The sequence below is a fragment of the Burkholderia ubonensis genome (assembly GCF_001718695.1).
Classification (GTDB): Bacteria; Pseudomonadota; Gammaproteobacteria; order Burkholderiales; family Burkholderiaceae; genus Burkholderia; species Burkholderia ubonensis_B.
Genome location: NZ_CP013420.1, coordinates 914,227 through 967,121, shown reverse-complemented (window position 1 = coordinate 967,121; position 52,895 = coordinate 914,227). Strand labels below are relative to the sequence as shown.

The 52,895-nt window shown below is 65.0% G+C and carries 68 protein-coding genes, 5 tRNA genes and 1 pseudogene (2 of these 74 only partly in view); 50 read left to right on the top strand and 24 right to left on the bottom strand.

Annotated elements, in window-relative coordinates:
• The 6 genes from WJ35_RS04450 to WJ35_RS04425 form a co-directional block, all read right to left on the bottom strand.
• Window positions 1-518, bottom strand: partial view of an ABC transporter permease subunit gene (locus WJ35_RS04450; protein WP_042583850.1) — the beginning only. 520 nt of this gene lie to the left of the window's left edge; 518 of the gene's 1,038 nt are visible here — the first part of the coding sequence; its start codon is at window positions 516-518; its stop codon lies beyond the left edge, outside the window.
• A gap of 50 nt (window positions 519-568) precedes the next feature.
• Window positions 569-2,122 carry a sugar ABC transporter ATP-binding protein gene (locus tag WJ35_RS04445; protein ID WP_060237380.1) on the bottom strand — a complete coding sequence of 518 codons (1,554 nt, stop codon included), beginning with the start codon at window positions 2,120-2,122 and terminating at the stop codon, window positions 569-571.
• A complete protein-coding gene (locus WJ35_RS04440) occupies window positions 2,109-3,359 on the bottom strand; it encodes an ROK family protein (protein WP_060237377.1) in 1,251 nt (416 codons plus the stop codon). Before WJ35_RS04440 ends, WJ35_RS04445 begins: the two co-directional genes overlap by 14 nt.
• 275 nt (window positions 3,360-3,634) lie before the next feature.
• Window positions 3,635-3,721, bottom strand: a tRNA-Leu gene (locus WJ35_RS04435).
• Between the two features lie 259 nt (window positions 3,722-3,980).
• A tRNA-Leu gene (locus WJ35_RS04430) sits at window positions 3,981-4,067 on the bottom strand.
• Window positions 4,068-4,293: 226 nt separating this feature from the next.
• Window positions 4,294-4,380 (bottom strand) — tRNA-Leu (locus WJ35_RS04425).
• Window positions 4,381-4,628: 248 nt separating this feature from the next.
• Here WJ35_RS04425 and rnr point away from each other — a divergent pair.
• The 6 genes from rnr (at window position 4,629) to WJ35_RS04395 (ending at window position 11,824) form a co-directional block, all read left to right on the top strand.
• Entirely contained in the window at window positions 4,629-7,115 is a 2,487-nt protein-coding gene (rnr, locus tag WJ35_RS04420; RefSeq protein ID WP_069238806.1) for a ribonuclease R, read from the top strand.
• Between the two features lie 150 nt (window positions 7,116-7,265).
• The gene (gene rlmB, locus WJ35_RS04415; RefSeq protein ID WP_069238805.1) at window positions 7,266-8,009 is read left to right on the top strand and encodes a 23S rRNA (guanosine(2251)-2'-O)-methyltransferase RlmB; all 744 of its coding nucleotides are present in this window, start codon (window positions 7,266-7,268) and stop codon (window positions 8,007-8,009) included.
• 17 nt (window positions 8,010-8,026) lie between these two features.
• Window positions 8,027-8,974: an N-acetylmuramoyl-L-alanine amidase gene (locus tag WJ35_RS04410; protein ID WP_080484229.1), complete on the top strand. Its 948-nt coding sequence runs from the start codon at window positions 8,027-8,029 to the stop codon at window positions 8,972-8,974.
• A 91-nt stretch (window positions 8,975-9,065) separates the two neighbouring features.
• Window positions 9,066-9,770, top strand: coding sequence for a ribose-5-phosphate isomerase RpiA (rpiA, locus tag WJ35_RS04405; protein ID WP_010092493.1), 705 nt, complete (start codon window positions 9,066-9,068; stop codon window positions 9,768-9,770).
• A gap of 253 nt (window positions 9,771-10,023) precedes the next feature.
• On the top strand, window positions 10,024-10,740 hold the full coding sequence (locus WJ35_RS04400; protein ID WP_010092492.1) for a FadR/GntR family transcriptional regulator: 717 nt from the start codon (window positions 10,024-10,026) through the stop codon (window positions 10,738-10,740).
• Between the two features lie 97 nt (window positions 10,741-10,837).
• Window positions 10,838-11,824 (top strand): Gfo/Idh/MocA family protein, encoded by a 987-nt coding sequence (locus tag WJ35_RS04395; protein WP_069239400.1) that lies wholly within the window; start codon window positions 10,838-10,840, stop codon window positions 11,822-11,824.
• Window positions 11,825-11,870: 46 nt separating this feature from the next.
• Here WJ35_RS04395 and WJ35_RS04390 read toward each other — a convergent pair whose 3' ends face one another.
• From WJ35_RS04390 to WJ35_RS04360, 7 genes are all read right to left on the bottom strand, one after another.
• Window positions 11,871-12,566: an amino acid ABC transporter permease gene (locus tag WJ35_RS04390; RefSeq protein WP_069238804.1), complete on the bottom strand. Its 696-nt coding sequence runs from the start codon at window positions 12,564-12,566 to the stop codon at window positions 11,871-11,873.
• Window positions 12,567-12,854: 288 nt separating this feature from the next.
• On the bottom strand, window positions 12,855-13,649 hold the full coding sequence (locus WJ35_RS04385; protein ID WP_010092489.1) for a cystine ABC transporter substrate-binding protein: 795 nt from the start codon (window positions 13,647-13,649) through the stop codon (window positions 12,855-12,857).
• A 92-nt stretch (window positions 13,650-13,741) separates the two neighbouring features.
• Window positions 13,742-14,779, bottom strand: coding sequence for a quinone-dependent dihydroorotate dehydrogenase (locus WJ35_RS04380; RefSeq protein WP_042583937.1), 1,038 nt, complete (start codon window positions 14,777-14,779; stop codon window positions 13,742-13,744).
• An 83-nt stretch (window positions 14,780-14,862) separates the two neighbouring features.
• Entirely contained in the window at window positions 14,863-15,693 is an 831-nt protein-coding gene (locus WJ35_RS04375) for an arginyltransferase (RefSeq protein ID WP_010092487.1), read from the bottom strand.
• A gap of 33 nt (window positions 15,694-15,726) precedes the next feature.
• Window positions 15,727-16,491 carry a leucyl/phenylalanyl-tRNA--protein transferase gene (aat, locus tag WJ35_RS04370; RefSeq protein WP_010092486.1) on the bottom strand — a complete coding sequence of 255 codons (765 nt, stop codon included), beginning with the start codon at window positions 16,489-16,491 and terminating at the stop codon, window positions 15,727-15,729.
• Window positions 16,492-16,500: 9 nt separating this feature from the next.
• Window positions 16,501-17,046, bottom strand: a complete 546-nt coding sequence (locus tag WJ35_RS04365; protein WP_010092485.1) for an NUDIX hydrolase — start codon at window positions 17,044-17,046, stop codon at window positions 16,501-16,503.
• Between the two features lie 161 nt (window positions 17,047-17,207).
• Window positions 17,208-17,284 (bottom strand) — tRNA-Met (locus WJ35_RS04360).
• A gap of 196 nt (window positions 17,285-17,480) precedes the next feature.
• On the opposite strand from WJ35_RS04360, the gene WJ35_RS04355 reads away from it, so the two are divergent.
• Genes WJ35_RS04355 through WJ35_RS04345 form a run of 3 tightly spaced genes read left to right on the top strand, consistent with a single transcriptional unit; the run spans window position 17,481 to window position 19,492 of the window.
• Entirely contained in the window at window positions 17,481-17,978 is a 498-nt protein-coding gene (locus WJ35_RS04355; RefSeq protein WP_060237339.1) for a heme-degrading domain-containing protein, read from the top strand.
• 3 nt (window positions 17,979-17,981) lie between these two features.
• The gene (locus WJ35_RS04350; RefSeq protein WP_010092483.1) at window positions 17,982-18,320 is read left to right on the top strand and encodes a DMT family transporter; all 339 of its coding nucleotides are present in this window, start codon (window positions 17,982-17,984) and stop codon (window positions 18,318-18,320) included.
• A gap of 29 nt (window positions 18,321-18,349) precedes the next feature.
• Entirely contained in the window at window positions 18,350-19,492 is a 1,143-nt protein-coding gene (locus WJ35_RS04345; protein WP_069238803.1) for an enoyl-CoA hydratase/isomerase family protein, read from the top strand.
• A 119-nt stretch (window positions 19,493-19,611) separates the two neighbouring features.
• On the opposite strand, the gene WJ35_RS04340 is transcribed toward WJ35_RS04345, so the two are convergent.
• Entirely contained in the window at window positions 19,612-20,040 is a 429-nt protein-coding gene (locus WJ35_RS04340) for a hypothetical protein (RefSeq protein ID WP_069239399.1), read from the bottom strand.
• A 341-nt stretch (window positions 20,041-20,381) separates the two neighbouring features.
• On the opposite strand from WJ35_RS04340, the pseudogene ssuD reads away from it, so the two are divergent.
• The 8 genes and pseudogenes from ssuD (at window position 20,382) to WJ35_RS04300 (ending at window position 25,486) form a co-directional block, all read left to right on the top strand.
• Window positions 20,382-21,540 (top strand): annotated as a pseudogene (ssuD, locus tag WJ35_RS04335) (FMNH2-dependent alkanesulfonate monooxygenase).
• 17 nt (window positions 21,541-21,557) lie between these two features.
• Window positions 21,558-22,367 carry an aliphatic sulfonate ABC transporter permease SsuC gene (gene ssuC, locus WJ35_RS04330; RefSeq protein ID WP_060001454.1) on the top strand — a complete coding sequence of 270 codons (810 nt, stop codon included), beginning with the start codon at window positions 21,558-21,560 and terminating at the stop codon, window positions 22,365-22,367.
• Entirely contained in the window at window positions 22,364-23,320 is a 957-nt protein-coding gene (locus WJ35_RS04325; protein WP_069238802.1) for an ATP-binding cassette domain-containing protein, read from the top strand. The genes ssuC and WJ35_RS04325 overlap by 4 nt, the downstream gene beginning before the upstream one ends.
• Window positions 23,321-23,375: 55 nt before the next feature.
• Window positions 23,376-23,591: a TOBE domain-containing protein gene (locus tag WJ35_RS04320; RefSeq protein WP_006400187.1), complete on the top strand. Its 216-nt coding sequence runs from the start codon at window positions 23,376-23,378 to the stop codon at window positions 23,589-23,591.
• Between the two features lie 139 nt (window positions 23,592-23,730).
• Entirely contained in the window at window positions 23,731-23,928 is a 198-nt protein-coding gene (locus WJ35_RS04315; protein ID WP_010091415.1) for a hypothetical protein, read from the top strand.
• Between the two features lie 43 nt (window positions 23,929-23,971).
• The gene (locus tag WJ35_RS04310) at window positions 23,972-24,226 is read left to right on the top strand and encodes a hypothetical protein (RefSeq protein ID WP_069238801.1); all 255 of its coding nucleotides are present in this window, start codon (window positions 23,972-23,974) and stop codon (window positions 24,224-24,226) included.
• Between the two features lie 88 nt (window positions 24,227-24,314).
• Complete coding sequence (gene dusA / locus WJ35_RS04305; protein ID WP_080484227.1) at window positions 24,315-25,334, top strand: tRNA dihydrouridine(20/20a) synthase DusA; 1,020 nt, start codon at window positions 24,315-24,317, stop codon at window positions 25,332-25,334.
• A 76-nt stretch (window positions 25,335-25,410) separates the two neighbouring features.
• A tRNA-His gene (locus tag WJ35_RS04300) sits at window positions 25,411-25,486 on the top strand.
• A gap of 126 nt (window positions 25,487-25,612) precedes the next feature.
• Here WJ35_RS04300 and WJ35_RS04295 read toward each other — a convergent pair.
• The 3 genes from WJ35_RS04295 to WJ35_RS04285 are packed head-to-tail and all read right to left on the bottom strand — an operon-like array spanning window position 25,613 to window position 27,683.
• Window positions 25,613-26,734: a hypothetical protein gene (locus WJ35_RS04295; RefSeq protein WP_069238800.1), complete on the bottom strand. Its 1,122-nt coding sequence runs from the start codon at window positions 26,732-26,734 to the stop codon at window positions 25,613-25,615.
• Window positions 26,731-26,979, bottom strand: coding sequence for a DUF4224 domain-containing protein (locus WJ35_RS04290; protein ID WP_051974399.1), 249 nt, complete (start codon window positions 26,977-26,979; stop codon window positions 26,731-26,733). Before WJ35_RS04290 ends, WJ35_RS04295 begins: the two co-directional genes overlap by 4 nt.
• Window positions 26,976-27,683, bottom strand: coding sequence for a hypothetical protein (locus WJ35_RS04285; RefSeq protein ID WP_059723449.1), 708 nt, complete (start codon window positions 27,681-27,683; stop codon window positions 26,976-26,978). The genes WJ35_RS04290 and WJ35_RS04285 overlap by 4 nt, the downstream gene beginning before the upstream one ends.
• Window positions 27,684-27,718: 35 nt before the next feature.
• On the opposite strand from WJ35_RS04285, the gene WJ35_RS04280 reads away from it, so the two are divergent.
• The gene (locus tag WJ35_RS04280; RefSeq protein ID WP_155121859.1) at window positions 27,719-27,958 is read left to right on the top strand and encodes a hypothetical protein; all 240 of its coding nucleotides are present in this window, start codon (window positions 27,719-27,721) and stop codon (window positions 27,956-27,958) included.
• Window positions 27,959-27,978: 20 nt separating this feature from the next.
• Here the strand turns inward: WJ35_RS04280 and WJ35_RS04275 are convergent, their stop codons facing one another.
• The 7 genes from WJ35_RS04275 to WJ35_RS04250 form a co-directional block, all read right to left on the bottom strand.
• Entirely contained in the window at window positions 27,979-28,509 is a 531-nt protein-coding gene (locus WJ35_RS04275) for a hypothetical protein (protein WP_069238798.1), read from the bottom strand.
• Window positions 28,499-30,208 carry a hypothetical protein gene (locus WJ35_RS32015; RefSeq protein ID WP_069238797.1) on the bottom strand — a complete coding sequence of 570 codons (1,710 nt, stop codon included), beginning with the start codon at window positions 30,206-30,208 and terminating at the stop codon, window positions 28,499-28,501. The genes WJ35_RS04275 and WJ35_RS32015 overlap by 11 nt, the downstream gene beginning before the upstream one ends.
• 46 nt (window positions 30,209-30,254) lie before the next feature.
• Entirely contained in the window at window positions 30,255-31,052 is a 798-nt protein-coding gene (locus tag WJ35_RS31740) for a hypothetical protein (RefSeq protein ID WP_069238796.1), read from the bottom strand.
• A 458-nt stretch (window positions 31,053-31,510) separates the two neighbouring features.
• Window positions 31,511-31,633, bottom strand: coding sequence for a hypothetical protein (locus tag WJ35_RS32505; protein ID WP_257785820.1), 123 nt, complete (start codon window positions 31,631-31,633; stop codon window positions 31,511-31,513).
• Window positions 31,634-31,856: 223 nt separating this feature from the next.
• Window positions 31,857-32,117: an acyl carrier protein gene (gene acpP, locus WJ35_RS04260; protein ID WP_257785819.1), complete on the bottom strand. Its 261-nt coding sequence runs from the start codon at window positions 32,115-32,117 to the stop codon at window positions 31,857-31,859.
• A 328-nt stretch (window positions 32,118-32,445) separates the two neighbouring features.
• Window positions 32,446-33,162 carry a hypothetical protein gene (locus tag WJ35_RS04255; protein ID WP_230459672.1) on the bottom strand — a complete coding sequence of 239 codons (717 nt, stop codon included), beginning with the start codon at window positions 33,160-33,162 and terminating at the stop codon, window positions 32,446-32,448.
• 59 nt (window positions 33,163-33,221) lie between these two features.
• Window positions 33,222-34,037, bottom strand: a complete 816-nt coding sequence (locus tag WJ35_RS04250; protein WP_081335133.1) for a S24 family peptidase — start codon at window positions 34,035-34,037, stop codon at window positions 33,222-33,224.
• Between the two features lie 445 nt (window positions 34,038-34,482).
• On the opposite strand from WJ35_RS04250, the gene WJ35_RS31020 reads away from it, so the two are divergent.
• The 32 genes from WJ35_RS31020 to WJ35_RS04095 all read left to right on the top strand — a co-directional run.
• Window positions 34,483-34,752 carry a hypothetical protein gene (locus WJ35_RS31020; protein ID WP_131929090.1) on the top strand — a complete coding sequence of 90 codons (270 nt, stop codon included), beginning with the start codon at window positions 34,483-34,485 and terminating at the stop codon, window positions 34,750-34,752.
• Window positions 34,753-34,978: 226 nt separating this feature from the next.
• Window positions 34,979-35,209, top strand: coding sequence for a hypothetical protein (locus tag WJ35_RS04235; RefSeq protein ID WP_069246224.1), 231 nt, complete (start codon window positions 34,979-34,981; stop codon window positions 35,207-35,209).
• A 1-nt stretch (window position 35,210) separates the two neighbouring features.
• Window positions 35,211-35,378: a hypothetical protein gene (locus WJ35_RS31015; protein ID WP_155121858.1), complete on the top strand. Its 168-nt coding sequence runs from the start codon at window positions 35,211-35,213 to the stop codon at window positions 35,376-35,378.
• A 131-nt stretch (window positions 35,379-35,509) separates the two neighbouring features.
• On the top strand, window positions 35,510-35,956 hold the full coding sequence (locus tag WJ35_RS04230) for a phage regulatory CII family protein (RefSeq protein ID WP_034193061.1): 447 nt from the start codon (window positions 35,510-35,512) through the stop codon (window positions 35,954-35,956).
• Window positions 35,957-36,652, top strand: a complete 696-nt coding sequence (locus tag WJ35_RS04225) for a phage antirepressor KilAC domain-containing protein (protein WP_069238792.1) — start codon at window positions 35,957-35,959, stop codon at window positions 36,650-36,652.
• Window positions 36,649-36,825, top strand: coding sequence for a hypothetical protein (locus WJ35_RS31010; RefSeq protein WP_155121857.1), 177 nt, complete (start codon window positions 36,649-36,651; stop codon window positions 36,823-36,825). The genes WJ35_RS04225 and WJ35_RS31010 overlap by 4 nt, the downstream gene beginning before the upstream one ends.
• A 10-nt stretch (window positions 36,826-36,835) precedes the next feature.
• Entirely contained in the window at window positions 36,836-37,657 is an 822-nt protein-coding gene (locus WJ35_RS04220) for a ParB/RepB/Spo0J family partition protein (protein WP_069238791.1), read from the top strand.
• 11 nt (window positions 37,658-37,668) lie between these two features.
• Entirely contained in the window at window positions 37,669-38,661 is a 993-nt protein-coding gene (locus WJ35_RS04215; protein ID WP_069239396.1) for a helix-turn-helix domain-containing protein, read from the top strand.
• Entirely contained in the window at window positions 38,658-39,221 is a 564-nt protein-coding gene (locus tag WJ35_RS31735) for a DUF1064 domain-containing protein (RefSeq protein ID WP_069238790.1), read from the top strand. Before WJ35_RS04215 ends, WJ35_RS31735 begins: the two co-directional genes overlap by 4 nt.
• Complete coding sequence (locus WJ35_RS04205) at window positions 39,221-39,568, top strand: winged helix-turn-helix domain-containing protein (protein WP_059495995.1); 348 nt, start codon at window positions 39,221-39,223, stop codon at window positions 39,566-39,568. Before WJ35_RS31735 ends, WJ35_RS04205 begins: the two co-directional genes overlap by 1 nt.
• Window positions 39,565-39,921: a DUF4406 domain-containing protein gene (locus tag WJ35_RS04200; protein WP_069238788.1), complete on the top strand. Its 357-nt coding sequence runs from the start codon at window positions 39,565-39,567 to the stop codon at window positions 39,919-39,921. The genes WJ35_RS04205 and WJ35_RS04200 overlap by 4 nt, the downstream gene beginning before the upstream one ends.
• Window positions 39,918-40,172 carry a hypothetical protein gene (locus WJ35_RS04195; RefSeq protein WP_059461701.1) on the top strand — a complete coding sequence of 85 codons (255 nt, stop codon included), beginning with the start codon at window positions 39,918-39,920 and terminating at the stop codon, window positions 40,170-40,172. Before WJ35_RS04200 ends, WJ35_RS04195 begins: the two co-directional genes overlap by 4 nt.
• Complete coding sequence (locus tag WJ35_RS04190) at window positions 40,169-40,642, top strand: nuclease domain-containing protein (RefSeq protein WP_420480898.1); 474 nt, start codon at window positions 40,169-40,171, stop codon at window positions 40,640-40,642. The genes WJ35_RS04195 and WJ35_RS04190 overlap by 4 nt, the downstream gene beginning before the upstream one ends.
• Complete coding sequence (locus tag WJ35_RS30995) at window positions 40,627-40,941, top strand: hypothetical protein (protein ID WP_131929091.1); 315 nt, start codon at window positions 40,627-40,629, stop codon at window positions 40,939-40,941. Before WJ35_RS04190 ends, WJ35_RS30995 begins: the two co-directional genes overlap by 16 nt.
• Window positions 40,938-41,183, top strand: coding sequence for a hypothetical protein (locus WJ35_RS04180; RefSeq protein ID WP_034193070.1), 246 nt, complete (start codon window positions 40,938-40,940; stop codon window positions 41,181-41,183). The genes WJ35_RS30995 and WJ35_RS04180 overlap by 4 nt, the downstream gene beginning before the upstream one ends.
• Before the next feature lie 54 nt (window positions 41,184-41,237).
• A complete protein-coding gene (locus WJ35_RS04175; RefSeq protein ID WP_059461704.1) occupies window positions 41,238-41,816 on the top strand; it encodes a hypothetical protein in 579 nt (192 codons plus the stop codon).
• 106 nt (window positions 41,817-41,922) lie between these two features.
• Window positions 41,923-42,270: a DUF7681 family protein gene (locus tag WJ35_RS04170; RefSeq protein WP_069238787.1), complete on the top strand. Its 348-nt coding sequence runs from the start codon at window positions 41,923-41,925 to the stop codon at window positions 42,268-42,270.
• An 18-nt stretch (window positions 42,271-42,288) separates the two neighbouring features.
• Window positions 42,289-42,612 carry an HNH endonuclease gene (locus WJ35_RS04165; RefSeq protein ID WP_069238786.1) on the top strand — a complete coding sequence of 108 codons (324 nt, stop codon included), beginning with the start codon at window positions 42,289-42,291 and terminating at the stop codon, window positions 42,610-42,612.
• Window positions 42,613-42,725: 113 nt separating this feature from the next.
• Window positions 42,726-43,208: a terminase small subunit gene (locus tag WJ35_RS04160; RefSeq protein ID WP_069238785.1), complete on the top strand. Its 483-nt coding sequence runs from the start codon at window positions 42,726-42,728 to the stop codon at window positions 43,206-43,208.
• 3 nt (window positions 43,209-43,211) lie between these two features.
• Entirely contained in the window at window positions 43,212-44,867 is a 1,656-nt protein-coding gene (locus tag WJ35_RS04155; protein ID WP_059723478.1) for a terminase large subunit, read from the top strand.
• Window positions 44,864-46,222 carry a phage portal protein gene (locus WJ35_RS04150; RefSeq protein ID WP_059568126.1) on the top strand — a complete coding sequence of 453 codons (1,359 nt, stop codon included), beginning with the start codon at window positions 44,864-44,866 and terminating at the stop codon, window positions 46,220-46,222. The genes WJ35_RS04155 and WJ35_RS04150 overlap by 4 nt, the downstream gene beginning before the upstream one ends.
• A complete protein-coding gene (locus tag WJ35_RS04145; RefSeq protein WP_230459670.1) occupies window positions 46,219-46,962 on the top strand; it encodes a head maturation protease, ClpP-related in 744 nt (247 codons plus the stop codon). The genes WJ35_RS04150 and WJ35_RS04145 overlap by 4 nt, the downstream gene beginning before the upstream one ends.
• 94 nt (window positions 46,963-47,056) lie before the next feature.
• A complete protein-coding gene (locus WJ35_RS04140; RefSeq protein WP_059461710.1) occupies window positions 47,057-48,313 on the top strand; it encodes a phage major capsid protein in 1,257 nt (418 codons plus the stop codon).
• Window positions 48,314-48,376: 63 nt separating this feature from the next.
• Window positions 48,377-48,655: a hypothetical protein gene (locus tag WJ35_RS04135; RefSeq protein WP_034193077.1), complete on the top strand. Its 279-nt coding sequence runs from the start codon at window positions 48,377-48,379 to the stop codon at window positions 48,653-48,655.
• Between the two features lie 3 nt (window positions 48,656-48,658).
• Window positions 48,659-49,333 carry a head-tail connector protein gene (locus WJ35_RS04130; RefSeq protein ID WP_069238783.1) on the top strand — a complete coding sequence of 225 codons (675 nt, stop codon included), beginning with the start codon at window positions 48,659-48,661 and terminating at the stop codon, window positions 49,331-49,333.
• Complete coding sequence (locus tag WJ35_RS04125) at window positions 49,333-49,662, top strand: phage head closure protein (RefSeq protein ID WP_034193079.1); 330 nt, start codon at window positions 49,333-49,335, stop codon at window positions 49,660-49,662. Before WJ35_RS04130 ends, WJ35_RS04125 begins: the two co-directional genes overlap by 1 nt.
• Window positions 49,655-50,056, top strand: a complete 402-nt coding sequence (locus WJ35_RS04120; protein WP_051974404.1) for a DUF3168 domain-containing protein — start codon at window positions 49,655-49,657, stop codon at window positions 50,054-50,056. The genes WJ35_RS04125 and WJ35_RS04120 overlap by 8 nt, the downstream gene beginning before the upstream one ends.
• Window positions 50,057-50,101: 45 nt before the next feature.
• Entirely contained in the window at window positions 50,102-50,740 is a 639-nt protein-coding gene (locus tag WJ35_RS04115; RefSeq protein ID WP_034193184.1) for a phage tail tube protein, read from the top strand.
• A 39-nt stretch (window positions 50,741-50,779) separates the two neighbouring features.
• Window positions 50,780-51,202 (top strand): hypothetical protein, encoded by a 423-nt coding sequence (locus WJ35_RS04110; RefSeq protein WP_034193080.1) that lies wholly within the window; start codon window positions 50,780-50,782, stop codon window positions 51,200-51,202.
• Window positions 51,203-51,246: 44 nt separating this feature from the next.
• Window positions 51,247-51,495 carry a phage tail assembly protein T gene (locus WJ35_RS04105; protein WP_034193081.1) on the top strand — a complete coding sequence of 83 codons (249 nt, stop codon included), beginning with the start codon at window positions 51,247-51,249 and terminating at the stop codon, window positions 51,493-51,495.
• Window positions 51,488-51,928 carry an HK97-gp10 family putative phage morphogenesis protein gene (locus WJ35_RS04100; RefSeq protein WP_080484224.1) on the top strand — a complete coding sequence of 147 codons (441 nt, stop codon included), beginning with the start codon at window positions 51,488-51,490 and terminating at the stop codon, window positions 51,926-51,928. Before WJ35_RS04105 ends, WJ35_RS04100 begins: the two co-directional genes overlap by 8 nt.
• On the top strand, window positions 51,921-52,895 hold the beginning of the coding sequence (locus WJ35_RS04095) for a phage tail tape measure protein (RefSeq protein ID WP_155121855.1). It continues 1,869 nt past the right edge of the window; 975 of the gene's 2,844 nt are visible here — the first part of the coding sequence; the start codon lies at window positions 51,921-51,923; its stop codon lies off the right edge, out of view. Before WJ35_RS04100 ends, WJ35_RS04095 begins: the two co-directional genes overlap by 8 nt.

Genomic DNA, 52,895 nt, shown 5'->3' with positions numbered 1-52,895 from the left:
TTGAAGATCGTCGTGTCGTTGCCGATCAGCCGCGCGACGCCGCGCACGGCGGTCAGCGCGCCGAGCGTGACGATGAACGGCGGCAGGCGCAGCAGCGCGATCAGCCCGCCGTTGACCGCGCCGAACACGAGGCCGACCGCGAGCGCGGCCGGCACGCCGAGCCAGCCCCAGTTCGGGATGTTCGACGCGAGCAGCGCGGCGACCGCCGCGGCGGCGAGCACGGAGCCGACCGACAGGTCGATGCCGCCCGTCAGGATCACGAACGTCATCCCGGCGGCGAGCACGATGTTGATCGACGCCTGCTGCGTGACGATCGACAGGTTCTGCAGCGTGAAGAAGCCGTCGGTCAGGAAGCCGAAGCCGACGCACAGGAGCAGCAGGACCGGCAGCATGCCGGCGGTGCGCATCAGCGCCTGCATGCGCGCGCGGTGCTCGCCGAGCCGCACCTGCGGCGCGCGCTCTTGTACCGGATGGGCCGGCGCGGAAGCGAGGTTCCGCTGCTTGGTCGGGTTGATCATTTCGGTAGCCTGAATGTAAGGTGGAAAATAAGCGGCGGCGCTCAGTGCGCTCAGTGCACGATCGCCGGTTCCGTTTGCGAGCCGGTGGCGAGCGCGATGATTGCTTCCTGCGTGATCGGCGCGCCGGTGTAGCCGCCGAGTTCGCCGGCGATCTCGCCTTCGCGCATCACCAGCACGCGATCGGCGACGCCGATGATTTCCGGCAGCTCGCTCGAGATCACGATTACGCCGACGCCCGCGCGGGCGAGCTCGTTGATGATCCGGTAGATCTCGGATTTCGCGCCGATGTCGACGCCGCGGGTCGGCTCGTCGAGGATCAGCACGCGCGGCTTCGTTTCGAGCAGGCGCGACAGCAGCACCTTCTGCTGGTTGCCGCCCGACAGCGCGCCGACGTTGACGTTCGCGTGCGGCACGCGGATCGACAGCGACGCGATCGCGTCGCGCGCGCGCGTGGCGCCGCGTGCGAGATCGAGCTTGCCGAGCCGGGCGTCGCGGCCGCACACCGAGATGTTGATGTTGTCGCGCACGCTCATGTCGAGGAACAGGCCCTGGCGCTTGCGGTCTTCGGTCAGGTAGACGAGGCCGGCGTCGATCGCGTCGCGCGGCGAGTGCGCGCCGAAGGTCCGCTCGTCGATCGTCACGTCGCCGCGCGTGCGCGGCTCCGCGCCGAAGATCAGCCGCGCGAGCTCGGTGCGGCCCGCGCCGACGAGCCCCGCGATGCCGAGCACTTCGCCCGCATGCAGGTCGAGGCTGCAGCCGCGCACGCGGCCGCCGTCCGCGACGTCGCGCACCGACAGCAGCAGGTGCCCGCGGTCGTACGGCGCATGTTCCTTCTTGTAGAAGCCCGAGATGTCGCGGCCGACCATCATCCCGACCAGCCGCTCGGCCGACAGCGACGCACGCTCGAGCGTGCCGACGTAGGCGCCGTCGCGCAGCACCGACACGCGGTCGGACAGCTCGTAGATTTCCGCCATCCGGTGGCTGATGTAGATGATCGCGAGGCCTTCCTCGCGCAGCTGGCGGATCAGCCGGAACAGGCGCTCGGTCTCGCGTGACGACAGCGGCGTCGTCGGCTCGTCCATCACGAGGATGCGTGCGCGCGTGTGGACGGCGCGCGCGATTTCGACCAGTTGCTGCTCGGCGATCGACAGCGTGCCGACCAGCGTGTCCGGCCCGAACGTCGCGCCGAGCCGCGTGAGCACGTCCCGGCAGCCGCGCGACATCGCCGCGCGGTCGATCGTGCCCCAGCGGCGGTTGCCGCGCCGCAGCTCGCGGCCGACGTAGATGTTTTCCGCGACCGTCAGGTTCGGCGCGAGGCACAGCTCCTGGTAGATCACCGCGACGCCCGCGTCGCGCGCGGCGAGCGGCCCGTCGACGTCGATCCGCGCGCCGTCGATCAGGATCTCGCCGCCCGCGTCGGCCTGGTACGCGCCCGACAGGATCTTCATCAGCGTCGACTTGCCCGCGCCGTTCTCGCCCATCAGCGAATGGATCTCGCCCGGATAGACGGTCAGGCTCACGTTGTCGAGCGCGCGCACGGCCGGGAACGTCTTGCTGATCCCGCGCATCTCGAGCAGCGGACGGGGCGACTCAGATCGCGACATGGTTGACCTCCTGCGATTGCGCGCCTGCACCCTTGAGGATGCCGGCCCGCGGGGAGAAGTTGAAGAACATCGGCAGCGTCGCGGCGCCGATCGCGCCGGCGTCCGCGCCGAACGTGCCGCGCACCAGCGTCGGCGTGCCGCGCGCCTCCGGCGCGGTCGCGGCGAGGGCGGCGCGCAGGCGGGTCGTCACCGCGTCGATCAGGCCGGCGTCGGTGTCGGCGTCGAGCACGACGAACGGTGCGTCGATGACGCACAGCACCGCGCGCAGCGCCGGCGCGAGCGCGTCGACGCAATCGTCGATCCATTCGTCGACGGCGGGCAGGCCGCGCGCGATGCACGCCTCGAGGTCGGCGCGGTTGTCGACGCGCTCGCCGCTGTGGCGCAGGTGGCGCACCAGCGCGTGCAGCGATGCGCGCGCGAGCAGGATGTCCCACGGGCCGCGCGGCGGCGGCGCCGACGGCAGGCGGCTCGGCGGCACCGGCATCACGCCGATGTCGCCCGCGTTGCCGGTGACGCCGCGCAGGCAGTCGCCGTCGATTGCGATTCCGCCGCCGATCGCGGGCCCGATGAACAGATAGATGAAATCGTCCTGCTGGCGGCCGAAGCCGTAGAACAGTTCGGCGATCGCGGCTGCGTTGCCGTCGTTCTCGCCGAACACCGGCAGCGCCAGCGCGCGCCCGAGCTCGCTCGCGAAATCGACGTCTTCCCACGGGCGGAACGTGTCGGGCGCGAGGCCGAGCTCGCGCATCCAGCTGCCGAGGTTGTACGGCTGCGCGACGCCGATGCCCGTCAGCCGCTCGCGCTCGTGCGCGGGGAGGAGGGCCTGCATCGCGTCGATGTCGCGCCGGACGATCTCGAGGACCTCGGCGGGCGGCGGCAGCAGGGTGTCGTGCGAGACGCGGCCGAGCACGTCGCCGGCGAAGTTGACGAGCGCCGTCTCGATGCGCATCCGGTCGAGGTGGACGCCGATCCCGAACGCGCCGCGCGGGTCGAGCTGGATCAGCGACGCGGGCTGGCCGCGCTGGCCTTCGACGCGGCGGCCGGTGAATTCGATCAGCTTCGCGTCGACGAGCGACGTGATGATGCTGCCGACGGCCGTGCCGGTCATGTTCGCGAGGCGCGCGAGATCGGCCTTCGACGCGCTGCCTGCGCGACGCAGCGTCTTCAGCAGCAGGCGCTCGTTGTAACGGCGCACGTTGGCTGAATTGCTGCCCTGGCCGATGTGCGGGCTTCGCATGGCGTCTCCTTCCATGGCGCCGGTGTCCGGCGCATTAAATAAATCACGTTGATTTATTTAACCGCGAGGAGATCGGCGTGTCAGCCTAGGGAAATCCCGGTTTTTCTTGGTGACGAGAGTGGGGGCATGCGGGAGAGGGCGGTTGCCGGCGCGTTACCGCGCGGATGCGACGCATGCCGGGCGGCTGGTCGCGTCGTGTCGGCGCGATCGGGAATCGTGGTTCAGGGAGCAGAAATGAAAAAGGCCGGCTAGAAGCCGACCTTTTTGGAAACAGATGGTGCCCAGGAGAGGACTCGAACCTCCACGATGTTGCCACCGCTAGGACCTGAACCTAGTGCGTCTACCAATTCCGCCACCTGGGCACGTTTCGCTTGCTGCGATGCGAAGACCGCTATTCTAGCGTGTCTGAGAGATCTGTCAACAGAATTTGAGGTCGCGAACGATAATATTTTTCGGATGAAATTTCACGGCGGTGCAGGGTGAAGTTGCCGCGCATCACGCCGCTGGATGAATCGCGCCGCATGCGCGTGGCTTCCCCCAGCCCGTGCACTTGGCGAGCCCATCGAATCGCGCGCGGAAAATGAAAAAGGCCGGCTAGAAGCCGACCTTTTCGAAAACAGATGGTGCCCAGGAGAGGACTCGAACCTCCACGGTGTTGCCACCGCTAGGACCTGAACCTAGTGCGTCTACCAATTCCGCCACCTGGGCACGTTTCGCTTGTTGCGATGCGAAGACCGTTATTCTAGCGTGTCTGGGAGATCTGTCAACAGAATTTGAGGCTGCGAACGATAATATTTTCCGGATGCGATTTCACGATGGTGCAGGGTGAGGTTGCCGCGCATCACGCCGCTGAACGAGTGCACCTGGCGATCTCATCGAACCGCGCGCGGAAAATAAAAAAGGCCGGCTAGAAGCCGACCTTTTCGAAATCAAATGGTGCCCAGGAGAGGACTCGAACCTCCACGGTGTTGCCACCGCTAGGACCTGAACCTAGTGCGTCTACCAATTCCGCCACCTGGGCACGTTTGCAGTAGCTGCTTGCTGCAAAGAAGCGAAATTATAGCGCCCCATTTATTCATGTCAACACTTTTTTGCAATGCACCGTGAACGGCGCGCGGCGGCGCATGCATGCGGCATTCGGGTCATTTCGCGACACGGGCGGGTGATAGAATGACTCGCCGCCGTCACTATAGAACTGTCTGACGGACACTTCTATGTTGATGCCGCGCACCAACAGCCATCGCAACGAGAACAACCATCGACAAGCCCTTGAGCAAATATCCGTACCCCATCCCGAGCCGTGAAGAGATTCTCGGCGTGCTGCGTACGAGCGACGCGCCTCTCGCCGCGAACGACATCGCCGAGGCACTGTCGATCAAGCGCCAGGAGCGCGAAGGGTTCTTCCGGCGCGTCGCCGCGATGGAGCGCGACGGCCAGATCCGGCTCGACAAACGCGGCCATTACCAGTTGACCCATCCGTCGAACTTCGTCGCCGGGCGCGTGCAGGGCCATCGCGACGGCTACGGGTTCGTGATCCGCGACGACGGCCAGGACGACCTGTTTTTGCCGAACGGCGAGATGCAGAAGGTGATGCACAACGACCGCGTGCTCGCGCGGATCGTCGGCTACGACCGGCGCGGCCGGCCGGAAGGCCATGTGGTCGAGGTCACCGACCGCGCGAACAAGCGCGTGATCGGCCGCCTGCTCAACGAGAACGGCGCGCTGATCGTCGCGCCCGAAGACAAGCGCATCGGCCACGACATCCTGATCACGCAGAACGTGAAGAAGGCGAAGGTCGGGCAGGTCGTCGTCGTCGAGCTGACCGATTTCCCGAGCCGGCATTCGCAGCCGCTCGGCCGCGTGGTCGAGGTGCTCGGCGACATCGACGATCCCGGCATGGAGATCGAGATCGCGGTGCGCAAGTACGGCGTGCCGCACGAATTCAGCCAGCCCGCGCTCGACGACGCGGCCGCGCTGCCGGACAAGGTGCGGCCCGCCGACCTGCGGTTCCGCGTCGACCTGCGCGACGTGCCGCTCGTCACGATCGACGGCGAGGACGCGCGCGACTTCGACGATGCGGTCTACTGCGAGCCGGTCAAGGTCGGCCGCGGCGACGGCTTCCGTCTGATCGTCGCGATCGCCGACGTGTCGCATTACGTGCAGCCGGGCAGCGGGCTCGACGGCGACGCGGTCGAGCGCAGCACGTCGGTATATTTCCCGCGCCGCGTGATCCCGATGCTGCCGGAGAAGCTGTCGAACGGGCTGTGCTCGCTGAATCCGCAGGTCGATCGCTGCGTGCTCGCGTGCGACATCGTGATCACCGCGCGCGGCGAGATCAAGGCCTACCAGTTCTACCCGGCCGTGATCCATTCGGCCGCGCGCCTCACGTACACGGAAGTCGCGGCGGTGCTCGCGAACACGAAGGGGCCGGAGGCCGCGCGCCGCGCCGAGCTGCTGCCGCACCTGCAGAACCTGTACGGCGTCTACAAGGCGCTGTTCGCCGCGCGGCAGAAGCGCGGCGCGATCGACTTCGATACGACCGAGACGTACATCGTCTGCAACACGCAGGGCAAGATCGAGCAGATCCTGCCGCGCCAGCGCAACGACGCGCACCGGCTGATCGAGGAATGCATGCTGGCCGCGAACGTGTGCGCGGCCGACTTCCTGAAGCGCAACAAGCATCCGGGCCTGTACCGCGTGCACGCGGGGCCGACCGCGGAGAAGCTCGAGAACCTGCGCGCGTTCCTGCGCGGGATGGGGCTGACGCTCGGCGGCGGCGATACGCCGCACGCGAGCGACTATGCGGCGCTGATGGCGCATATCCGCGACCGGCCCGATGCGCAGATGCTGCAGCCGATGCTGCTGCGCTCGATGCAGCAGGCGGTCTACAGCCCGGACAACATCGGCCACTTCGGTCTCGCGTACGAAGCCTATGCGCACTTCACGAGCCCGATCCGCCGCTATCCGGACCTGCTCACGCACCGCGCGATCTACGCGATCCTGTCCGGCAAGAAGTACGTGCCGAAGGCGCCGGACGGCGTCGCGCTGAACACCGCGCTGTCGCCGCGCGCCCGCGCGATGCAGCAGGCCGACGACGAGGCGCGCAATCGCTCGCGCACGACGAATACCGCGATCTGGGAAGAGCTCGGGCTGCACTGCTCGGCGAACGAGCGGCGCGCGGACGAGGCGTCGCGCGACGTCGAGGCGTGGCTCAAGTGCTACTTCATGCGCGACAAGCTCGGCGAGGAATACGGCGGGATGGTGAACGGCGTCACGTCGTTCGGCATCTTCGTGCAGCTCGACACGCTGTTCATCGAAGGCCTCGTGCACGTGACGGAGCTCGGCTCGGACTACTTCCAGTACGACGAGATCAAGAACGAGCTGCGCGGCGAGCGCACCGGCATCCGCTATCGCCTGTCGGACCGGGTGCGTGTGCAGGTGAGCCGCGTCGACCTCGACGCGCGCAAGATCGATTTCCGGCTGGTGCGCGACACGCCGGTGAAGGCGCCGCGTCCGGCGCCGCAGGCGCCCGCTGCGGGCGGCAATGGCAACGCCAATGCCAACGGCAGCGATCGCGGCGGCCCGCGCTTGCGCATGCTGCCGGCCGCGGACGAAGCCGCGCCGCGCCGCAAGCAGGCGGCGAGCGCGCCGACTGCCGCGGTGAAGGAGGCACGTGCCGCGCGCGCCGCGAAGAAGAAGGGCGGTGCGGCGGCGAAGACGCCCGCCAAGAAGGCGCACCCGCGCAAGAAGTATTGAGCGTACGGGGCGGCGCCGGCGCCGCCCTCGCCGTATCGACAGACGCCGCGTTGCACCGGCCGCCGGCCGGCCACGCGGCGCTTTCCTATTCCATGGATTGCGGCCGTGCGCGTCGCGCGGCCGCGCGTTTGATCGAAGGTTGTTCCAGTCATGTCACGTCTGAAGGTTCTTTACGGTTTTCATGCGGTGACCGCGCGCTTGCGGCACGATGCGTCGACGGTTGCGGAGGTGCTGTACGACCAGACGCGCCGCGACCGCCGCATGCAGGATTTCCTGCACGCCGCGAAGGAAGCGGGCGTGCGGCTGATCGCGGCCGACGAGACGCGCCTGTGGGGGCTCGCGCACACCGAGCGCCATCAGGGCGTCGTCGCACGCGTCGAGGACATTCCGCTTGCGCAGAACCTGTCCGAGCTGCTCGACGGCATCCAGGGCCCGGCGCTGCTGCTCGTGCTCGACGGCGTCACCGATCCGCACAACCTCGGCGCGTGCCTGCGCGTGGCCGATGCGGCCGGCGCGCATGCGGTGATCGCGCCGCGCGACCGCGCGGTCGGCCTGAACGCGACGGCGGCGAAGGTCGCGAGCGGCGCGGCCGACACGGTGCCGTACATCACGGTGACGAACCTCGCGCGCGCGCTGCGCGAGCTGAAGGAGGCCGGCGTGTGGATCATCGGCACGTCGGACGAAGCGTCGGCAACGCTCTACGATACGAAACTCGACGGCCCGGTCGCGCTCGTGATGGGCGCGGAAGGCGAGGGCATGCGCCGGCTCACGCGTGATACCTGCGACGAAGTGATGAGCATTCCGATGGCCGGCAGCGTCGAAAGCCTGAACGTGTCGGTCGCGAGCGGCGTGTGCTTGTATGAAGCGGTAAGGCAGCGGCGCGTGAAGGGCTGACGCGCCCGGCGTTGCGTATGGGCAAGCCGCTTGACCCGAACCACGCGTGCTGCGATCGCGCGCGGCGCGTGCTCGACGCACTGCGAACCAGGTTCCTGTTGCGCATCGGCGCGTCGTGCGCGATTGCCGGCGTGCTGGCCGGCTGCGCGTCGCCTTCGTTGGTCGAGCGCGGCAGCTACTACGCGGACACGAGCCTGCACGCGCGCGGCGCCGATGCGCGCATCCGTTTTCTCGTGATGCACTACACCGAGAGCGACGAAGCGCAATCGCTGCGCACGCTGACGGGCGACGCGGTCAGCGCGCACTACGTCGTGCCGGCGCAGCCGCGCATCGAATGGGGCAAGCCGGTCGTCTATCAGCTCGTTCCGGAAGCGCAGCGTGCGTGGCACGCGGGCGTCAGCGCCTGGCAGGGCACGACGGAGCTGAATGCGGCGTCGATCGGCATCGAGAACGTCAACGGCGGCCCGGCCGACACGCCGCAGGGCCGCACCTGGCAGCCGTATCCGCCGGCGCAGGTCGATGCGCTGATCCGCCTGTCGCAAGACATCGTCGCGCGCTACGCGATTCCGCCGACGCGCGTCGTCGGGCACAGCGACATCGCGCCGCAACGCAAGATCGACCCGGGGCCGGCGTTCCCGTGGCGCGCGCTCGCGCAGGCCGGCGTCGGCGCATGGCCGGACGACGCGACGGTCGTCGCGCGTCTGGCCGGCCGCGATCCGCATGCGGCGGTCGACGTGCGCGGGCTGCAGCTCAAGCTGGCGCGCTACGGCTACGACGTGCCGACGGACGGCGTGCTCGACGAGCGTACGCGCCGCGTGTTCGCCGCGTTCCAGATGCATTTCCGGCCGTCCGGCTACGCGGGCGACCCGGACGCGGAGAGCGACGCGATCGCGCAGGCGCTGCTCGACAAGTACTTCCCCGGCACGCCGGCTGGCGGCGACGCGACGGCGCCCGGCGCACCTTGATCGCCGGCACCTCCCGCGCCGAAAAAGCGTGGGCCGTGGTCCGAGTCCGGTAAACTGGCGGTTTTCCGCAATCCAGCAGCATTTCCATCCCATGACTCAAGACGAACTCAAACGCCTCGTCGGCCAGGCCGCGGCCGATTACGTGATCCAGAACGTGCCGGAAGGCGCGGTGATCGGCGTCGGCACCGGCTCGACCGCCAACTGCTTCATCGATGCGCTGGCCGCCGTCAAGTCGCGCTATCGCGGCGCGGTGTCCAGCTCGGTCGCGACGACCGAGCGCCTGAAGGCGCACGGCATCACGGTGTTCGACCTGAACGACGTCGAATCGCTGCAGGTATACGTCGACGGCGCGGACGAAATCGACGCGAGCGGCGCGATGATCAAGGGCGGCGGCGGCGCGCTGACGCGCGAGAAGATCGTCGCGTCGGTGGCTGATACGTTCGTGTGCATCGCCGACGCGAGCAAGCGCGTGCCGGTGCTCGGCGCATTCCCGCTGCCGATCGAAGTGGTGCCGATGGCGCGCACCGCGATCGGCCGGCGCGTGACGGCGGCCGGCGGCGTGCCGGTGCTGCGCGTGACGAAGGACGGCGCGCCGTACATCACCGACAACGGCAACGAGATCATCGACGTGAAGGGCCTGCAGATCGCCGATCCGCGCGGCTTCGAAGCGGAGGTCAACGCATGGCCGGGCGTCGTGACGGTCGGCCTGTTCGCGGCGCGCGGCGCGAACCTGTGCCTGCTCGGCACGGAGAGCGGCGTCGAGACTATCGTTTATCCCGACGTTTGTAAGAAATGAAAAGCAGTGCGTAATGCACTGCTTGTTCAAATCTTGTTTAAAATCGCGGCCCGGCAAGCGCAGAGCGCTTCCCGGGCTTTTTTGGATGCCTTATAAATCCCCCCCGAAAGTAAGAGGGATAACCCTGTCAGGTGTTTACCAGATAGCGTAACGGCCTCGAAACTCATCAACTTACAGATCATAAGAACAGTCGTAACCAGGGCCGGCGGAACTGCGGAGCAGGTATTCGCAAATCGACGCACGGGGAGGTGTCATGGAGCAGGGCAAAGACCGGTCACTGGTCGCCAAAGTGATGGATGGACTTGTCGCGGGCATCGTCGAGGACAAGTACGGCGGCATTTTGCCGCCGCAGGATGTACTGTCGAAGGAATTCGACGTGAGCCGCACGGTCATGCGTGAGGCATTGTCGATGTTGCTGGCGCGCGACATGCTCGACGTCCGTCCGAAAGTCGGTACGCGCGTGCGGCCCATGCGCGACTGGCGCATGATCGACGAGGACGTCGTGAGCTGGCGGTTTCGGGCGAAACCCGACCCGCAGTTCATGCGCGACGTCATCGAATTCAGGATGCTGATCGAGCCGCGCGCGACCGCGCAGGCGGCCGTGCGCGCGAGCGCGGCCGAGGTCGCCGGCATTCGCGAGGCGTTCGAGGCATTCAAGGCGCTGCAGCCGGGCGACCCCGGCTACGACGCGGCCGACGAACTGCTGCATACGCGGATCGTCCACGCAAGCGGCAATCAGTTCTTTCAGCAAATGGCGGCGATCGTGCGCGGCGCGGTGCGGCTCGTGAATCCGCGGGTCGTGCAGAAGGAGGGCGCGCACGACGTGGCGCTCAAGGCGCACGCGCGCGTGGTCGACGCGATCGAACGCCGCGATCCGCGCGAGGCCGAGGCGGCGTCGCTCGCACTGATCGACTTCAGCGCCGACGAGATCTCCCGGGACTTCTCCGTCGACGTGCCGGTGCGGGCGTGACGCTGCACGGGTCGTTCATCGGCGAGCCGGTGCGCGTATCATGACGGCCGGCCGGCAGTGCGCCGGCCACCGTCATACGACCGCCACGGAAGATCCGATGAACGACTTGAACGACCGCCCGGTGCGCTTCGGCATCGTCGGCGCAGGCAGCATCGCGCGCCGCTTCGCGCAGAGCCTCGCGCACGTACCGGGCGCCGTACTCAGCGGTGTGTGGGCGCGCCGCGCCGACGCCGCCATCGCGTTCTGCAACAGCTGCGGCGGCACGCCGGCCGCGAGCCTCGATGCACTGCTGGCAAGCGATATCGACGCCGTCTACATCGCGACGCTCCATGACAGTCATGCCGAATACGCGCTGGCGTCGCTTGCGGCCGGCAAGGCCGTGCTGTGCGAAAAGCCCGCGACGCTCAATGCGGCGCAGCTCGAGACCGTGCTGCGTGCGGCGCGCGACGCCGGCCGGCTGTTCATGGAGGCGATGAAGCCGCCGTTTTTCCCGCTGTACCGGAAACTGCGCGCGCATCTGCGCGATGACCCGATCGGCGAGATCCGGCTCGTGAGGGCCGGCTGCGCGTCATCGAGCGTGCCCGGCGACCATCCGGTCTATCGCCTTGAGCAGGCGGGCGGCGCGCTGCTCGACATCGGCATCTACGAGACGTTTCTCGCGGTCGACTGGCTCGGCGCGCCACTCGACGTGCAGACGCTGGGGCGGGTCGGCGCGACGGGCGTCGACGTGTTCGCGAGCCTCAACAGCCGCCACGCGAACGGCGGCATCGCGCAGCTCTTCTGCGGGCTCGACGTGATGGGGCGCGGCGACGCGCTGCTGGCCGCGGCGGGCGGGCACGTGACGATCCACGAGAAATGGTGGAATCCGGCGCGCGCGACGGTCTGCTATGCGGACGGCCGGGTGGTCGAGCTCGATGCGCCGTTCGACGGCGGCGGCCTCAACTACGAGACCGCGCATTTCTGCGACCTGCTGCGCGGGGGGCAGACCGAAAGCCCGGTGATGACGCACGATCATTCGCGGCGGATGATCGCGATGACCGATGGGGCGCGCGCCGCGCTCGGCGTGCGATATTCGGGCGAGTAGGGAGAGAGCAGGCTGGCCGCGCCGGCCGCGAAGCGCAGCGCGGCGTTCAGTGCCGGCCGGGCAGCGACAGCCGCTTTTCGTACCAGCGCTGCACCCATTCGAGGATCTGGCACAGCACCCAGTACACGGCGGCGGCGGCCAGGTACAGCGGCAGCGGCTGATAGGTCGCGGCGATCACTTCCTGCGCGCTGCGCAGCAGCTCGGTGACGGTGATCACCGACACGAGCGACGTGTCCTTGATCAGGCTGATCAGGCTGTTCGACAGGCTCGGCACGGCGATGCGCAGCGCCTGCGGGCCGATCACATAGCGCAGCGTCTGGCCCCACGACAGCCCGAGGCTGTACGCGGCGAGCCACTGGCCGCGGTGGATGCCGTTGATCGCGCCGCGCATGCTTTCGGACATGTAGGCGGCGACGTTGGCGGACAGCGCGATGACGCCCGCGGGCGTCGGATCGAGCGAGATGCCGAGGCTCGGCAGCCCGTAATAGATCACGAAGATCTGCACGAGCAGCGGCGTGCCGCGCATCACGCTGACGTAGGCGCGCGCGAGCGCCGCGAGCGTGTTCACGACCACGCGTTCGAAGCCGGCGGTGATGCCGTCGCTTTGCCGGATGCCCATCATCGCCAGCACGACGGCGCCCATCAGGCCGAACACCATCGACAGGACGGCGAACTTGACGGTCAGCACGGCCCCTTGGGCAAGTACCGGCAGCGATTGGACGAGCAGGGAAGTGGTCGACATGGAGTGCTAGGGCCTGTTCCCGTGATTAAAAAAATTCATTCCAGGCGCTGGCCGCCAGAAGGGCCGATCGCCGCGTCATGCTGTTGAGTATTCGCTGCGTCCCATTCTTCGCGCTCGGCCCTTCTGGCGGCCAGCGCAAGCCCGTTATTAGCGGGAACAGGCCCTAGGCGGGTGCATGCGCGAAAGCGCAATCATAAACCGGGCGAAAAGACAAAGGGCGGCATCGTCGAGGATGCCGCCCTTTCGACCCGCCTTCCGGCGGGTATGCTGGCGAGCTTGCCTGGGTGCTTACTTGATCGGCTTCGTCACGTCGATGCCGAACCACTTGTCCGAGATCTTCGTGAAGGTGCCGTCGGCTTCGAGCTGCGCCATCGCGTCGCCGATCGCCTTCTGGAACTTCGGGTTGCCCTTCTTGAACGGAATGCCCGACGGGTTCGCCGAGCCGACGTTCGCGCCCGGGCGCAGCGGCAGCTGCGAATTCTTCGTCAGGTACGCGAGCATCAGGCGGTCGTTGAGCGCCGCGTCGAGACGGCCTGCCGCAAGATCGCGCAGGTACTCGGGCGCGCCCGGATACGTCTTCACGTCGATGCCCGGCACCGACTTCGCCATGTCCATGTAGTTCGTGCCGAGCGCGACGCCCAGCTTCTTGCCCTTGAGGTCCTCGAGCGACTTGAACTGGCGGGTGTCGTCCTTGCGCTGGATCAGCTGCGCGGACGAGTAGGTGTACGCCGGCGAGAAGTCGAGCGTTTCCTTGCGCTTGTCGGTAATGCCGACCTGGTTGGCGATCACGTCGAACTTGCCCGCCTGCAGGCCTGCGATGATGCCGCTCCATTCGGTCGTGACGAATTCCGGCTTCACGCCGAGCTTGGCCGCGACGGCCTTCGCGATGTCGACGTCGAAACCGACCAGCTCGCCCTGCGGGCTCTTCGAGTTGAACGGCGGGAACGTGCCTTCGAGGCCGACCCGCAGCGTGCCGCGCTGTTTCACTTCGTCGAGGAGGTCGGCCGCGTGCGCGGTCGCGGCGGTGAACGACGCGCCGATCAGGCCGGCGACCAGCAGTTTCTTCAGCAGCGCAATTTTCATCGTGTGTTTCCTTACCCGGTCCGGGTCAATGATTCGGATCGATGATAGCGATAACGCTATCAATGGTGAAATATGGTTTGCTTATGCCTATATTACGACGCTCGAGCGCCGGCCACTGCCTTCACGCATTCGGCGACGAGCGACGGGCCGCGGTAGATGAAGCCGGTGTACAGCTGGACGAGCGACGCGCCGGCCGCGAGCTTCGCCTGTGCGTCCGCGCCGGAGAAGATGCCGCCGACCCCGATGATCGGCACCGCGCTGCCGAGTTCGGCGTGCAGCTTGCGAATCACTTCGTTCGACGCCTCGAACACCGGCCGCCCGGACAGGCCGCCGGCCTCGTCCGCGTGCGGCAGGCCCTGCACCGCGGCGCGCGACAGCGTCGTGTTGGTCGCGATCACCGCCTCGATCTTGTGGCGCAGCAGCGTGTCGGCGATTTCCTTGACCTGCTCGTCGTCGAGGTCCGGCGCGATTTTCAGCGCGAGGGGCACGAGCTTGCCGTGCAGATCGGCGAGGCGCTGCTGCTTGTCCTTGAGCGCCGCGAGCAGGGCGTCCAGCTCGCCCGCGCCCTGCAGCTGGCGCAGGTTCTTCGTGTTCGGCGACGAGATGTTGATCGTCACGTAGCTCGCGAACGGATAGACGCGCTCGAGGCAGTACAGGTAGTCGTCGGCGGCGCGCTCGATCGGCGTGTCGGCGTTCTTGCCGATGTTCAGCCCGAGGATGCCGCGGTAGCGGGCCGCCTGGACGTTCTTCACGAACTGGTCGACGCCGCTGTTGTTGAAGCCCATCCGGTTGATCAGCGCATCGGCCTGCGGCAGCCGGAACATGCGCGGGCGCGGGTTGCCGGGCTGCGGGCGCGGCGTGACCGTGCCGACCTCGATGAAGCCGAAGCCGAGCGCCGCGAGGCCGTCGATCGCCGCGCCGTCCTTGTCGAGGCCGGCCGCGAGGCCGACCGGGTTGCGGAACGTGAGCCCCATCACGGTGCGCGGCGCGTCGGGCACGCGGGCCGACAGCGCGCAGGCGAGGCCGGTGCGGCCGGCCGCGCCGAGCGCGCGCAGCGTGAGGTGGTGAGCATCTTCCGCATCCATCTTGAACAGGGATGCGCGGGCCAGCGGATAGAGGGAACTGAACACGGGAATGGGCGACAGCCGAAAATATGACAACCCGCTATTTTACCGGGAGTTGGGCGTCCGGGGCGGCCTTCGGCTGGCGCGTGTCAGATCGAGCCGGAATGCCCGCCGGGGAGCGGCGCGCGCGCGAGCGCCGCGTCGACGGGCGGCAGGTCGAGCCGTTCCGGATCGAGCACCTTCCAGCGCCCGTCGATCAGCCCTTCGAGCGGATGGAAATTCGCCTTGTACGCCATCTTCGGGCTTTCGCGGATCCAGTAGCCGAGATACACGTAAGGGAGGCCGAGGCTTTTCGCCTGCTCGATCTGCCAGAGGATGTTGTAGGTGCCGTAGCTGGTATGCGGGTCGTCCGGCTCGAAGAACGTGTACACGGACGAGAGCCCGTCGCCGAGGATGTCGATCATGCTGACCATGCGCAGCTGGCCGGGCGCGCCGCCCGGCGCATCGAGGTCGCGGAATTCGACGAGGCGCGAATTGATCCGGCTCTGCAGCAGGAACTGCTCGTACTGGTCGCGGCTGTCGCGGTCCATTCCGCCGCCCGCGTGGCGCGCGGACTGGTAGCGCATGTACAGCGCGTAATGCTCTTCGTCGTAATGCAGCGGCGACACCGTCGCGACCAGCGCGCGGTGCCGCTTCCACATCCGCCGCTGCGTGCGGCTCGGCGTGAACGCCGCGACCGGCACGCGCACCGGCACGCACGCGCGGCAGCCGTCGCAGTATGGCCGGTAGGTGAAGACGCCCGATCGCCGGAAGCCGGCCTTGACGAGCTCGGTGTAGATGTCGGAATTGATCAGGTGGCTCGGCGTCGCGACCTGCGAGCGCGCGACGCGGCCGTCCAGGTAACTGCACGGGTAGGGCGCCGTTGCATAGAATTGCAGCGCCGAAAGCGGTGAAAGCGGCAGCTCAGTCGGGTGAGTCATGGGCGGCTCTCGTGGCAAGGAGGGAGTGCCGCGCTAGCGCTCGTTTCCGGCACGGGCCGCCGGTTCGCCGCGGCCCGCCAGCGTGGCGAGCACGCGCTTGTCGAACTGCCACGGTATCGGCGGTTCGGCCACCGCGCGGCGCACGTGGGCGACGAAGGCCTTGCGTGCGATCTCGCGGCCGCCGAGCGACGCTAGATGCGACGTATTCTGCTGGCAGTCTATCATCTCCAGCCCGTGCTCGCGAAGGTGCGCGACCAGCGTGGCCAGCGCGATCTTCGACGCGTCGGTGACGTCGGCGAACATCGATTCGCCGAAGAACATCCGCCCGAACGCGACGCCGTAGAGCCCGCCGACGCGCCTTCCGTCATGCCAGGTCTCGATGCTGTGCGCGTTGCCGGTGCGATGGAGTGCCGTGTACGCGTCGATGATCTCCGCGGTGATCCAGGTGCCGCGCTGGCCGCGGCGCGGCGCCTGCGCGCAGGCGCGCATCACGCCGGCGAAATCGTGATCGACCCGCACTTCCCATGCCGGCTCGCGCAGCACGCGCCGCAGCGTCTTCTTCAGCGACGGCGACACCTTGAACTCGGCCGGCACGAGGATCATCCGCGGGTCGGGGCTCCACCACAGCACCGGCTGGCCGTCCGAATACCACGGGAAGATGCCGCGCTGGTAGGCGTCGATGAGGCGCGACGGCAGCAGGTCGGCGCTGGCGGCGAGCAGCCCCGGTGCGCCGGTTGCCGGACCGAGCGCCCGTTCGACGGGCGGAAACGGATCGTCTGGGCCGAGCCAGGGGACCATGGGCGGCGCTCAGCCGTTGCGCAGCGAGCGGAAGATGTCGCCGGTGTGGACGCCGTAGTCGCCGGCGGCACGGTCGGCAAAGAAGAATCGCAGGGTCTGGCTGACGGTCGGGAACGCGATTTCGTCCCACGGAATGTCGGCCTCGTCGAACAGCTTCACCTCGAGGCTTTCCTCGCCGGCCTCGAACGCCGGATCGACGAGACGCGCCAGATAGAAAAGGTGCACCTGGTGCACGTGCGGCACGTTGAGCAGCGTAAAGAGATTCTGCACTTCGACGCGCGCGCCGGCTTCCTCCAGCGTTTCGCGCGCAGCGGCCTCGGCGGTCGTCTCGCCCATTTCCATGAAGCCCGCCGGCAGCGTCCAGAAGCCGTAGCGCGGCTCGATCGCGCGGCGGCACAGCAGCACCTGCTCACCCCACACGGGGACCGTGCCGACGACGTTGCGCGGATTCTGGTAGTGGATCGTGCCGCATTGATCGCAGACGAAGCGCTCGCGGTTGTCGCCCGGAGGAATGCGCGCGATGACTTCGTGACCGCAGACGGAGCAGAATTTCATGTCGTGTGGAAGGGACGAGGTGATGCGAGTGTATCACCGGGGCGGCCCATTCTCGAACGGTCGAGTCGGCCGGAGGCCGGCGCGCGGGCGTGAAGCAAAGCGCGCGCGGAAAACAAAAAGCCCGGCGCTCGGGCCGGGCTTCCTGCATGAATCGGGACGCTTGGTTGCGGGGGTAGGATTTGAACCTACGACCTTCGGGTTATGAGCCCGACGAGCTGCCAGACTGCTCCACCCCGCGTCCGTCGAAAAATGAAATTATAAGGAAGTGTTTCCGGCTGCGCAAGCATTTTCTGACAATCGGCTTATAGGGGCTTCCGGGGCAGGTACGGCGGGCCGTGCGCTAGAATCGAGCGGTTTGTGTCGACACCCCGGCAGCGGCGCCGCGCGCGATGGCAGCGGTCATGGCTGCGCCGCCTTTTCGCTTAGACGGATTCATGGATATTCCTCTCGATCTGCAGTCGATCGGCGCGCAGGAACAGGCGCTCGTCTTTCCCCGTTTCGATGCTGCCCGCGCGTGGGCGCTCGGCAGCCGGCTGCATGCGCTCGCCGCGTCGCGCGGCCATGCGGTCGCGATCGACATCACCACGTTCGGCCAGACGCTGTTCTTTGCCGCGCTGGCCGGCGCGACGCCCGACAACGCCGACTGGGTGCGCCGCAAGCGCAACGTCGTCGCGCATTTCCGCCGCAGCTCGTACGCGATCGGCCTGCGCATGCAGCAGGCCGGCACGACGCTCGCGGACAAGCACGGGCTGCCGGTGACCGAGTACGCGCCGCACGGCGGCGCGTTTCCGCTGACGGTCGACGGCGCCGGCGTGATCGGCTCGGTGACCGTGTCGGGGCTGCCGCAGCGCGCGGACCACGAACTGGTCGTCGAGGCGCTCTGCACGGAACTGGGGCAGGACTACGCGGCGCTCGCGCTGGCGAGGAGCTGAGCGATGCAGCTCCCCGGTTATGCGTGGCTCGCGATCGCGATCGTCGCGGAGGTGATCGGCACGTCCGCGCTGCGCGCGGCGGACGGCTTCACCCGCTTCTGGCCGTCCCTGCTCGTCGTGGCGGGCTACGCCACCGCGTTCTACTGCCTGTCGCTGACGCTCAGGACGATGCCCGTCGGCATCATCTATGCGGTATGGTCGGGCGCCGGCATCGTGCTGATCACGCTCGTCGCGATGCTGCTGTATCGCCAGGTGCCGGACGTGCCGGCGGTGATCGGCCTGTCGCTGATCGTCGCGGGCGTCGTCGTGCTGAACCTGTTCTCGAAGATGCAGGCGCACTGATCGCGCCTGCGACCAGCCGGATTGCTTTCATGACCGATTCCATCCCCGTCGCTTCCGACCAGCCCGACGTGCGCGCCTATGTGGCGAACCGCATCGGCTTTCTCGAACTGAACCGGCCGAAGGCGCTCAACGCGCTGTCGGTCGGGATGATCCGCACGCTGCACGCGGCGCTGGACGCCTGGCGCGACGATCCCGAGGTCGTCGCGGTCGTCGTATACAGCCCGCACGCGCGCGCGTTCTGCGCGGGCGGCGACGTGCGCTTCTTCCACGACGCGTGGCGACGCGGCGACCGCGACGCGGTCGACACGTTCTTCATCGACGAATACTCGCTGAACCATGCGATCTTCACCTATCCGAAGCCGTACATCGCGCTGATGCACGGCGTCGTGATGGGCGGCGGCATGGGCATTTCGCAGGCGGCGCGGCACACGGGCGGGCTGCGTGTCGTCACCGATTCGACGAAGATGGCGATGCCGGAAACGCGCATCGGCCTGTTCCCCGACGTCGGGATGAGCTGGTTCCTCGCGCGCACGCCCGGCGCGATCGGCCGCTATCTCGCGGTGACCGGCGCGACGCTTGATGCGGCGGGGGCGCTGTACGCGCAGCTCGCCGACGTCTACGTGCCCGATGCGGCGCTGCCGGCGCTGCTCGACACGTTGCGTCGCGAACGCTTCGACAGCGGTGCGCAGGCGGTCGAATGCGTGGCCGCGGCGGCCGCCGCGCACAAGGTCGTGCCGACGCCCGACACGTCGGCGCTTGCGGACGCGCGCGCCGGGATCGATCGTCATTTCGCGCAGCCCGATCTCGTCGCGACGCTCGCGTCGCTCGACGCCGAGCAGGATTGCGCGGCGGTGGACGGCTGGGTCGAGAAGGCCGCGCACGCGATGCGCAGCCAGCTGTCGCCGCTGTCGATGGCGGTCTCGCTGGAAGTGGTCGAGCGCGCGCGCGGCGCGACGATGGCCGATTGCCTGCGGCGCGACCTCGACCTGACGCGCTCGACGTTCGCGCGCGGTGACGTAATCGAAGGCGTGCGCGCGCTGATCGTCGACAAGGACCAGCAGCCGGCCTGGCGCTTCAAGTCGATTGCGGATGTCGACCGCGCGGACGTGCTGGCGATGTTCGACAGCCCGTGGGCGCCCGACACGCATCCGCTGCGCGACCTCGAGGACTGATCGCGAGCGTCACGGGATCGCTTCAAAAACAAAAGAGGCCGCGTGCAGATGCACGCGGCCTCTTTGCTTTGCGGATAGCGGTTCGGCCGCAACGCCGTCCGCGCTGTGGACGGGCGCGCTTACTCGTCGCCGGCGTCGTCCGACATGAACGCGCGCATGAACACGAGCGCGCCCCAGCCCCACAGCGCATTCGCCGCGAAGCCGACCGCGAGCACCGGCAGCATGTTGCCGGACGGCCAGATGCCGCGCAGCGGATCGATCGCGAACACGCGGGCGGCGGTCAGCACGATCCCGCCGAACACCAGCGCGCCGATCCACGGCGCCTCGCGCTCCGGCGACACGCGCAGCAGCCACGCCATCGGAATGGCGCAGCACGCACTGATCAGCGCGTTTGCGACAAATTCAGGAATGCCGAGCGGCGCGAACGGCGCCGTGGAGAAGCCTGCCGCGGCGATCAGGTCCGCGGTATGAAGCAGCGCAAGCGTCGCTTCGCGGAAGAACAGGGCGGCCAGGAAGCCCGACAGGAACGGCAGGATGACTTTCTGCATCGATGAGTGCATTGCAGGCGTGCACGACGCAAGCCGGGCGCGCGAAGTTGTTCGGAGAGATCCGTCATTATAGGGGCCGGTCGACGCGATATTCGCTCCAGCGTCATGCTAATCACGAAAGCGGAAAACCTAAGCTCAAAAAAATCGTTCCAAAGCCCTGTAGCGATCCATAGACTGATTTCCCGGAATCAGCCGTGCAGTGGCGCTCTCGCGAGCGGCACGATCAGGCCGGCGAGCCATCCCGATTCGAACGCACGCGATGCATGCGTCGCGTAACCGCGATGCGAGCAGGGGCGCGTTTTGTCCGAATTCCGGCACGAACAGTCACGCAGGAGCAGCAGATGAATGTGTTCTGGTTTATCCCCACGCATGGCGACAGCCGCTATCTCGGCACCGCCGAAGGCGCGCGCGCCGCGGATTACGACTACTTCAAGCAGGTCGCCGTCGCGGCCGACACGCTCGGCTACGAGGGCGTGCTGCTGCCGACCGGCCGCTCCTGCGAGGATGCGTGGGTCGTCGCGTCGAGCCTGATTCCGGCGACGCAGCGGCTGAAGTTCCTCGTCGCGGTGCGGCCCGGCATTGCGTCGCCGGGGCTCGCCGCGCGCATGGCGGCGACGTTCGACCGCCTGTCCGGCGGGCGTCTGCTGATCAACGTCGTGACGGGCGGCGATGCCGCCGAACTCGAAGGCGACGGCCTGTTCGCCGATCACGACACGCGTTATGCGATCACCGACGATTTCCTGCACATCTGGCGCGGCCTGCTCACCGCGTCGCATGACAACGGCGGCTTCGACTATATCGGCAAGCATCTGCAGTCGAAGGGCGGCAAGGCGCTTTATCCGCCGGTGCAGCATCCGCACCCGCCGCTGTGGTTCGGCGGTTCGTCGCCGGCCGCGCATGCGATCGCCGCCGATCACATCGACACCTATCTGACGTGGGGCGAGCCGCCCGAAGCGGTCGCGAAGAAGATCGCCGACGTGCGCGCGCGGGCGGCGGAACGCGGCCGCGAGATCAAGTTCGGCATCCGCCTGCACGTGATCGTGCGCGAGACCGAGGACGAAGCGTGGCGCGACGCCGAGCGCCTGATCAGCCGCCTCGACGACGACACGATCGCGCGTGCGCAGCAGGCGTTCGCGAACATGGATTCGGAAGGCCAGCGCCGCATGGCTGCGCTGCACGGCGGCAAGCGCGGCGGCCGCGAGGCGCTCGAGGTGTACCCGAACCTGTGGGCCGGCGTCGGCCTCGTTCGCGGCGGCGCGGGCACCGCGCTCGTCGGCAATCCGGAACAGGTCGCGGAACGCATGCGCGAATACGCCGAGCTCGGCATCGAGACCTTCATCCTGTCCGGCTATCCGCACCTCGAGGAGTCGTATCGCTTCGCCGAACTCGTGTTCCCGCTGATCAAGGGAGCCGCGCGCGTCGAAGGCCACCGGCCCGCTGTCCGGCCCGTTCGGCGAGATCGTCGGCAACAACTATCTGCCGAAGGCGAGCCAGAGCTGAGCGAACGGAGGGCTGCAATGACAACGAAACCGTCGACCGCGGGCGGCATCGCCGCCCGTGCTTGGCGCGGCGCCGCGCCGTGGCTCGTGCCGCTCGCGCTCCTGATCGTCTGGGAAGCCGGCGCGCGCATCGGCTGGCTGTCGACCCGCGTGCTGCCGGAGCCGGTCGCCGTCGTGCGCGCCGCGTGGTCGCTCGTCGCGTCCGGCGAGCTGTGGGCGAACGTGAAGGTCAGCACCTGGCGCGCGCTGCTCGGCTTCGCGCTCGGCGGCGGCGTCGGGCTCGCGCTGGGGCTCGCGACCGGCCTGTCGAAAGCCGCCGAGGTCGCGCTCGATTCGACGATCCAGATGATCCGCAACATCCCCGCGCTCGCGATGATCCCGCTCGTGATCCTGTGGTTCGGCATCGACGAGAAGGCGAAGCTGTTCCTCGTCGCGCTCGGCGTGTTCTTTCCGGTCTACATCAACACGTATCACGGGATCCGCTCGGTCGACGCGAACCTGATCGAGATGGCGAAAAGCTACGGCGTGCGCGGCTTCGCGCTCTATCGCGACGTGATCCTGCCCGGCGCGCTGCCGTCGATTCTCGTCGGCGTGCGCTTCGCGCTCGGGTTGATGTGGGTGATGCTGATCGTCGCTGAAACGATTTCCGCGCAGTCCGGCATCGGCTACATGACGATGAATGCGCGCGAATTCCTGCAGACCGATGTCGTGGTGGTCGGCATCCTGCTGTACGCGGTGCTCGGCAAGGTGGCCGACGTGCTCGCGAAGTGGCTCGAGCGCGCGACGCTGCGCTGGCACCCCGCCTATCAACCAGGAGCACAGACATGAATGCGACGATTTCGGCGGCGGCCTACGGCGCGCTCGCCGGCGCAGACCTCGAGGCCGAGCTGGCACACGCGCGCGTGACCGACGATGACGCGCGCGACGCGGCGCTCGCCGAGCGGGACGGCCGCGCATCGGTGGTCCCGATCGCGCCGCGCCGCGCGGGCAATCCGTCACGGGACGATGCGGTGAGGCTGTCGGGCGTCGGCAAGCGCTTCGGCGCGCGCACCGTCCTCGACGACGTCGATCTCGGCATCGCGCGCGGCAGCTTTGTCGCGATCGTCGGCCGCAGCGGCTGCGGCAAGTCGACGCTGCTGCGGCTCGTCGCGGGCCTCGAGCAGCCGAGCACCGGCGTGCTCACGGCGCGCGGCGAAGGCGGCGGCGCGCTCGACACGCGGATCATGTACCAGGAAGCGCGCCTGCTGCCGTGGAAGACCGTGCTGCAGAACGTGATGCTCGGGCTCGGGCGCGGCGCCCGCGACGATGCGCGCGCGGTGCTCGACGAGGTCGGCTTGCTCGAACGCGCCAACGACTGGCCCGCGCAGTTGTCGGGCGGACAGCGGCAGCGCGTCGCGCTCGCGCGCGCACTCGTGCATCGGCCGCAACTGCTGCTGCTCGACGAGCCGCTCGGCGCGCTCGACGCGCTGACCCGCATCGAGATGCATGCGCTGATCGAGCGCCTGTGGCGCGAGCACCGGTTTACGGCGCTGCTCGTCACGCACGACGTGCAGGAAGCCGTTGCGCTCGGCGACCGGATCCTGCTGATCGAGCAGGGGCGCGTCGCGCTCGACCAGCCGGTGCCGCTCGACCGGCCGCGCGAGCGCGCGTCGGCCGCGTTCGCGGCGCTCGAGGATCGCGTGCTGAGGCGCGTGCTGGCGGGCGGGCCGGCCGCGGCCGCGCAACCTGCCCGCGACGCGCAGGGCGCCCGGCCCGCCGGGCGGATTCGCTGGGCCGTCTAACCGGGGCGGCACCCGCCGCCCGTCTTGAGACTTTTTCTTCGGAGCGATCATCCCGATGAGCATTACTGCAATCAACGTGCGCAACCAGTTCAAAGGCAAGGTGAAGGAGATCATCCGCGGGCCCGTGGTGTCCGAGGTCGACGTCGAAACGCCTTTCGGCATCGTCACGTCGGTGATCACGACCCGCTCGGTCGACGAACTTGAACTGAAGGTCGGCGCCGAAGTCGTCGCGCTCGTGAAGTCCACCGAAGTGTCGATCGCGCGGCTTTGAGCGCGACTGAAGGTGCGGAGGCCGTCGGCGGGCGCGGCAGCCCGCCGCGGTTTCCGGCGCTGCCCGCTGCGTGATCGCATCGGTGTTCGCAGTCCGGGCGAAGTGCTAGGATGGAGCGACACCGACGCGGAGGCAGCGCATGAGCCCCATCCTTTCTCCCGAAGCCATCGAGGCGCTGAAATGGATCGACCAGTTCGGCGACAGCCGGCCGGTGCCGGCGGCGTTCAGCGACATCGTCTACGTGCTGCTGAACGAAGGGCTGATCTATCAGGCGGCCGCCGACCGGGTCGATCTCACCGCCGACGGCAAGGCCGTCTTGTCCGACGAATATGACTGAGCGCCCCGTACGGGGCCTCGAGCATCGACGGGGGGGGGGCGCGATGGAACTGAAAGGCAGCGATCTCGGCGACTACAGCGAGCCGTACCGCGGCTTCGAGATCGAAGTGAAGACCGAGCAGGTCTGGGACGGCGAGCACGTGCACTACCGCGTGCTGCAAGGCGACGCGGTGCGGATCGACTGGCGGCTCGTGAAGGTCGACGGGCTGCTGCTGACCGAGCGCCGGGTGATCGAGCGCGTGCTGAGCGAGGCGCGGCGCGCGGTGGACGTCGAACTGGGCGGCGGCGCGGCCGCGTAGCCTCGTTACGGTGGCCGGCGCGGCCGTGCGGCCCGCGTTGCGGTAAAATCACGGGTTGCCTTTCGCGCTGCTTGCTGCCCCGAATTCCATGTCCGCACCGTCTTCGCTTCCTCCCCGCCGCGTGTCCGTGGCGCCCATGCTGGACTGGACCGACCGTCATTGCCGGTCGTTCCACCGCACGCTCACGCGTCATACGTGGCTCTATACGGAAATGATCACGACCGGCGCGCTGCTGTTCGGCGACGCGCAGCGCCACCTTGCGTTCACGCCGAGCGAATCGCCGGTTGCGCTGCAGCTCGGCGGCAGCGAGCGGGACGATCTCGCGCGCGCCGCGAAGCTCGGCGAACAGTGGGGCTACGATGAAATCAACCTGAATTGCGGGTGCCCGTCGGAACGGGTGCAGCGCGGCGCGTTCGGCGCGTGCCTGATGAACGAGCCGCAACTCGTCGCGGATTGCGTGAAGGCGATGCGCGACGCTGTGTCGGTGCCGGTGACCGTCAAGCACCGGATCGGCGTCGATGCGGTCGAAGAGTATGCGTTCGTGCGGGATTTCGTCGGCACGGTTGCCGAGGCGGGCTGCGAAGTGTTCGTCGTGCATGCACGCAACGCGATCCTGAAAGGGCTGTCGCCGAAGGAAAACCGCGAGATTCCGCCGCTCAAGTACGACTATGCATATCGGCTGAAGCGCGACTTCCCGTCGCTGGAGATCGTGATCAACGGCGGCATCAAGACGCTCGACGAAGTTGCACAGCATCTCGAACACGTCGACGGCGTGATGCTCGGCCGCGAGGCGTATCACAATCCTTATGTGCTGGCGGGCGTCGATGCGCGGTTCTATGGCGCGAACGACGCGGCGCCGACGCGCGAGGAAGCGGAAGCGCGGTTGATCGAATACTGCGCGGCGGAGCTGAAGCGCGGCACGTACCTCGGTGCAGTCGTGCGCCACGCGCTCGGGCTGTATCGCGGCGTTGCGGGGGCGCGCGGCTGGCGGCGCGTGCTGTCGGACAACAAGAAGCTCGCGTGCGGCGATCTGGCCGTGTTCGACGAGGCGCGGGCGCATCTTTACGCGGCCGAAGAAATTTTTGAAAAAAACGCTTGGCAAGAGTAAAAAAGCTCCATATAATCTCGCTTCTTCGCTGCTGAACAACGAAGCGGCGCAGCAAAGAAGCAAAGCAGTATCAGTGGTGGCTGTAGCTCAGTTGGTAGAGTCCAGGATTGTGATTCCTGTTGTCGTGGGTTCGAGTCCCATCAGCCACCCCAACAAATTCAAAGACTTGCAGCGCGATTAATCGATCGAGTTACAAGTTTTGGAAGATGAGATTCCAAATTTTGGAAGATCTTCCGAAAAGAAAACCCGCCATTGAGCGGGTTTTTTTATTTCCGGCGTCAGCGCGTCGCGCGCACTTTTCTTTGTCGCCGGCGGTCGTATGTCTTTCTCACCATGCGTTCATCCGCATGGCCGGTCGCGTCGATGATCCGGTCGTCACCTTCCTCCTGCCGGTCCGTGACGGCCGCCGGACGCATGTCGCGCAGCGCGAATCGTTCGAACTCCACGCCGCGCGCCTGCGCTTCCTTCTCGCAATAGCCCATCAGCCGTGACCAGTTCGTGTTCCAGCCGCTGCGCGTGTACACCTGGCCTGCGGTGTTCCCGAACACGTGCACGCTCGACGTACGCTGCAGGGCGAGTGCTTCGTCAATCACGGCCTTCAGCTCGGGCGACCACAGCACGAGCTTCACGCGCTGCTGCTCGCCGGCCTTGCGTTTGCCGATCGGCACCTCGACGCCTTCCGGCCGAATGCTCTGGCGGTGCAACTCGCGCATCTCTGTCGGCCGGCTGACGGTCAAGTAGGCAGCCTTCACGCATAGCGCGAGGATGAGGTACGCGGAACTCGGGTGCTGATCGCCGACGCTCCGGCGCGACCGCGCGACTTCCACTGCCAGATCGATCTCGTCCTGACGCACGTACCGCTGGCGCGGCCGCGTCGGGTTGTACTCGATGCCGCGACACGGGTTCGTTTCAAGCTCGCCCCGGCGCCGGCCGTATTCCAGGATCGCGGACAGGAGGGCGATTTCCTTGTTCGCCTTCGCCGGCGCGCCGAGCTGCGCACGTTTGTCGAGGTAGCCGTAGACGTGCTTCGGCTTGATCGCGGCCGGCGCCATCTTCCCGAAGACTTTGACCAGGCGTTTTGACTCGACGCGGTTCTCGTCCAGAGTGGACTGTGCCTTGCGGCGCTCGTCGGAGCGCGGCAAGGCATCCTGCCATTCGAAGTACCGCGCGACGAGCGCCTCGACCGTGCCGGGTTCGATCGCGTTGCCGTTGAGCGCCTCCGCGCGCTCGATCGCCTGCTTGCGGATCTCGGCGAGCGCTTCCTTGTTGTGGGCCGGCGCCGACAGGCGGAACGCCCAGCGGCCATTGGGCAACTTGTAGCCGAAGCTGACCTTGTGCTTCCCGTAGTGGGCGTAGAGCCGGAACGGCAATCCATCCGGTCGCTTGCGTCGTCCGATCATGCTGCGAGTGCGTCGAAATTCGGTTCTTGTTCTGCGGCCGCGCGGGAGTGGCGCGGGTGCGCGGCCGGCGGGGCGGTGCCGGTCATGCGTGCGTCGTAGTACTCGCGCGCGACGAGCGGCACGCCGGCGATGTTGACCGCGAACGGCCAGTGATTGCGCTCGAGCCAGCGCTTCATGCAGGCGTGGCTGCGCGGTTTGCAGCCGACCAGCTCTGCGAGTTCCAGCGTAGTGAGGTAGAGGCTCATGATTCGACCTTCCTGAACTCGACAACCCATACCCACGGGTTTGCATCCCAACCGTGACCGCGCGCGGCGTTGATGCCGTCCCATAGGCACTGGTAAGAAAGGCGCGGCGAGTATGTGCCGTTGGTGTCACTCTGATCGTATGTGCTCCAGAATCCTGCAGCGGTCCTGTCGATGCCTTCGGCGATCGCGTCGGCCTCGCTGATACTCTGCAAGCGCTCGGCGCGCACACCCCTGATTTCCAGCGTGATGCGCGACGCCCAGCGCGGCATGTGGATGGACGGTGTCCAGCCACGCGATCCCTTGGCGTCGAGCGCCTGGAACGTGTCGAGGTCGATGTCGACTTCGGCGCGGCCGTCGTCGGCCTGGTAGGCGATGCCGGCGTAGCGCCGCGTCGGGCGCGCACCTTCGAACGTCTCGGTGCCGATGCGGCGCACCTCGTGCGTCTCGCGCACCCACAGGCGGTCGCCGACGTCGCCATGCGGGCAGACGTAGCAGTCGCCGGTACGCGTGTGCCAGATCGCGGCCAGTTCCGGCGCAGGCGTCCCGCCGGCATACTTCACAGAGCCGCCGCCGGCCGTCGTCGGTTCCCACGCACCAAGCGGGTTGTTGTGCGGCAGTTTGATGATGCGGCGCGTCTGCGTCTTGCGGCCTTCGAGGATGGCGCGCACCATCGGGCCGCTGAAAAGGATAGGGCGTTCGGTCATGCTAGGATTCCTTCACCATACGACCGGAGGCGGCAATGAGCAGCCAAAACGTTCAAGAGCTTGTGCACGGTGTCCTGATCGTGGTGACGCTGATTTCTGGCAAGGGGAAAGCGTCGTTCGTGGTCAAGCATCCGAAAGGAAACGTCAGTCCGGCGAAGGAAGTTGAAATCGATCACTATCTGGAAGCTGGCCTCTCTGAGCGCGACGCGCTGAGCGAGGTGCTCAAGATCGTGAAAGGCGTGATCGAAAGCGCGCACGCGGCTGGGATTTACTGATGCGTTTTTGATTCGACCGGTCACGATGCGTCTCCTGAGCGGGTTGCATCGTACTTCGCCTTTGCCTCGCGATAGTGGTCGTCGCAGCAGAAGCCTTGCCCCATCCAGAGCGACGACGACGGATTGCCGCAGAAGCACGCTGGAAGCGGGTTAGCCTGATTCGCGTTGAACCAGAACTGAGCATGCTTGCCGTGCGGCGCGTCGAAATCCGGCAGGTGGCCTGGGCCAGCCAGCGTGTTGACTATCCAACTCAGGCCGGCTTCGGCGCCTTTCCCATGCTTCCATTCGATAATCGCCGACTGCATTGCGACGGTCTGATCGTGGACGATGTCCGACAGCGTTTTGATGAGGTGCGTCGTCTTTTCGTCCGTCACCTCGGCGCGCGGCTCCGGCTGGCCCGGATGGGCGGCGAGAACTTCGCGCTCGATGGCGCGGCACAGCATCAGCACGCGCTTGTCGCCGAATTTCCAGTAGTTGAGGCTAGGCGCTTCGCAAACCTCGGCGACGATCTGCATGCAACGTTCGTCCGTCAGCACGTTGTCATTCGGCATGGTTGGCTCCTTGGAGAAGGGCGCGCAGCGCGTCAGCGATCATGTTGATCGGCTCCCACCAGTCGTTTCCGAACCTGTGACGCATGTTCGGATAGGCGTCGTGGCCGGTGAGAATGCTGAGCACTTCGGACGCCTTCCCAATCGCTTCACGCTGCTCGTCCGTCAGCCCGACCCGAGCGTCTGCCTGCGCGGGCTGCGGGGCGGCGATGAGAGCCATTGCAGCTTGGAAAAACGCTTCCCGGTCTTCTTCCTCGAAGCCATGCAGGTAGAACCCGTAGTCGTCGAAGTGCTTCTCGATGCTGGATTCATCGTGTGCGGCCATCGGCTGCATTGGGTTGACGACACGCGTAAGCGTGGGGTCGCCCTTGAAGCGCTCGTAGTACGCTTGCGGCACGTCGAGCCATCCTCCTTCTTCCGTGAGAATTTGGTATCGAACGAGGGGCGGGATCGCCACCGCTTCCGCCGCCTGCGCGGGGGCGCCATCGAGCGCTGCCTTCGCGTCGGCCAGGACATCGCGCACGACAGCGCTTTGCGTCCAGTGCGGCTCGCCTTCTTCGTCGCGAGTAGAGCGCATCTGCTGATCGCAGTGGAACAACTCGACGTACAGGCGGCGGCTCAGTTCGCGCCAGTCCACCGCTTCCGCCGCCATAGCGGGCGAGCGGGATAGGATGGCGATCGCCTGTTCGATTGCCGCGCGCGCAACAATTGTCCGGCAGAATGCCGCATCGCCGCTCAGCAGCAGCTTCAACCGTTCGATCAACGCCCCTTCTGCCCCCGTCTCGTTGGCAGATGCGGCGCGGGCCTGAGAAGCCACGGCACGCGGCTCGAATTCGAAGCTGTCTTCGTGAACCTTCAACTCGGCAGTCATGTGCGTGACGACGCCTGAAACGATCCCCTCGACCTCCGTCGGCCATTCCTGATCGTGTATCGCATCACGACGGTATTCGGCGATTGCCTCGCGGTGCGCGGCATCACGCTCGGCGTCGGTGTCGTAGAACTCGACGTGGCCGCCGGCCCGGTCGTAGACGAAATAGCCGTCCGTCGCCGGAAACGCCCGCTCGTCCGCCGGCGAGGGTGCGGGCTGCTCGGCAACGATGTCGCCTGCGGCCTCACGCAAGCGACCGGGCCAGAACGCAATGATCCGGCTCGCGTCACGGTTGTACGCAGAATGGAGTTGCCGATATGCGGGCTGCATTGATTGCCAAAGCTGGATCAGGCGTGCAGCCTCGCGCATGCCATCAGCAAACGTGACGCGCGGACCCGGCTTAAGCGTCGCGCCGGGTCCGAAGTCGATGCTGCATTCGTTCGCGCCTGACTCGTCGATCGGCGCTGCTGCGGGCTGCTCGATAGGGGATGCGGCGAGAGCAGATTCGGCACGTTCGAGGCGATCGAGCAGCGCAATGATCGTCGCCGGCTTCGCGGCTCGGAAATATGCCTCGGCCGCACCCGGCTCGGTGCCGATACCATAAAACTGCACGCCGATCGCGACGTGGTCGAAATTGCAGTAATCCGATTCGAACGGAATACAGCCTTCGCCTTCGCACGCAGGGCATGTGATATAGCTGCCGTCGGGCCGGCTTTCGATTCGTTCTGCACCATCGATGTCCTGCGGCGTAACCGTAAGCGCAGCCTGTTTCAGCGTCGCGAGGTGCTCGCCCGTCAGTGCATCAGCGCGGCTATTTTCGGTGGTCATGGTCATCCTCTAAATCAGTAGATCAAGCCTCAATGGCAGGAAATCGGCTGCGTCAGGCGGCATGGCGGCGTTCTTCTGCCGTTCGGCGTGCGCCTGGGAACTGAGGCTCGATCTGGTATTCGGGCCGGGCGATGACGTTCGCGATGAGCGCCTTCCAGTTGGCGCGCGTGTTGAGCAATGCGGGGCCGTCCGGGCCGTCGAGGCCGTCTGTGGGCGTCGTCATGACGGTGAGCGGGTCGATCACATCGACGGGCACGGCGATGTTTCCGCAGCCGCTGTTGTAGTAGCCCAGCTTTGCGCGAATCGCCTCGCCTCGGTATTTGCCGGCTCGTGTGGTCCGGTAGCAGTAGCCGGTATCGTCGGGGCACCACAGAGTGATGAAGCGGTGGTGCCGCATCGTGTGGTGCACGCTGATGACGTAGTAGTCGCGCGATGCATCGCTCGGCCGCGGCGGCAGTGCCATGATCGGCAGAGCGAACGCGGCTTCGCGCACAGCCGCCGCCGCCTCGCGCTCGTAACCCCATACGTTGCCGTCCGCGTCTCCACCCAAATATGGCGGTGCGATCACGCCGCGGGGCAATTGCCAGCCGGTCGTGATGTAGTCGCGCATGCGCTCGACCAGGCTGCGCAGCGTGCCGCCGTGCGTGAAGCCGCGCCAGCGTCCGCGGGTGTCGTGCGTGTAGACACGCTTCTGCGTGTAATCGTCGACAAACCATACGCGGCCGCGTGCATCCAATTCGAGCTTCGCGTAACGGTCGCCGTCAGCGTGATAGAAGAAGCGCCGGCCGTGTGATGCGATCGCACGGATCAGGTTGTTTGCGTGTTCGACGCGTTCGATTTTCGTGCTCATCGCATCCTCAAATCGGAAAAAAAGCAGGCGCCATACAGGCCGCCCACCAAATCTCGTCGCGCTATCCGAGGGCCGAAATGCTTGCGCGACGCCTGAAGGAGTGGTTAAGCCGCGAGGCCGTCGTAGTTCCTGTCCGCGAAATCCGCATCACCGGGGGAACGACTGGTGCCGTCCGCCCTGTGCCAACAAAACAGTGAGCCGCGCCGATGCGGAAACCAGTATCCAGAGCAGTCGCAACGGCACCTCGTCGTATCGCGTCGGTTCATCCAGCGATCTGCGCGCCAGGTGCGGCGTCCGCATACTGCGCAGGCTGGGACGCGGTAATACTGATCAATCGGACGCCTGAGGCAGCGGCGCGTATTGCAGTGGCGGCATCGGACGTGGCAGCGGGCCATGAACAATCCTCTAAGGAGTCCTGATCCTACGGATCGGAATATAAAAGGTGAGAACTTTCGGGATCAAACGCAGTGACGCACCTTGCGGTGCTCGACTTTTTCCTCGTGCTCTGCCGCCACCGATCCATACGCGAGGAAGATTGCGATGGCGATTGCCGCGCCGATCCAGATTTTCACGAGCTCCATGAGGTCACCGTTTCGCGTCGAGATAGCCAAGGGAGTAGGAGAGGCTCTGCGACCGCGGCGGTCGGCCGCGCATCGCGTCGATCCAGCCACGCCCATACTGCTCAATCCGATGTTGCTCGATCATTTCAGCGCCTCCAGTGATCGCGATAAGCCTGGCGAATCGAGTGAACGTGAACGGCGATCGCCGTCACCGACAGGGCAAATGCTGCACAGATGAGCTCGCTCATGCCGGTACCTTTCCGGCGTTGGCGGCGCAATAGTCGATGACCGACTGAACCGTGGTGAGCTGGAGCATTTTGCTGTCAGGGATCTCGAAGCCGAATTCGTCTTCGAGCGTCATGGTCATCTCGACGATGTCGAGGGAGTCGGCGCCCAGGTCGGTCTGGAACGAAGCGCCGTTGTCAATCGCGGGATTGCTGATGCAGAGCTGCTCGCGGATGATCGTCTTGACTCGGTGCTCGGTGGTCGCTTGGGCTTCGCTCAATTCCATTCTCCTATTTGGTGGTCACAGCCCTCATGGGTACGCATCGCCTTCCGCTGGGGCGGTGGCGCAGCGAGGGGTGCTGCGTTGGAGTGAATTAAACACTATGTTTATGTGCGTGTCAAACGCCGTGTTTAGTTTTGCGTAAACGGCAACGCAGGGTGGGCATCGCCCGACGCAAAGATGATCTGGATGAGGGGAGGCGAAGCATGAGACGCTCGAAGTGAAAGTGAGGGGTGTGGTCGAACAGGCATTGCGCCGATCTGTGGACGGGAAAACAAAAAGCCCCGCGCGTGGCGGGGCTTTGCACAATGCATGGACGTGTGGATGATTACGGGGTTCCGACAGTTGTGCCGTCTGCGTATACGACCATCGTCGGGCGCAACTCTGTGGAGAACTTTCCGTCCTCCAAGCCCATCAGCTTCTTGTCGTCATCGTCAAATTTATTCAGCTTCCGAGAGCCGGTCCACGTATAGCTTGCACCGGGCGGAATTTCTTCCTCGATATTTACGGTCGTCTTGCTGATGACCTCTCCGAATGTATTCTTCAGAACGAGGTCGCCCTTTATCCCTTTGATAGCTTTTTCGCCAGCGTTCTTCACGCCGATTTCGATCACAAATTGATCGTCATATCGACCCTGTGAAAAATCGGATGGAGAGAATCGCTGCCCCAGAAATGCGAGAACAACGGAATTTCCGATTTTTGCTGCTGCCGCCGCTTTTTGTTCTTCGAGCTGCTTCTTGAGCTGTTCTTGAGCGGCCTCTTCGGACGCCTTTTGCGCCGCGAATTTCTTTTGGTCCTCGATCGCTTGCCCGACTGTTGTGCCAACGGGCATCGGCTTTCCGCCAAACGCCTCGCCAAGCTTTACTCGCATCAAGTACGCCGTGAGCAACTGCTTGTCTTCGTCGCTCAGGCTTTTGATTTTTTGTGAAAACTCCCCATCGATTTTGCTCAAATCAGTCGGGATAATGGCGTCAGTCGGCTTTGAGCAACCGGCAAGTGCACCCGCAATAGCAACTGCTACAACCAGCGATCTAATCCTGTTCATTGGCCCCTCGGAGTTGATTGAAGAAATCCTTTCTATTCTGTTGTTTGTTGTGCGCAACATCACATCCGCATTTTTATTTTTCGAGCCGGAACAGGGTGCGCAACGTAGTACATCCACGACACTTCGACTGGCGGAAACGAGAACTCTTCCGGCTTAAACGGATTCAGGCTCTTGAGAACAATCAGATCGCCAACGCGCCGGTATAGGCGTTTGAGCATCGTGCGGCCGTCTGTCAGGCGCACTAGAACATCCTCGCCGACATCTGGCATCGTGCTCGGCTCGACGAGAGCAAACTCTCCCGGCTCGTATTTCGGAGACATCGAATCGCCGACCACTGGCACGATAAAGGCGTGCGAGTCAGTCGTCGCGATCTCCGCGTATTCATCAGCGGCCCCCACTGGATAGTCCCCGTCAGTCCAAATTCTCTCAGGCAATCCGCCTTGCGCTCGCCCGATGACGAACACCATACGGAAATTTTTCAGGCTGACAGGATACTGCAAAAGGGACGGATGCCGAATGTCAGTTGCAACCGAGGGGCCGCTTGCCATCTCGGGCCCCGTCCCGTCCCCGATCCACGTAGCGTTGATTCCGAGTCGCTCCTGAGCAAGAAGGCGCCCTTGCTTCGATACGCCATTCCCTCGGTAAGCCCAATTGTTGATTGTCTGTTCGCTTTGGTTGAGCGCCTTCGCGAGGTCGGCCAGACGCTCTATGCCCTTGCCTAGCTTTCTGGCGGCACTGAGGAGTCGGCTGGCGGATGGGTGCATTGGCTTTTCCATAGGCGCAATGTTCGCGCAAGTAAACGTCTTGTTGATAAACGCTGCGTTTGCAAAGTGCATAAACATGGTGTTTAATGGCGCCATGAACAGCTCAACCAATTCTGTCGAGTCCGACCGCGAGCGAATCGAGCTCCTTGGCGGCCCGGCCTCCGTCGCCCGCTTGATGGGCCTTACGTCTCCTGGATCGGTTCAGCGTGTCTACAACTGGACGAAGCGCGGTATCCCGGCTGACGTGAAATTGAAGTGGCCGGAGCTGTTTCTGCGGGATATCCAGGCGTCCAGGAGCGCCGACCCATCGAGCACTGACGCATCCGACGACACCCAACCGCCAGTAGGTATGCCGGACAAGAAAGAAGGAGCCTGACATGAAGACCCTGTATGCCCGTTTCGTCTTGTGGCTGATCCGGCCGGCCCTGGATTCTGCCGCGCTCGCTGGAGCGCGGCAGGGTGGGGTCATCTGGCGAATTTCTACTCCAAAAGGCCCAGATGCAGTTGACGCGTCACCCCCGGCAGGGACGCCGGACGAGAAGGAGGCTCTCCCATCATGAAGCGCTTCCTTTCATGGTTTCGACGCCGGCTGCTGGTTCGCTTGACCGTTCAGCGTGGATTAGTTTTGCGCCCCGGCGACACGGTCGTGATTGGCGTTGATCCCGACTGGCTTGCTCGCTTCGACTTCGAGGAGCTTCAAGCGCGACTCGAGGAGCGACACGCGGGCGTGAAGTTCCTTTATGTCGCGGACTTGGGTCGGATCTTCCTGCTTGGTGGCTCGGGCTGTGAAGAATGCGGCAACGATCGAAAGAGCGGTCGTGAATAAGGCTTTGATAGCCCAATGCTCGACTCGCCGAAGCGAGCTGAGCGCATCGCGAAGCGGTGCGAGTAGGGCGTGCTGAGTGCAAATCGGTTGGCCGTAGTTGTCCTGTACGTATCGGTCGCGCCAAAGCGGTTTCATGGGGTTTCAGTTCGAAGGTTGATTCGCGGCGTGGAAACCTGATTCTGCCACGGGCGAGAGACCCCACCATTTCACTGAAAAAGGAGTGCAGATGCACCTTCCGCACCATCAAAAAATGCTCCAGCGAGCAGTCGTCGACGGCAACCTCGATCAGGTGATCGAGCGGATCGCCGCCGAGAATCCGAAGGCTTTTCACGTTGATCTCGGAACACCTGGCGCTGACGAGACGCTCTCGACGCGCACGTTCTATGACGAGCCGGCCCGGCCGACGCCGATGAAGGGCTTCATCAAGCATTACGTGCCGACGGCAAAGGCTGCGTGACATGGCGCTCACCGCGGCTGAGCAGAAGCAGATTCGCGAGGCCCTGTGTGCGATAGCGGTTCGCGGGGCTCGGTTTCCGGACGAACTGCAGCAGGCTCGCCAGAACCTGACGCAGCAGTTTGAGGCACTGAAAGCGGCTGCAACGCCGCAAGCAGCAGCAGAGAAGTGACGGCGGGCGCCGCGATGGCGCGAGCAGCACCCGCCGGGTTGCACGGTCGTTTCATTTTTCTCTCCCTGAACATCTTTGACTGCACTTTAGTAGTCCTCATCACGAATTAACACGTTTTATTGGAGCTATTAGTGAACATCCTAGATGCGGCACATTCGGTTGCGCTCGACTACCCCGGCGGCTGCGAATCGCTCGCACCGCGTCTCGGGATGTCGGCTCAGGTTCTGCGCAACAAAGTCAACACGAACAACGAGACGCACCACCTGACGCTCAAGAACGCCGTTGACATGACGGAGAAGACGGACGACGACCGGATTCTCGAAACGTGGGCGCGCGAGCGCGGTTACGCGCTGGTCAAGATCCCGTCGCCGGAAAACTGCTCGGACGGCGAGATCGTCGAGCTGATGGCGAAAACCTGGGAGACGAACGGCGAGATCGGCAAGGAGATCATCCGCACGTTCGAGGACAACCGCGTCGAGCGGCACGAAGTGGTTCGCATCCAAGAGCGCACGTGGAAGCACTTCCAGGTGCTGCTCGGCCTCGTCAGCCGTATCGAAGGCATGGCGGAGGACCAGTAAATGGGCGCGATCCTGCAAGCCGCGGTGCTGACGATGTCGAGCCGGGAGATTGCGGATCTCGTGGAATCCCGCCACGACAGCGTAATGCGCACCATCGAGCGACTGGCCGACCGGGGTGTCGTGACACTTCCTCCGTTGGTGGAAGTGTCCAACCCGGGCCTCGGGCCCAAGACGATCAGGGAGTATCAGGTCGGCAAGCGCGACAGCTACGTAATCGTCGCGCAGTTGTCGCCGGAATTCACCGCGCGCCTGGTCGATCGCTGGCAGGAGCTCGAGCAGTATGCAGCGAACGCATCGCCGGCCGTGCCGCAGACGTTCGCGGATGCTTTACGCCTAGCCGCGGATCAGCAAGAGCAGATTGACGCGCAGCGCCGGCAGATCGAGCGGCAGAAGCCGGCCGTCGAGTTCGCGCATGCGGTCCGCAACACGACGGACGCAATCAGCATCGGCGATATGGCGCGCGTTCTCGGCATCGGCCAGAACCGGCTTTTCCGCCAACTGCGCGCCGACCACCTCCTGATGGCCGACAACCGGCCGTATCAGCACTACATCGACCGCGGTTACTTCCGCATGGTCGAGAGCGTCTGGATAGACGCCGAGAAAGAGTCGCATCCCACCTTCAAGACGCTGGTCACGGGCCGCGGGCAGGTCTACCTGCAGCGCCGCTACGGCCAGCAACCGGAGCAAGCAGCATGAATACCGAACAGAACCGTCAGACGCAGGTTGTCGACGAGCGGATGGCGCCGGCGCAGGCCGAAGAGATGAAGCGCATCGTGCGCGACGCCAGCCATCACCCGATGTTCCCGCGCATGTGCCTGTCGTGCGGGGCTCGAGAAACTCTCGACGGCTCCGTGCCGTGCGGCCACTGAGGAGCCTCGCATGGCAAAGAACTCCATCGACGCCTACGGCGCGAAAGGGAAGGGCAATGTGCTCGACTTTGATCCGGGCACGCTGGTGCTCGTGACGGATCCGGCGCACCCGCTCTTCGACGAGCGCGTCCACTGGCCGGTCGACGAGAACATGGTTCGCAACATCATGTTTCAGGGCGTGATCCAGCCGATCGAGGTGACGAAAGACCCGGAAACTGGCGAGGTTCAGGTCGTCACCGGCCGGCAGCGCGTGAAGGCAGCCCGAGAAGCGAATCGGCGACTGGTCGATCGCGGGGAACCGCCCGTTACCGTGCCAGGGATTGTCCGACGCATCCCGCGCGTCGATCGCGCGTCGGTGTTGTCGGCGGCTATCGCCAGCGAGAACGCAATTCGTCAGCAGGAGACGCCGCTCTCCACGGCCGCGAAGATGGCGCGCCAGCTGCGGATGCGCAGCGAGGCTGACGTCGCGGTCCTGTTCGGCTGCAACGTCCAGACCGTGCGGGCGACGGTTGCACTTCTCGACTGCTGCGAGGCGGTACAGAAAGCCGTGGATGCCGGCCAGATCAATGTCACGCATGCCCGAAAGCTCGCCAAGCTGGAACCCAGCGAGCAGCGCGAGAAGGTGGGAGAGCTCGTCGAAGCAGGTGAGGGCAAGACGGGCCATGCGCGCTCGCGCGCGCAGCGTGCTGTCGTCGAGGGCGATACAGCTCCACGCATGCGCTCGCGCAAGCAAGTCGAGACTGCGCTGGAGGCAGCAACCGGCGACGTGGCTGCTGCGCTGCGGTGGGTGCTTGGCCTCGACGCGCAAGTCCCCGGAGGGGCCGCAGAGTGAGCGTCAAGGTGATGAACGCCGTATTCGAGCGCTACCCAGATGGCGGCGGCGAAATGATTCTCGCGCTTGCGCTCGCCGATCACGCGCATGACGACGGCTCGCATATCTATCCCAGCGTGGAGACGCTCGCCAAGAAGACGCGCCAGTCGCCACGGGCTGTTCAGTACCAACTCCGGCGCATGCAGCAGACCGGCTGGCTCATTCTTGTCGGTCAGGCAAAGGGGGGCCGCGGCAACTGCCGCGAGTATCGGATCAGCCAAGAATGGATAAACGGCGCAGAACTTGCACCCATTTCGGCGGGTTCAAAGGGCGCAAAAACTGCACCGAATGGAAAGGGTGCAAACGACGACATAAAGGGCGCAACTGACGACGTAAAGGGTGCAAAACACAGCGCTAAAGGGTGCAAAGCTTTTGCACCCGAATCATCAGGAACCACCAAAGAACCGTCAGAGAACCATCAACCCGCGCGGCGTGCGCCGCGAGTTGCGTTGCATGCCGAACTTCTGAACCTCGAACTTCCCGACTGGCTCCCGTTCGAGGCATGGGACGCATGGTGCGAGCACCGCGAGGCGAAGACGACCGGCAAGAGCGGAATCCCTTGGACGCGTCCGGCGGCCCGCGTGTCGCTGAAGAAGCTCGAGCAGATCCACGGTCGGGGCATGAGCGTTGTCGACGCGATCGACGAGTCTGTGCTGCGCGGCTGGACGGGGATCTGGGAGGCGAAGGCTGCCGACGCTGCGAGCGCGGCTGGCGGTGCCGCTGACGGATGGTGGGGAACCGAGGCTGGCTGGCGCGACCAGGGCAAACGGCTGGGCATCGATGTAGCGCGGTTCCAGTACTTCGAGCAGTTCAAGGCGAAGGTCTGCAAGACGCTCGGCCCTGGGCCGTGGATGGAGCATCTGCTCGCCGCGGTCAGCCGCGAGAGCGAAGAGCGCGGCGAGCACCTGTACGCGTACCTCAACGATATTCCGCGCGACCAGATCGCGCAGCGTGAGGCTGCATGACGAAGCGGACACCCTGGCCGTTGGTCGTCCCGGCCGGAACGAAGACGGTCGGCACTGCGCGCGTGCGCGATGACGCGCGGCCGACGATGACCACAGCGCAGCGACGGATCTATGAGGCCACGGGTAACCACCCGCAGGTCGACAGCAGTTTCGATGAGATCGCCGACAGGCTCGACCCATTCGCGCCGGTGCCGCTTTCGATGGCGAAGCCGAAGCGCACGCCGAAATACCGCAACACGAGGTGCGAGCACAACGGCATCAAATTCGACAGCGAGAAGGAGCGCTCGCGCTGGTTCCACCTGATCCAGCTGCAGGCGGCCGGCGTCATTCGCAACTTGCAGCTGCAGGTCCCGTTTGTTCTCACCGATCGCAAGCAGCGCGACGACGGCACGTGGGAGCGGGTATCCAAGTATGTCGCCGACTTCGTCTATTTCGACGTCGCGACGGGCAAGCAGGTCGTCGAGGACGTGAAGTCCGTGGCGACGCGGAAGAACCGTACGTACATCCAGAAGCGCAAGCAGATGCTGGAGAAATACGACATCACGATCAAGGAGGTTTGATGGCTGAAGGAAAGATGGGCTTCACGTCGCGCCGCATCTGCGAATGTCTTCGCGACAATCCGGGGATCTCCATGGCGGCGATCGCGAACAAGCTCGATGCGAACATCGAGACGATCAAGAAGCCGGTGAGAAGGCTCGTCGAGCTGGGATACGTCAAGCAGGGCGCCCGGCGGAAGGATGGCTTCACCTATCGCCTTACCGGCAAGCCCTTTCCGTCATCTGCCGACTGGAAGGTAACGCCGGCTTATGCGGCGACGCTTCAACGTCGGGCGGCATTCGACGATGCATTCAGCGTCGTGATTCCTGCGATGCGAGCAATGGTCGACGTCGGCAGGGTTGCGGCATGAGGCTCTATCTCGCCGGCCCGATGAGCGGGTATCCGGAGCTGAACTTTCCAGCATTCAATGCCGAGGCATCCCGCCTGCGCGGCCTGGGCTTCCAAATCGTGAATCCGGCTGAGATCAATGCGAATTCGGGTGCCGACTGGCTCTCATGCATGCGAGCTGACATCAAGCAACTGGTCGACTGCGACGGTATCGCGCTGCTGCCGGGCTGGGAGCGATCCCGTGGAGCGAACATCGAGCACGTGGTGGCGCGCGGTCTCGGCCTGCGTGTGTACCAGGCGCATCACCTGGTCGGCCTCGCGGGCGAATTTCCAGTGTTGAGCTCGGACGCGATCGAGCGGATGGAGGCGGCATGAACTGCAAACCGGGTGATCTGGCTATCGTGACCCGCGGCGCGCGCACGGCGATCGAGAAGAAAGTGCTCGGCCGCATCGTGCGCGTTACGACCGCGGACGAGCAGGCGGTCTGGACGATAGAGGAGCCAATCTGGCTTTGGCATGCGGGCCGCTCGTACAAGATCACGGGTATTTGCGACGAGTGCTTGACGCCGCTGCGCGGCGAGCCGGAGATCGAGCACGAGCAACGGCGCGACGAGGTGACAGCTTGAAGCGATCTGCACCGCTGCAGCGCAAGACGCCGCTGAAGTCGACCGGCTTCAAGCGCAAGCCGGGTTCGCCGTTCAGTAGCCTGGCGTCTCGCGCGACGCTCGAGCACCGGACCGCGATCAAAAGCCGGATCAAGAAACCTACTGTCGCCGAAGGTGCGAAGTATCTTGCGGCCTGCCGCGGCGAACCGTGCTATCTCCGCGTGCCGGGCGTCTGCCGGCTCAATCCGCTCGACGAGACGGTGGTCCCGTGCCATTCGAATCAAGGGCGCCACGGCAAGGCTGGCAACTTAAAGGCGAAAAACGAATTCACGGTTCCGGGCTGCGTGCGGTGCCACGCATGGATCGATCAGAACCGCGTCGGCACGCCGAGGCAGGTCAAGTTCGATGTGTGGGATCTGGCATTTGAAGAATGGGTGCAGGTGCGCGCCCGGAAGATGGGAATTGAGGAGGAAGCGTGCGACTTGTCGTGAAGATGGCTCTACCGGCCGTGCGCCACTGGCGCCACTACCGCGCGAATTGGGCGACGTTTGAATGCCGTGCGGTTCGCTTGCGCGGCCCGGTTCGTCAGGGGATTCCATCGAAGCCAGTGCCGGCGTGGATCTACGCAGATGTGATCGTGCCGGACAAGTACCGCGATCAGGCGGCGCCGCACGCGTGGAATCCGGACGGCACATATCCGGTTGAGGTGCCGGTGAACTGGAATGCAAAGACCCTCGCGCCGTTTCTCGCGAGCGGCGACCTTGAATGGAATGTGGAGGAAAACGCGTGACCGCATTTGCATACATCGACATCGCCGACGTGCCGACTCATCTGCGTGAAACGAGCGCGCAACGCATCGACAGCCTAACGGGCGCGACACTCATCGCGTTCGAAGGCTGCCCGCTCATCGGCCAGAGTGAGCCGGAAAAGCCGCAGCAGATCGAGTTTCCATTCCCGCGACTGCAGGCGATCAGATGGCAGTTGGTCGAGTGGCTGTCGTATTACGGGATCAACTTCACGGTCGTGTTCTGACGTCCCGCAGGCAAAAACGAAATATCGAAATTGATGAAAACACAAGGAGCCAGCATGCAAGCGGTCAAACACGAAGGCATATTCAAGAGCCCGCAAGAGGCCATCGTTTTCGCATGCAACTACAGTGACCAGCAATACGCGTTGTCGCCGATGGCGAAGATCCTGCAACGCGGTGCGTACGGAAGCGGGCGCGGGCTGATCGGCCTCGACGGCGCCGGCCAGGCGGGCATGGTGTTCGCCGAACTGCACCGACTCGACTACTGGCAGTTCGTCGCGCTTGTGTCGAGCAAGATCAAGCGAAGCGAGCAATGCAATTGTGGGTTCGCATGCTGCCGCGGCTGGAAGATCACGAAGCAATTTGACGAGGCGGTTAGCCAACTTGCAGATCACGTCGGCGAGGCATTGACGCCTGTTCCGCCCGTGAAGGAGTTTCGGCGCGCGGTCATCATGAAGTACTTCGGCGAGAAGGAGAACGTCAACATCGTTGCAGAGAACCTTGGGATTCCGCCGCGCACGGCCGAACGTCACGCGGCAGCGATCCGGCGTTACATCAAGGATCTCGAGAGGAACGGACTGACGAAGCTGAGCGAGCGTCTCGACGAAATTGGCATGCTCATCTCGGAAACTGCTTGACTGGCGGAAATCCCCGCCATATAGTCCGTTTTCATATACCGTACCGATGGTGCGAACACGAAGCCCGCAAGCGAAAGCAAGCGGGCTTTTTGCGTTTGGAGTTCAGATGGACAACCAGCACAAGCACATCAAGGGCTATCGCGATCTATCGGCCGCCGAGATCGACCTGATGAACCGAATCAAGGCGAAGGGCGCCGAGCTGATCTCGTTGCAATTCGAGCTGAAAAATCTGCTCGATACGCAATGGGCGACGAAGCGCAGCGACGCGCAGCGCTCACTCGATCGGCCGGAGGGACTCGGCGTCGACATCTCGCAGGGGGCGACCGACGAGTGCCGTGAGTTTCAGCGCTTCGAGGCAGCTGAGCCGCACCGCTGGGTCGCGATCGCCAAGACCGACATTCAGACCGGAATCATGGCGTTGGTGCGTGCTGTCGCTCAGCCTGCAGGTGTTTGAGCCGCAAGCATTGAAGCAATGGGTCGAAAGCTGACGACGCTCAAGCCGCGCGTGCAGGTACTGACAGCCACGCGCGTGCCGATGCTCGAAGCGAAGGCCGGCACGACGCCGCGCATTCGCGGTAGTCGATGGGTCAAGACGCGGCAGCGCATCGCTGTCGCGCAGGAGTTCAAGTGTCGGCGCTGCGGCTGCGTGTGGTTGCCGTGGCGAGATCAGGTCGATCACGACGTGCCGCTCGAGCAAGGCGGCAGCAACGACGACGGCAACCTGCAGCTGCTCTGCGATGACTGTCACAAGGCGAAGACGGCTGAGGAGGCGCGCAGCCGTACGGCGCGCCTGTGAATGCGATTTATTCGCATTTGCGGCGGGGGGTGTCGAAAGTCTGGCGTTGCACATCGCGGGACACCGCCCGACCTCCCACGCGGAGAAAAAATCGCCCCTGGAGGATTTTGTTAATGGCTTTAACAGCGAAAAAGCGGAAGTTCGCCGATGCTGTTTTAGCCGGCAAGTCCAATAAGGACGCGGCTATCGCGGCAGGCTACAGCGCTAAGACGGCGTCGGCGGCCGGGTCGCGCCTTGTTAAAGACAAGGACGTCGCGGCGTACCTCGCGGAGCGCAAAAAGAAGCCCGCGCCGAAGCGGAAGTCGGCACCGCCGGCGGGAGACGACCCGGTCACGCAAGCGGCGGTCGCCGCCGGGTTCGATCTGGCCGCGATCCTCACTTACAAGGATCCGAAAGACTTCCTGCTCGCGGCGATGAACGATCAGCTCACCGAGCCGAAGCTGCGCATCGACGCGGCAAAGTCCCTCATGCCGTTCATGCACCAGAAGCTCGGCGAGGGCGGCAAGAAGGATGCGCAAGCGGAGGCCGCGAAAAAGGCGGCCAGCAAATTCGGCGCACTGACGCCCCCGAAGCTCGTCGTCAACAACAGGAAGTGATGCATGGAATGGTCAACCGCATGTCCGGACTGGGCCGAACGGCTCAAGTCGGGGAGGTCGATCATTCCCCCGCCGATCTTCCCGGAGCAGGCCGAGCAGGCGCTCGCTGTATTCAAGGAGCTGAAGATCGTCGACGCGCCGGGTAGCCCGACGTTCGGAGAATCGTCGGCGGAGTGGGTGTTTGATCTGGTCGCATCGATCTTCGGTGCCTATGACGCGGAGAGCGGCCGGCGCCTGATTACTGAGTGGTTCGTCTGCATCCCAAAGAAGAACAGCAAGTCGACGCTTGCCGCGGGGATCATGATGACGGCCATGATCCTGAATTGGCGCATGTCGGCGGAGTACGCAATCCTCGCCCCGACGATCGAGGTCGCGAACAACAGCTTCGCGCCGAGCCGGGACATGGTGAAGCATGAGGAGGAGCTCGACGATCTCTTCCAGGTGCAGACGCACATCAAGACGATCACGCACCGAACGACTGGCGCGACGTTGAAGGTGGTGGCGGCCGATTCGAACACGGTCGGCGGGAAGAAGAGCGTCGGTACGCTGGTTGATGAGGTGTGGTTGTTCGGCAAGCAGGCGAATGCCGAGAACATGCTGCGCGAAGCGATCGGCGGCCTGGCATCGCGTCCGGAAGGGTTCGTGATCTACCTCACGACGCAATCGGATGATCCGCCGGCCGGCGTGTTCCTGCAGAAGCTGCGTTATGCGCGCGACGTGCGCGACGGGAAGATTCACGATCCGTGCTTCGTGCCGGTGATCTTCGAGCATCCGCCGGACATGGTCGAGCGGAAGGAGCACCTGCTCTCCGAAAACCTTGGGATGGTCAATCCGAACCTCGGCTACTCGGTCGACCAAGCGTTTCTGGAGCGCGAATTCCGCAAGGCGAAGGAGGGCGGCGAAGAGTCGTTCCGCGGCTTCCTCGCGAAGCACGCCAACGTCGAAATCGGGCTCGCGCTCCGGTCGGACCGGTGGGCTGGCGCCGATTACTGGGAGAGGCAAGGCGTCCAGCGGCTCTCGCTCGAGGATCTGATTGCACGGTCCGAGGTGATCGACGTCGGCATCGACGGCGGCGGCCTCGACGACTTGCTCGGTCTGGCCGTGGCCGGGCGCGAGACCGGTACAGGAAACTGGCTCCTCTGGACGCACGCGTGGGCGCATCCATCGGTGCTCGAGCGACGCAAGGCCGAGGCCGCGCGCTTCGAGGACTTTTCGAAGGATGGCGACCTGACGCTCGTCGAGGTGATCGGCGACGACGTCGACGAACTGGCCGGGTACGTCGCGCAGTGCGAGCGATCAGGTCTGCTCGACAGAGTCGGCGTAGACCCTGCGGGGATTGGCGCGATCCTTGACGCACTCGTCGATGCCGATGTGCCTGAGGATAAGGTGCTCGCGATCTCGCAGGGCTGGAAACTCACTGGCGCGATCAAGACGACCGAGCGGAAGCTCGCCGAAGGCGGCCTGCTTCACGGCGGTCAGCGTCTTATGAACTGGTGCGTCGGCAACGCGCGCGTCGAGCCGCGCGGCAACGCGATCCTGATCACCAAGCAGGCCAGCGGCACCGCGAAGATCGATCCGCTGATGGCGACCTTCAACGCGGTATCCCTGATCAGCCTGAATCCGCAGTCGGCACCGAAACCTGGAATTGTGATCCTATGAGCGAAGCGGTATTCAAGGCAGCGCAGGCGAAGGCCCGGACGCCGGGTTCGTCGGTGCTCAATGCCTGGCGCGCGCAGCATGGGCCCGAGGCGACGGGGCGCATCAACAACATCAACGAGACGCGGCAGAGCCTGACCGTTCAGGAGCTGGCGAACATCATCGGCGGCGGTGCGATCAGCAACGCCGGCCCGGTCGTGAACGAGACGACCGCGATGAAGGTGTCGGCGGTCTACGCGTGCGTCGCGTTGATCGCGGGCGCGATCTCGACTCTGCCGATGCCGGTCTATCAGCGCACCGCGACGGGCCGGGAGCGCGTCGAGCATCCGTATTGGTGGCTCCTGAATGAGCAGCCCGACGCGGACGTTTCCGCAGCAGTGTTCTGGGAGTACATGGTCGCGGCTCGGCTGTTCTACGGCGACTGTTTCGCCGAGATCGTGCGGCCGTCGTTTCGCAGCAACCTGGTGACGGGATTTAAGGCGCACCACCCGCTGCGCGTTTTCCCGTTCCGCGACAGTCAAGGCGATCTGTATTACCGCGTGCAGCCACTTGTCGGCGCCGAGTACATCCTGCATCCGGCTGACATCATCCATATCCCGAGCCTCGGCTACGACGGGATTCGCAGCCCGAGCCCGATCACGTATGCAGCTCGCCAGTCTGTCGGGACGTCGCTCGCGGCGGCTGAGTACAGCGCGCGATTTTTCTCGAATGGAGCCCGCCCGGACTTCGCGCTGACGACCGACGGCAACATGACAGAGGAGCAAGCGAAGCTTCTCCGCGCGACATGGGGCGAGCGCCATAGCGGCGTCGCAAACTCGCACCTTCCGGCGATCCTCACCGGCGGATTGAAGGTTCAGGAACTGACCATGTCGCCGGTTGACGCGCAAATCCTCGACACCTGCAAATGGGGCCTCGAGGAGATCTGCCGGGTGCTCGGTGTTCCGCCGTTCATGGTCGGATCGACCGAGAAAACGACGTCGTGGGGAAGTGGCCTCGAAAACATGGGGCGCGGCTTCGTGAAATTCACGCTTTTGCGCGATTTGCGCAAGTTTGAGCAGGAATTCAACCGGAAATTGTGGCCGACTCGGCAAAAATTCTTCGTCGAATTCGACGTTTCAGGCATGGAGCGAGGCGATCTCAAGAGTGAGAACGAAGCGCTCCGAATCGCGCTCGGCCGCGCTGGCGAACCCGGCTGGATGACTCAAAACGAGGTCCGCCACATCAAGCTTCTGCCTCCCGTGGAGGGCGGCAACACGATCAACAGCGGGGTCGCCCAAACGGCGAACGTGGCTGAACCCGCACCGGCGACCGAGACGGCGCCGAAGCCGGGCGGTCAACCTGACGAAGGAGCATCATGAGCAAGCTGATTCAACTGTTGGCGAAGAATCGTCGGCAGGGACGCCCGCGCGCGTTCGCGGTGCAGGGCGATGACGTGACCATCTATATCTATGACGCCATCGTGCCCGATGACGATACGGCGGAATGGTGGGGTGGCGTCTCGGCGCAGTCGCTCGTTCCGCAGATCCGCGCGATCAACGGCGGCACGATCCATTTGCGGATCAACTCGCCGGGCGGTGACGTGTTCGCGGCGCAGGCGATCTGTGCGGCAATCCGCGACACCGGCGCCAAGGTGATCGCGCACATCGACGGTTACGCCGCGAGCGCGGCAACCATCATCGCATCGGCCGCCGACGAGGTCGAGATGTCGGACGGCGCGATGTACATGATTCACTGCGGATGGACGATCGCCATCGGCAACTCGGCCGATATGACGGCCGTGGCGGCGCTGCTGGACAAGACGGACGGCGTCATCGCCAGTCAGTATGCGAAGCGCTCGGGCAAGAGCGCTGACGACATGAAGACGCTGATGCAAGCCGAAACGTGGTTCACGGCCGAAGAGGCCGTCGAAATCGGCCTGGCCGATCGAATTGCCGAAAGCGCCGAGAAGGTTCAGGCGTCCTGGGATCTGAGCGCGTACGCGAACGCGCCGAAGCCGGAAGCACGGCAGCAGCCCGAGAGCATCGACGCAATCACCGCCGAGCATCGACATCGTCAGCAACAGCGCCTCCGCATGCTGAACTGCATCAACCATCAGTGACGCGCCTCGCGCAACTGAGATCAGCCGCCCTCGGGCGGTTTTTTTTCGTCCCTACGACCTGCGCGAGCGGTCAACCCTGAACGGAGAGAGTCACATGAAGCTGCAACAGCTGCGCGAGTTGCGCAACCAGAAGGCGAAGGAAGCGAACGAGCTGAACAACAAGTACCCGGCCGACCAGCGCATGCCGGCGGCCGACGCCGAGCGCATGGATGCGATCCTGGCCGAAATCGAGGCGATCGACACCGACATCGCGCGCGAGAATCGCCGCGTGCAGCTCGCAGCTGATGACCCCGCTGCACAGCACGCTGCAGCGCTGAACGCAGCGACGCGCACGCCGGGCGCGCATGGCGATGAATCGCGCGCACTGCGTGCCTTCATGGCGGGCGGCATCTCCAACATGGCCGATGAAGACCGCGCACGCATGCTTGCGCGCCAGACGCCGGACATCCGGAACGCCATGTCGACCACGACGAGCACTGAGGGCGGCTTCACGGTTGCGACCGAGTACCAGCGCTCGCTGGAAATCGCGATGAGGGCGTACGGCGGCATGCGGACCGTTGCGCACGCGATCCGTACTGCGACCGGCGCGACGATGAACTTCCCGACAACCGATCCGACGAGCGAGGAAGGCGAAATCGTCGGCCAGAACGTCCCGGTGAGCGGCCTGGACACCGCGTTCAATAACCTGCAGCTGGCGGTGTTCAAGTACAGCTCGAAGAAGATCGCGCTGCCGTTCGAACTGGTGCAGGACAGCTTCATCGACATCGAGGCGTACATCCAGAGCCTGCTCGCGATGCGCCTCGGCCGCGTCCAGAACCGCCACTTCACGATCGGCGACGGCGTCACGCAACCGAACGGCATCGTCACGGCAGTTGGCACCGGCAAGATCGGCGCGACCGGACAGACGCTGAACATCGTGTACGACGACTTCGTCGATCTCGAGCATTCGGTCGATCCGGCCTATCGCAACATGCCAGGCGTCGGTTACATGATGCACGACTCGTCGGTCAAGGTCGTCCGCAAGATCAAGGACGCGCAGGGGCGACCGATCTTCGTGCCGGGCTACGAAGCGGATGCCATGGTCAACGGTGGCGCGCCGGATCGCCTGATGGGTCGTCCGATCACCATCAACCAGCACATGCCGGTGATGGCCGCGAACGCGAAATCGATCCTCTTCGGCCAGATGTCGAAGTACGTGATCCGCGACGTGATGGACCTCACGATCTTCCGCATGACCGACTCGGCCTTCACGCTGAACGGTCAGATCGGCTTCGTCGGCTTCCTCCGGACCGGCGGCAACCTGATCGACGCCGGCGGCGCCGTCAAGGCATACGCCAACTCGGCGACGTAAGCGTTGCTGCTCAGAGCGCGGCGGACTTCGGTTCGCCGCTTCTTCTTCCTCCCGGAGTAAATCATGGCAAAGACGCAAACCGCGCGTGCGCGCGCGCTTTCGGACAACGAGAGCCTCGGCTTCAAATGCGAGCAGCTTGTCGAGGGCCCGGAGAAGGTCATCCAGGCACTCACGGACGCCGGCGCGGTCGACAACCATCCCGACGCGGTCGAATACGCCACGAAGCAGGGCGCAAAAGTGGTCGCTCTCGCCGATCCGGATGCGGCGGCGGAACTCGCGGCATCGGTGATCGAGAACAAGCAGGCCGAAGCGGACGGCGCGGCCCAGGATCCGGCGGCGTAAGGCATGGGGATCAGGCTCACACAGGCGCCCGCGGAGGAGCCGGTCACGCTGGAGGAGGCGAAGCTGCACCTCCGCGTGATCGACTCGTCCGAAGATACGCTGATCTCGCTGCTTATCAGCGCTGCGCGCGTGCACGCGGAGAATGTCTGCCGGCGCGTGTTCGTCACGCAGAAGTGGGATTTGTTCCTCGACGCGTTTCCGTTCTACACGTACTACGGAGTGATCCCCGGATACGTGCCGGTCGACCAGCTGCCGGCTGCATGGATGACGATGCGGAACTACGCGGTCCGCTTTCGCGGCAGCAAGATCGACATCCCGTTCCCGCGGCTGCAGTCGGTCGATGCGGTGAAGTACATCGATGCGTTCGGCAACCAGCAGACGATGGACCCATCGCTGTACGTCGTCGACAACATCAGCGAGCCGGGTGTCCTGACTCCGGCGACCGCGACGTATTGGCCCGACACGCTCAACACGACGAACGCGGTGCAGATCAGCTTCACGGCCGGCTACGGCGACGCATCGGCTGTCCCCGCGGGGATCAAGTCGTGGATCCTGATCCGCCTCGCGACCCTGTACGAGAACCGCGAGGAGGTCGCGATTCTCAATCGTGGCCAGGTGCATGACCTGCCGTATGTCGATCAGATTCTCGATCCGTACCGTATCTGGGGGTACGCCTGATGCGTTCGGGGGATTTCAACCGGCGCATCACGATCCAGGTCAAGCAGGCCGGTCAGGACGACCTGGGGCAGCCGTTGACGAGCTGGGTCGACGTGGCGGCCGGCGTACCTGCGTACCTGCTCGCCTCGACCGGCAGGGAATACGTCAACTCAGGCGAGGAAATCAGCAAGGCGCAGGTGAGCATGCGGATTCGCTGGCGTACCGACGTCACCGCGGCGATGCGCGTGCTGTACGACGGCGGCATCTTCAACATCGAGGCTGTGCTTCCGGATTACGCCGGACGGCGATATGTCGACCTGGCGTGCAGCGTAGGGGCGAACCATGGGTGATCCATCGGGCGCAATCGTAGCGAATCCGCTGTCGGCCGAGCTGATCGTCGTCGGCGCACTGAAGTCTCTCGTCGCGAATGGCGATGGGACGCACCGCTGCTTTCCGGATGTCGCGCCAGAAGGAACGGCGCGACCGTACATCACGTACATGGCGGCCGGCGGTCAGTCGGCGAACTACCTCGACGACACCGTCGCGCTGCAGAACTCGCGGATGCAGCTGAATGTGTGGGCTGACGATCGCGCCGGCGCAAGTCGGCTCATGCAGGCTGTGATTGCAGCGCTCACCGGCCCACCGATTAACGCCACGAGCATCGGCGCGCCAGCAAGCGTGTATGAGGCAGATACGAAGCTGCGCGGATCGCGCCTCGATTTCTCGATCTGGTTCACCCCGTAATTCCCGGCCCGCGTAAGCGGGCATTTTCTTTTGAGAGGTATGGACATGGGATCCACCGCAGTTTCGGCGCAGGGCTCGAAGATTGAAATCCAAGGTTCGGGCGTCAGTACGCCGAAGAACATCTCCGGTCTGGCGCTCGGGTTTCCGACGATCATCTCGTCGTCGGCACACGGCTTCCAGAACGGCGACATCGTCACGTTCGCCGGCCTGCTCGGCAACACGACCCTGAACGGCGTCACGGCGACTGTGAAGAACGTCACGGCCGGGACGTATGCTGTCGACGTCGATACGACGGGGGGCACCGCCTATACCAGCGGCGGCACGGCGACGCCTAATACCTGGGTCAAGGTCAAGAACGCAAAGGCGTTCAAGGGCTTCGATGGCAAGCCGGCGAAGATCGACGTGACCAACCTCGACAGCGCGATGAAGGAATCGCGCCCCGGTCTGGTGGACGGGGGTCAATTCAGCGTCGATGTCGACATCGATGTGACCGACCCCGGTCAACAGGCGTTGCGCGCCAATTTCCTCACCGGCGCAATCACGAACTTCCGCTTGACGCTACCGAATGGCAAGACGCGTACGTTTCCGGCGTACGTCGAATCGTTCCCGTGGGACGGCGGCGTCGACAAGGTCGTGACGTCGACCGCCAACCTCATCATCACCGGCCTCTGGACCGACGCGTAACGCGCGGTTGCGGCTCACTATCAGGAATTGATCTACACCATGACGACTTTCTCGAAAGACAACAAGGCGACGATCCTCGCTGCACCGCACCTCAAGACCGACCGCGTTGATGTGCCTGAATGGGGCGACGGCGTGACGGTCATCGTCGCAGAAATGACCGGCGCGGCACGCGACGCCTTCTACGCCGCGCGCGACGGCGCCGACAAGAACGCGATCAGCGAATCGCAGGCTCAGCTGCTGATGGCGACTGTCGTTGACGATGCCGGTCAGCCGGTGCTCGACGATGGCGATATTGCCGCGCTGCGCGCGCAGGGCAGCGCCGTGCTCGACCGAATCGCGGACGCCGCGATGAAGATCAACGGCATGACCGCGACGGCAGTGGAGGATGCGGCAAAAAACTCCGCAGCCGCCCCGAGCGGCGATTCTGGTTCCGCCTCGCCGGCCATCTCGGCTGCACAGTAGGCGAGCTGCAGCAGCGCATCACGAGCGCGGAATTCGTCGAATGGATGGCGTTTTTCGACATGGAGCCATGGGGCAGCCATATCGACGACCTCCGCGCCGGCACGATCGCGTCGATGGTCGCGAACGTCAACCGCGACACGGAAAAGCGGCCGGATCCGTTTGAGCCGCTTCACTTCATCACGTGGAACGATCGGCGCGCATCGGAGAAGGAGCCCGAGCCGATCCTGCTCGACGATCCCGAGGCGCAATCGCAGCTGATTCTCATGAGCATGTCCCCGGCGAAGCATGGCTGACAGTCTTTCAATCGAAAACCCGGAAGGCCTGACTGCAGCAATCGACGCTCTTTCGCAGGTTGCGAGTGAGTCGGTTTTGCGGCAGGCGACCGTCGCCGGCGCGCGGGTGATCTTCGACGAGGTGAAGCTGCGCACGCCGATCGGCATCGCAACGTGGGAGAGCCGAAACGGGAGGCAGAAGCGCTATCCGGGTTTCCTCCGCGACAACATCCTGATCGCATACGACAAGGAGCGATCGGCCGACGGGCTTCGTGCCACGTACCTAGTGACGTGGAGTAAGGATGCCTTCTATGGGAGGTTCGTCGAGTACGGCACGTCGAAGATGGCCGCGAATCCTTTCTTGCGCCCTGGATATGACGCCTCGAAGGACGCCGCGGCGGAGAAGTTCGGCGAAGTGATTGACGAGAAGGTCAAGGAGTTGACGAGTGGCTAACGAAACCGTTGTCCGGTTGACCGGCGATGCGTCCGGATACGTCTCCGAGATGGAGCGTGCGCGCAAGAGCGCCGCCGATTTCATGACGAGCCAGGACACGCTTCGTCAGCGCATGACCAATACGGTCACGGCGATCGAGAATTCTCGAAAGGCCATCAAGGAGCAGGGCGACGAGGCGCTGTTGGCGTTCAACAAGTCAGCACGTTCGGCCGAAAACTGGCTGAACGCGCTCCAGAAGCAGGCCGATCAGGCCGGAAAGACGCGCGCCGAACTGATGGAGCTGCGCGCGGCCGAGCTGGGCGTATCGGATGCTGCACAGCCGTTCATCGACAAGATCAAGTCAGCCGAGGCGGCCATGAACGGCGGCGGCCATGCTGCGCACGGTTTCAACCTTGCGACAGCCGGCGCCCGGCGCGAGCTTCTCGTTCTGGCGCACGAGGCATCGCAGGGCAACTGGAAGAATTTCGGCGGCTCCCTCATGGTGCTTGGTGAGCGGACGGATGCGATGTCGATGCTGATGACCAAGAGCGTGCTCTCGGTCGGCGCGTTCATCGCCGTTATCGCGTCCGCAGCGGCCACCGTCTACCACGCACGCGAAGTCCTCGCCGATTATGGTGAGCAGATCGAGACCCTGCACCAGAAGACGGGCGTCTCGACCGACAGCATCCAGCAATGGGCCTTCGCAACGAAGTCTGTCGGCGTCGATACGAAGGAGGCGACAAAGTCTCTGGCTGGCCTTGGCGAGGCACAAAACAAGGCGATCAACGGGAACAAGGATTCCGCAAAGGCGTTCGCTGCGATCGGAATCTCGCTTGCGGACCTCAAGAAGAATAGCCCGGACGAGCTGCTCCCGAAGATTGCCGACGCGTTCCACCAGTCGGCGGACGGGGCAGCGAAGGCCGCCGTCGCGAACGAGTTGTTCGGTGCATCCGGCGAAAGCCTGATTCCGTTGCTCGATCGCGGGCGG

Coding starts and splice junctions, on each gene's coding strand:
- WJ35_RS04390 (WP_069238804.1), bottom strand. CDS start 12,566: ATGTCGACCACTTCCCTGCTCGTCCAATCGCTGCCGGTACTTGCCCAA.
- WJ35_RS04175 (WP_059461704.1), top strand. CDS start 41,238: ATGCAAGCGGTCAAACACGAAGGCATATTCAAGAGCCCGCAAGAGGCC.
- WJ35_RS04290 (WP_051974399.1), bottom strand. CDS start 26,979: ATGAGCCTCTACCTCACTACGCTGGAACTCGCAGAGCTGGTCGGCTGC.
- WJ35_RS04365 (WP_010092485.1), bottom strand. CDS start 17,046: ATGAAATTCTGCTCCGTCTGCGGTCACGAAGTCATCGCGCGCATTCCT.
- WJ35_RS04105 (WP_034193081.1), top strand. CDS start 51,247: ATGGCGTTTTTCGACATGGAGCCATGGGGCAGCCATATCGACGACCTC.
- rpiA (WP_010092493.1), top strand. CDS start 9,066: ATGACTCAAGACGAACTCAAACGCCTCGTCGGCCAGGCCGCGGCCGAT.
- WJ35_RS04340 (WP_069239399.1), bottom strand. CDS start 20,040: ATGCAGAAAGTCATCCTGCCGTTCCTGTCGGGCTTCCTGGCCGCCCTG.
- WJ35_RS04170 (WP_069238787.1), top strand. CDS start 41,923: ATGGACAACCAGCACAAGCACATCAAGGGCTATCGCGATCTATCGGCC.
- WJ35_RS04165 (WP_069238786.1), top strand. CDS start 42,289: ATGGGTCGAAAGCTGACGACGCTCAAGCCGCGCGTGCAGGTACTGACA.
- dusA (WP_080484227.1), top strand. CDS start 24,315: ATGTCCGCACCGTCTTCGCTTCCTCCCCGCCGCGTGTCCGTGGCGCCC.
- WJ35_RS04440 (WP_060237377.1), bottom strand. CDS start 3,359: ATGCGAAGCCCGCACATCGGCCAGGGCAGCAATTCAGCCAACGTGCGC.
- WJ35_RS04385 (WP_010092489.1), bottom strand. CDS start 13,649: ATGAAAATTGCGCTGCTGAAGAAACTGCTGGTCGCCGGCCTGATCGGC.
- WJ35_RS04100 (WP_080484224.1), top strand. CDS start 51,488: ATGGCTGACAGTCTTTCAATCGAAAACCCGGAAGGCCTGACTGCAGCA.
- rlmB (WP_069238805.1), top strand. CDS start 7,266: ATGTCACGTCTGAAGGTTCTTTACGGTTTTCATGCGGTGACCGCGCGC.
- WJ35_RS04345 (WP_069238803.1), top strand. CDS start 18,350: ATGACCGATTCCATCCCCGTCGCTTCCGACCAGCCCGACGTGCGCGCC.
- WJ35_RS31010 (WP_155121857.1), top strand. CDS start 36,649: ATGAATACCGAACAGAACCGTCAGACGCAGGTTGTCGACGAGCGGATG.
- WJ35_RS04110 (WP_034193080.1), top strand. CDS start 50,780: ATGACGACTTTCTCGAAAGACAACAAGGCGACGATCCTCGCTGCACCG.
- WJ35_RS04375 (WP_010092487.1), bottom strand. CDS start 15,693: ATGACTCACCCGACTGAGCTGCCGCTTTCACCGCTTTCGGCGCTGCAA.
- WJ35_RS04145 (WP_230459670.1), top strand. CDS start 46,219: ATGAGCAAGCTGATTCAACTGTTGGCGAAGAATCGTCGGCAGGGACGC.
- WJ35_RS04310 (WP_069238801.1), top strand. CDS start 23,972: ATGGAACTGAAAGGCAGCGATCTCGGCGACTACAGCGAGCCGTACCGC.
- WJ35_RS04350 (WP_010092483.1), top strand. CDS start 17,982: ATGCAGCTCCCCGGTTATGCGTGGCTCGCGATCGCGATCGTCGCGGAG.
- WJ35_RS04275 (WP_069238798.1), bottom strand. CDS start 28,509: ATGCCGAATGACAACGTGCTGACGGACGAACGTTGCATGCAGATCGTC.
- WJ35_RS04155 (WP_059723478.1), top strand. CDS start 43,212: ATGGAATGGTCAACCGCATGTCCGGACTGGGCCGAACGGCTCAAGTCG.
- WJ35_RS04325 (WP_069238802.1), top strand. CDS start 22,364: ATGAATGCGACGATTTCGGCGGCGGCCTACGGCGCGCTCGCCGGCGCA.
- WJ35_RS04355 (WP_060237339.1), top strand. CDS start 17,481: ATGGATATTCCTCTCGATCTGCAGTCGATCGGCGCGCAGGAACAGGCG.
- WJ35_RS04160 (WP_069238785.1), top strand. CDS start 42,726: ATGGCTTTAACAGCGAAAAAGCGGAAGTTCGCCGATGCTGTTTTAGCC.
- WJ35_RS04400 (WP_010092492.1), top strand. CDS start 10,024: ATGGAGCAGGGCAAAGACCGGTCACTGGTCGCCAAAGTGATGGATGGA.
- WJ35_RS31735 (WP_069238790.1), top strand. CDS start 38,658: ATGACGAAGCGGACACCCTGGCCGTTGGTCGTCCCGGCCGGAACGAAG.
- WJ35_RS04280 (WP_155121859.1), top strand. CDS start 27,719: ATGAGCAGCCAAAACGTTCAAGAGCTTGTGCACGGTGTCCTGATCGTG.
- WJ35_RS04115 (WP_034193184.1), top strand. CDS start 50,102: ATGGGATCCACCGCAGTTTCGGCGCAGGGCTCGAAGATTGAAATCCAA.
- WJ35_RS04225 (WP_069238792.1), top strand. CDS start 35,957: ATGGGCGCGATCCTGCAAGCCGCGGTGCTGACGATGTCGAGCCGGGAG.
- aat (WP_010092486.1), bottom strand. CDS start 16,491: ATGGTCCCCTGGCTCGGCCCAGACGATCCGTTTCCGCCCGTCGAACGG.
- WJ35_RS04140 (WP_059461710.1), top strand. CDS start 47,057: ATGAAGCTGCAACAGCTGCGCGAGTTGCGCAACCAGAAGGCGAAGGAA.
- WJ35_RS04410 (WP_080484229.1), top strand. CDS start 8,027: ATGGGCAAGCCGCTTGACCCGAACCACGCGTGCTGCGATCGCGCGCGG.
- WJ35_RS31015 (WP_155121858.1), top strand. CDS start 35,211: ATGGCGCTCACCGCGGCTGAGCAGAAGCAGATTCGCGAGGCCCTGTGT.
- WJ35_RS04295 (WP_069238800.1), bottom strand. CDS start 26,734: ATGATCGGACGACGCAAGCGACCGGATGGATTGCCGTTCCGGCTCTAC.
- WJ35_RS04125 (WP_034193079.1), top strand. CDS start 49,333: ATGCGTTCGGGGGATTTCAACCGGCGCATCACGATCCAGGTCAAGCAG.
- WJ35_RS04220 (WP_069238791.1), top strand. CDS start 36,836: ATGGCAAAGAACTCCATCGACGCCTACGGCGCGAAAGGGAAGGGCAAT.
- WJ35_RS04205 (WP_059495995.1), top strand. CDS start 39,221: ATGGCTGAAGGAAAGATGGGCTTCACGTCGCGCCGCATCTGCGAATGT.
- WJ35_RS04215 (WP_069239396.1), top strand. CDS start 37,669: ATGAACGCCGTATTCGAGCGCTACCCAGATGGCGGCGGCGAAATGATT.
- WJ35_RS04120 (WP_051974404.1), top strand. CDS start 49,655: ATGGGTGATCCATCGGGCGCAATCGTAGCGAATCCGCTGTCGGCCGAG.
- WJ35_RS04445 (WP_060237380.1), bottom strand. CDS start 2,122: ATGTCGCGATCTGAGTCGCCCCGTCCGCTGCTCGAGATGCGCGGGATC.
- WJ35_RS04130 (WP_069238783.1), top strand. CDS start 48,659: ATGGGGATCAGGCTCACACAGGCGCCCGCGGAGGAGCCGGTCACGCTG.
- WJ35_RS04235 (WP_069246224.1), top strand. CDS start 34,979: ATGCACCTTCCGCACCATCAAAAAATGCTCCAGCGAGCAGTCGTCGAC.
- WJ35_RS32505 (WP_257785820.1), bottom strand. CDS start 31,633: ATGGAGCTCGTGAAAATCTGGATCGGCGCGGCAATCGCCATCGCAATC.
- WJ35_RS04320 (WP_006400187.1), top strand. CDS start 23,376: ATGAGCATTACTGCAATCAACGTGCGCAACCAGTTCAAAGGCAAGGTG.
- WJ35_RS04195 (WP_059461701.1), top strand. CDS start 39,918: ATGAACTGCAAACCGGGTGATCTGGCTATCGTGACCCGCGGCGCGCGC.
- WJ35_RS31740 (WP_069238796.1), bottom strand. CDS start 31,052: ATGAGCACGAAAATCGAACGCGTCGAACACGCAAACAACCTGATCCGT.
- WJ35_RS04395 (WP_069239400.1), top strand. CDS start 10,838: ATGAACGACTTGAACGACCGCCCGGTGCGCTTCGGCATCGTCGGCGCA.
- WJ35_RS04255 (WP_230459672.1), bottom strand. CDS start 33,162: ATGAACAGGATTAGATCGCTGGTTGTAGCAGTTGCTATTGCGGGTGCA.
- WJ35_RS32015 (WP_069238797.1), bottom strand. CDS start 30,208: ATGACCATGACCACCGAAAATAGCCGCGCTGATGCACTGACGGGCGAG.
- WJ35_RS04135 (WP_034193077.1), top strand. CDS start 48,377: ATGGCAAAGACGCAAACCGCGCGTGCGCGCGCGCTTTCGGACAACGAG.
- ssuC (WP_060001454.1), top strand. CDS start 21,558: ATGACAACGAAACCGTCGACCGCGGGCGGCATCGCCGCCCGTGCTTGG.
- WJ35_RS04285 (WP_059723449.1), bottom strand. CDS start 27,683: ATGACCGAACGCCCTATCCTTTTCAGCGGCCCGATGGTGCGCGCCATC.
- WJ35_RS04315 (WP_010091415.1), top strand. CDS start 23,731: ATGAGCCCCATCCTTTCTCCCGAAGCCATCGAGGCGCTGAAATGGATC.
- WJ35_RS04200 (WP_069238788.1), top strand. CDS start 39,565: ATGAGGCTCTATCTCGCCGGCCCGATGAGCGGGTATCCGGAGCTGAAC.
- WJ35_RS31020 (WP_131929090.1), top strand. CDS start 34,483: ATGAAGCGCTTCCTTTCATGGTTTCGACGCCGGCTGCTGGTTCGCTTG.
- WJ35_RS04150 (WP_059568126.1), top strand. CDS start 44,864: ATGAGCGAAGCGGTATTCAAGGCAGCGCAGGCGAAGGCCCGGACGCCG.